53 protein-coding genes and 2 pseudogenes (1 of these 55 running past the window's edge) are annotated in these 57,671 nt (G+C 38.3%); 47 read left to right on the top strand and 8 right to left on the bottom strand.

What is annotated here, in order from left to right; translation table 11 throughout:
* The 20 genes from HMPREF1504_RS08325 to HMPREF1504_RS08230 form a co-directional block, all read left to right on the top strand.
* Positions 1–543, top strand: the 3' portion of a protein-coding gene (locus HMPREF1504_RS08325) for a polysaccharide biosynthesis/export family protein (protein WP_038125044.1). 156 nt of this gene lie to the left of the window's left edge; 543 of the gene's 699 nt are visible here — the last part of the coding sequence; its start codon lies beyond the left edge, outside the window; the stop codon is at positions 541–543.
* Between the two features lie 46 nt (positions 544–589).
* Entirely contained in the window at positions 590–2,416 is a 1,827-nt protein-coding gene (locus HMPREF1504_RS08320) for a nucleoside-diphosphate sugar epimerase/dehydratase (RefSeq protein ID WP_038125042.1), read from the top strand.
* Positions 2,417–2,466: 50 nt separating this feature from the next.
* On the top strand, positions 2,467–3,906 hold the full coding sequence (locus tag HMPREF1504_RS08315) for a GumC family protein (RefSeq protein ID WP_038125040.1): 1,440 nt from the start codon (positions 2,467–2,469) through the stop codon (positions 3,904–3,906).
* 1 nt (position 3,907) lies between these two features.
* Positions 3,908–4,528 carry a CpsD/CapB family tyrosine-protein kinase gene (locus HMPREF1504_RS08310; protein WP_038125038.1) on the top strand — a complete coding sequence of 207 codons (621 nt, stop codon included), beginning with the start codon at positions 3,908–3,910 and terminating at the stop codon, positions 4,526–4,528.
* Between the two features lie 22 nt (positions 4,529–4,550).
* On the top strand, positions 4,551–5,750 hold the full coding sequence (locus HMPREF1504_RS08305; RefSeq protein WP_038125036.1) for a DegT/DnrJ/EryC1/StrS aminotransferase family protein: 1,200 nt from the start codon (positions 4,551–4,553) through the stop codon (positions 5,748–5,750).
* Positions 5,747–6,433: a sugar transferase gene (locus tag HMPREF1504_RS08300; RefSeq protein ID WP_038125034.1), complete on the top strand. Its 687-nt coding sequence runs from the start codon at positions 5,747–5,749 to the stop codon at positions 6,431–6,433. The genes HMPREF1504_RS08305 and HMPREF1504_RS08300 overlap by 4 nt, the downstream gene beginning before the upstream one ends.
* Positions 6,434–6,442: 9 nt before the next feature.
* Positions 6,443–7,303 carry a phosphorylcholine transferase LicD gene (locus HMPREF1504_RS08295; RefSeq protein ID WP_005384240.1) on the top strand — a complete coding sequence of 287 codons (861 nt, stop codon included), beginning with the start codon at positions 6,443–6,445 and terminating at the stop codon, positions 7,301–7,303.
* 17 nt (positions 7,304–7,320) lie between these two features.
* Positions 7,321–8,040, top strand: a complete 720-nt coding sequence (locus HMPREF1504_RS08290; RefSeq protein ID WP_009660935.1) for a 2-C-methyl-D-erythritol 4-phosphate cytidylyltransferase — start codon at positions 7,321–7,323, stop codon at positions 8,038–8,040.
* Positions 8,021–9,088, top strand: coding sequence for an NAD(P)-dependent oxidoreductase (locus HMPREF1504_RS08285; RefSeq protein ID WP_038125033.1), 1,068 nt, complete (start codon positions 8,021–8,023; stop codon positions 9,086–9,088). The genes HMPREF1504_RS08290 and HMPREF1504_RS08285 overlap by 20 nt, the downstream gene beginning before the upstream one ends.
* A complete protein-coding gene (locus tag HMPREF1504_RS08280; RefSeq protein WP_038125031.1) occupies positions 9,081–10,148 on the top strand; it encodes a glycosyltransferase in 1,068 nt (355 codons plus the stop codon). Before HMPREF1504_RS08285 ends, HMPREF1504_RS08280 begins: the two co-directional genes overlap by 8 nt.
* A 47-nt stretch (positions 10,149–10,195) precedes the next feature.
* Complete coding sequence (locus HMPREF1504_RS08275; protein ID WP_038125029.1) at positions 10,196–11,467, top strand: O-antigen ligase; 1,272 nt, start codon at positions 10,196–10,198, stop codon at positions 11,465–11,467.
* Positions 11,421–12,353, top strand: a complete 933-nt coding sequence (locus tag HMPREF1504_RS08270; RefSeq protein ID WP_038125027.1) for an ATP-grasp fold amidoligase family protein — start codon at positions 11,421–11,423, stop codon at positions 12,351–12,353. The genes HMPREF1504_RS08275 and HMPREF1504_RS08270 overlap by 47 nt, the downstream gene beginning before the upstream one ends.
* A 191-nt stretch (positions 12,354–12,544) precedes the next feature.
* Positions 12,545–13,996 carry a lipopolysaccharide biosynthesis protein gene (locus tag HMPREF1504_RS08265; RefSeq protein ID WP_038125025.1) on the top strand — a complete coding sequence of 484 codons (1,452 nt, stop codon included), beginning with the start codon at positions 12,545–12,547 and terminating at the stop codon, positions 13,994–13,996.
* A gap of 15 nt (positions 13,997–14,011) precedes the next feature.
* Positions 14,012–15,106, top strand: coding sequence for an NAD-dependent epimerase/dehydratase family protein (locus tag HMPREF1504_RS08260; protein WP_038125022.1), 1,095 nt, complete (start codon positions 14,012–14,014; stop codon positions 15,104–15,106).
* Positions 15,107–16,273 carry a nucleotide sugar dehydrogenase gene (locus tag HMPREF1504_RS08255; RefSeq protein WP_038125020.1) on the top strand — a complete coding sequence of 389 codons (1,167 nt, stop codon included), beginning with the start codon at positions 15,107–15,109 and terminating at the stop codon, positions 16,271–16,273. It begins immediately after the preceding gene.
* Between the two features lie 15 nt (positions 16,274–16,288).
* Entirely contained in the window at positions 16,289–16,735 is a 447-nt protein-coding gene (locus tag HMPREF1504_RS08250; RefSeq protein WP_038125019.1) for a VanZ family protein, read from the top strand.
* Positions 16,736–16,981: 246 nt separating this feature from the next.
* The gene (locus tag HMPREF1504_RS08245; RefSeq protein WP_038125017.1) at positions 16,982–17,797 is read left to right on the top strand and encodes a CpsB/CapC family capsule biosynthesis tyrosine phosphatase; all 816 of its coding nucleotides are present in this window, start codon (positions 16,982–16,984) and stop codon (positions 17,795–17,797) included.
* Positions 17,798–18,045: 248 nt separating this feature from the next.
* Positions 18,046–20,196 carry an anaerobic ribonucleoside-triphosphate reductase gene (gene nrdD, locus HMPREF1504_RS08240; RefSeq protein WP_009660855.1) on the top strand — a complete coding sequence of 717 codons (2,151 nt, stop codon included), beginning with the start codon at positions 18,046–18,048 and terminating at the stop codon, positions 20,194–20,196.
* Positions 20,197–20,324: 128 nt separating this feature from the next.
* On the top strand, positions 20,325–20,822 hold the full coding sequence (nrdG, locus tag HMPREF1504_RS08235) for an anaerobic ribonucleoside-triphosphate reductase activating protein (RefSeq protein WP_005380923.1): 498 nt from the start codon (positions 20,325–20,327) through the stop codon (positions 20,820–20,822).
* Positions 20,823–20,832: 10 nt separating this feature from the next.
* Positions 20,833–22,065 carry a chloride channel protein gene (locus HMPREF1504_RS08230; protein WP_038125015.1) on the top strand — a complete coding sequence of 411 codons (1,233 nt, stop codon included), beginning with the start codon at positions 20,833–20,835 and terminating at the stop codon, positions 22,063–22,065.
* Between the two features lie 135 nt (positions 22,066–22,200).
* On the opposite strand, the gene HMPREF1504_RS08225 is transcribed toward HMPREF1504_RS08230, so the two are convergent.
* Positions 22,201–22,749: a gamma carbonic anhydrase family protein gene (locus tag HMPREF1504_RS08225; RefSeq protein ID WP_005376783.1), complete on the bottom strand. Its 549-nt coding sequence runs from the start codon at positions 22,747–22,749 to the stop codon at positions 22,201–22,203.
* 11 nt (positions 22,750–22,760) lie between these two features.
* A complete protein-coding gene (locus HMPREF1504_RS08220) occupies positions 22,761–23,714 on the bottom strand; it encodes a nitronate monooxygenase (protein WP_005380851.1) in 954 nt (317 codons plus the stop codon).
* Positions 23,715–24,017: 303 nt separating this feature from the next.
* Between HMPREF1504_RS08220 and HMPREF1504_RS08215 the strand changes: the two genes are divergently transcribed.
* From HMPREF1504_RS08215 to uvrC, 20 genes are all read left to right on the top strand, one after another.
* Complete coding sequence (locus tag HMPREF1504_RS08215) at positions 24,018–24,152, top strand: rubredoxin (protein ID WP_004693422.1); 135 nt, start codon at positions 24,018–24,020, stop codon at positions 24,150–24,152.
* A gap of 101 nt (positions 24,153–24,253) precedes the next feature.
* Complete coding sequence (locus HMPREF1504_RS08210; protein WP_005376813.1) at positions 24,254–24,769, top strand: DUF177 domain-containing protein; 516 nt, start codon at positions 24,254–24,256, stop codon at positions 24,767–24,769.
* 25 nt (positions 24,770–24,794) lie between these two features.
* A complete protein-coding gene (gene rpmF / locus HMPREF1504_RS08205; protein WP_005376859.1) occupies positions 24,795–24,971 on the top strand; it encodes a 50S ribosomal protein L32 in 177 nt (58 codons plus the stop codon).
* 246 nt (positions 24,972–25,217) lie between these two features.
* Positions 25,218–25,781, top strand: a complete 564-nt coding sequence (fapR, locus tag HMPREF1504_RS08200; protein ID WP_005381039.1) for a transcription factor FapR — start codon at positions 25,218–25,220, stop codon at positions 25,779–25,781.
* A 3-nt stretch (positions 25,782–25,784) separates the two neighbouring features.
* A complete protein-coding gene (plsX, locus tag HMPREF1504_RS08195; protein ID WP_005380855.1) occupies positions 25,785–26,813 on the top strand; it encodes a phosphate acyltransferase PlsX in 1,029 nt (342 codons plus the stop codon).
* Positions 26,797–27,792, top strand: coding sequence for a beta-ketoacyl-ACP synthase III (locus HMPREF1504_RS08190; protein ID WP_038125013.1), 996 nt, complete (start codon positions 26,797–26,799; stop codon positions 27,790–27,792). The genes plsX and HMPREF1504_RS08190 overlap by 17 nt, the downstream gene beginning before the upstream one ends.
* 15 nt (positions 27,793–27,807) lie before the next feature.
* A complete protein-coding gene (fabK, locus tag HMPREF1504_RS08185) occupies positions 27,808–28,752 on the top strand; it encodes an enoyl-[acyl-carrier-protein] reductase FabK (protein WP_038125011.1) in 945 nt (314 codons plus the stop codon).
* 12 nt (positions 28,753–28,764) lie between these two features.
* Entirely contained in the window at positions 28,765–29,706 is a 942-nt protein-coding gene (gene fabD, locus HMPREF1504_RS08180; RefSeq protein WP_038125009.1) for an ACP S-malonyltransferase, read from the top strand.
* Between the two features lies 1 nt (position 29,707).
* Entirely contained in the window at positions 29,708–30,451 is a 744-nt protein-coding gene (gene fabG / locus HMPREF1504_RS08175; RefSeq protein WP_038125007.1) for a 3-oxoacyl-[acyl-carrier-protein] reductase, read from the top strand.
* Between the two features lie 51 nt (positions 30,452–30,502).
* A complete protein-coding gene (locus HMPREF1504_RS08170) occupies positions 30,503–30,733 on the top strand; it encodes an acyl carrier protein (protein WP_005376767.1) in 231 nt (76 codons plus the stop codon).
* 78 nt (positions 30,734–30,811) lie between these two features.
* Positions 30,812–31,768 (top strand): nitronate monooxygenase family protein, encoded by a 957-nt coding sequence (locus HMPREF1504_RS08165; protein WP_005376890.1) that lies wholly within the window; start codon positions 30,812–30,814, stop codon positions 31,766–31,768.
* Positions 31,769–31,803: 35 nt separating this feature from the next.
* Positions 31,804–33,048, top strand: a complete 1,245-nt coding sequence (gene fabF, locus HMPREF1504_RS08160) for a beta-ketoacyl-ACP synthase II (RefSeq protein WP_005380883.1) — start codon at positions 31,804–31,806, stop codon at positions 33,046–33,048.
* Positions 33,048–33,791, top strand: a complete 744-nt coding sequence (gene rnc / locus HMPREF1504_RS08155; RefSeq protein WP_084644759.1) for a ribonuclease III — start codon at positions 33,048–33,050, stop codon at positions 33,789–33,791. Before fabF ends, rnc begins: the two co-directional genes overlap by 1 nt.
* A gap of 106 nt (positions 33,792–33,897) precedes the next feature.
* Positions 33,898–34,941, top strand: a complete 1,044-nt coding sequence (locus HMPREF1504_RS08150; protein WP_038125004.1) for an elongator complex protein 3 — start codon at positions 33,898–33,900, stop codon at positions 34,939–34,941.
* Positions 34,942–34,986: 45 nt separating this feature from the next.
* Entirely contained in the window at positions 34,987–38,541 is a 3,555-nt protein-coding gene (smc, locus tag HMPREF1504_RS08145; RefSeq protein WP_038125002.1) for a chromosome segregation protein SMC, read from the top strand.
* Positions 38,541–39,476: a signal recognition particle-docking protein FtsY gene (gene ftsY, locus HMPREF1504_RS08140; RefSeq protein WP_005384208.1), complete on the top strand. Its 936-nt coding sequence runs from the start codon at positions 38,541–38,543 to the stop codon at positions 39,474–39,476. The genes smc and ftsY overlap by 1 nt, the downstream gene beginning before the upstream one ends.
* Positions 39,466–39,849: a hypothetical protein gene (locus HMPREF1504_RS08135; protein ID WP_005380954.1), complete on the top strand. Its 384-nt coding sequence runs from the start codon at positions 39,466–39,468 to the stop codon at positions 39,847–39,849. Before ftsY ends, HMPREF1504_RS08135 begins: the two co-directional genes overlap by 11 nt.
* The gene (uvrB, locus tag HMPREF1504_RS08130; RefSeq protein WP_038125000.1) at positions 39,849–42,029 is read left to right on the top strand and encodes an excinuclease ABC subunit UvrB; all 2,181 of its coding nucleotides are present in this window, start codon (positions 39,849–39,851) and stop codon (positions 42,027–42,029) included. The genes HMPREF1504_RS08135 and uvrB overlap by 1 nt, the downstream gene beginning before the upstream one ends.
* Positions 42,026–44,878, top strand: coding sequence for an excinuclease ABC subunit UvrA (gene uvrA / locus HMPREF1504_RS08125; RefSeq protein ID WP_038124998.1), 2,853 nt, complete (start codon positions 42,026–42,028; stop codon positions 44,876–44,878). Before uvrB ends, uvrA begins: the two co-directional genes overlap by 4 nt.
* 83 nt (positions 44,879–44,961) lie before the next feature.
* Positions 44,962–46,800, top strand: coding sequence for an excinuclease ABC subunit UvrC (gene uvrC / locus HMPREF1504_RS08120; RefSeq protein WP_009660929.1), 1,839 nt, complete (start codon positions 44,962–44,964; stop codon positions 46,798–46,800).
* Positions 46,801–46,873: 73 nt separating this feature from the next.
* On the opposite strand, the gene HMPREF1504_RS08115 is transcribed toward uvrC, so the two are convergent.
* Complete coding sequence (locus tag HMPREF1504_RS08115; protein WP_038124995.1) at positions 46,874–48,229, bottom strand: MATE family efflux transporter; 1,356 nt, start codon at positions 48,227–48,229, stop codon at positions 46,874–46,876.
* A 191-nt stretch (positions 48,230–48,420) separates the two neighbouring features.
* Here HMPREF1504_RS08115 and HMPREF1504_RS08110 point away from each other — a divergent pair, with 191 nt between their 5' ends.
* The 5 genes from HMPREF1504_RS08110 to HMPREF1504_RS08090 all read left to right on the top strand — a co-directional run bounded on the left by HMPREF1504_RS08110 (position 48,421) and on the right by HMPREF1504_RS08090 (position 53,054).
* Positions 48,421–49,080: a TerC family protein gene (locus tag HMPREF1504_RS08110; RefSeq protein WP_005380893.1), complete on the top strand. Its 660-nt coding sequence runs from the start codon at positions 48,421–48,423 to the stop codon at positions 49,078–49,080.
* A 161-nt stretch (positions 49,081–49,241) separates the two neighbouring features.
* Positions 49,242–49,910: a TerC family protein gene (locus HMPREF1504_RS08105; RefSeq protein WP_005380971.1), complete on the top strand. Its 669-nt coding sequence runs from the start codon at positions 49,242–49,244 to the stop codon at positions 49,908–49,910.
* Complete coding sequence (rlmD, locus tag HMPREF1504_RS08100; RefSeq protein ID WP_038124993.1) at positions 49,910–51,373, top strand: 23S rRNA (uracil(1939)-C(5))-methyltransferase RlmD; 1,464 nt, start codon at positions 49,910–49,912, stop codon at positions 51,371–51,373. Before HMPREF1504_RS08105 ends, rlmD begins: the two co-directional genes overlap by 1 nt.
* A 249-nt stretch (positions 51,374–51,622) precedes the next feature.
* On the top strand, positions 51,623–52,033 hold the full coding sequence (locus HMPREF1504_RS08095) for a hypothetical protein (protein ID WP_038124992.1): 411 nt from the start codon (positions 51,623–51,625) through the stop codon (positions 52,031–52,033).
* Positions 52,034–52,058: 25 nt separating this feature from the next.
* Positions 52,059–53,054, top strand: coding sequence for a type II toxin-antitoxin system antitoxin SocA domain-containing protein (locus HMPREF1504_RS08090; protein WP_038124990.1), 996 nt, complete (start codon positions 52,059–52,061; stop codon positions 53,052–53,054).
* 293 nt (positions 53,055–53,347) lie between these two features.
* On the opposite strand, the gene istB is transcribed toward HMPREF1504_RS08090, so the two are convergent.
* The 3 genes from istB to HMPREF1504_RS10580 form a co-directional block, all read right to left on the bottom strand.
* On the bottom strand, positions 53,348–54,103 hold the full coding sequence (gene istB / locus HMPREF1504_RS08085) for an IS21-like element helper ATPase IstB (RefSeq protein WP_005382493.1): 756 nt from the start codon (positions 54,101–54,103) through the stop codon (positions 53,348–53,350).
* Positions 54,087–54,911, bottom strand: coding sequence for a hypothetical protein (locus tag HMPREF1504_RS10585; protein ID WP_232203342.1), 825 nt, complete (start codon positions 54,909–54,911; stop codon positions 54,087–54,089). The genes istB and HMPREF1504_RS10585 overlap by 17 nt, the downstream gene beginning before the upstream one ends.
* Positions 54,912–55,100: 189 nt before the next feature.
* Complete coding sequence (locus HMPREF1504_RS10580) at positions 55,101–55,385, bottom strand: hypothetical protein (protein ID WP_232203341.1); 285 nt, start codon at positions 55,383–55,385, stop codon at positions 55,101–55,103.
* A gap of 88 nt (positions 55,386–55,473) precedes the next feature.
* On the opposite strand from HMPREF1504_RS10580, the pseudogene tnpA reads away from it, so the two are divergent.
* Positions 55,474–55,725: pseudogene (tnpA, locus tag HMPREF1504_RS08075) on the top strand (IS200/IS605 family transposase); the annotation flags it as partial.
* A gap of 184 nt (positions 55,726–55,909) precedes the next feature.
* Here the strand turns inward: tnpA and HMPREF1504_RS08070 are convergent.
* Both HMPREF1504_RS08070 and HMPREF1504_RS08065 read right to left on the bottom strand, forming a co-directional pair.
* Entirely contained in the window at positions 55,910–56,500 is a 591-nt protein-coding gene (locus tag HMPREF1504_RS08070; RefSeq protein ID WP_016476558.1) for a hypothetical protein, read from the bottom strand.
* A 70-nt stretch (positions 56,501–56,570) separates the two neighbouring features.
* Positions 56,571–57,146 carry a hypothetical protein gene (locus HMPREF1504_RS08065; RefSeq protein WP_016476559.1) on the bottom strand — a complete coding sequence of 192 codons (576 nt, stop codon included), beginning with the start codon at positions 57,144–57,146 and terminating at the stop codon, positions 56,571–56,573.
* A 326-nt stretch (positions 57,147–57,472) separates the two neighbouring features.
* On the opposite strand from HMPREF1504_RS08065, the pseudogene HMPREF1504_RS10575 reads away from it, so the two are divergent.
* Positions 57,473–57,671, top strand: a pseudogene (locus HMPREF1504_RS10575) (IS21 family transposase); the annotation flags it as partial.

The following is a 57,671-nucleotide window of genomic DNA, read 5'->3' as shown; positions in this document are numbered from 1 at the left end:
GATGAACTCATGATTGATGTAGTACAACAAGCAGATTTAGGTGCAAATAAAACTTTCACCATTCGACCAGATGGATATGTATCCATTCCTATGGCAGGTAATATTAAGGCGGATGGAATGACAGTAGAAGAATTCACCCGAAATGTATCTAACGCATTATCCATATACATTATCAATCCTGATGTGTCGGTTAATGTTACAAAATTAGGTGGCGTTCGCGTTTATGTATTTGGTGAAATTAATAAACCAGGTGCTTATACATTAACAAAATCGAGTACCGTTATTGATGCGATTGGGGTCGCGGGTAGTTTCAACTGGGATACGGCTAAGAAGAAGATATTCTTAATTCATCAAAATGATCCTACAAAACCTATTGAAATCAATTTAAATAATATGCTGAAAACTGGTGATATGTCCCAAAATTACGTTATGCGTGAAGGCGATATCTTGTACTTAACTAAGAACAGTAAGATTAGTCTCTCTAGAGATATTGCTCCTATTTTGACAGGTGCTTACATGGTATCTCGCATAGGTAAAGACTAATTAGTAAAAATAGTATCATATGTAAGTCATATAAGGGGGGCTTTCATTGCGTTCATATTTATTACCCGGCTTATTACTTATTGTAGATGTTATTACTATTATTGGTGTGGCATTGATCAGTTTGCTTATACGATTTGATGGTTATATAACATCACATTATCTGTATCAGATGATAGATGCATTGCCTATAATGGTAATCTCCTATATTGTTATGCTTTTGTCCATGCATCTATATACGCGCATATGGCGCTATGCAGGTATGCGCGAAATGGTTGCTGTATTGATTGCGACCACCTTGGGAGCAGGACTTTTCTATACAGGGATGTATGTATTTGATAAATCTTTACCTAGATCCATATATTTGATTAGCTGGATTCTTAGTACCGGTGTTATCGGAATTGGTAGAATGGTGCTCCATTATATTGCCATGCGATATGGTGGAAAACAAAGTACTGATGCTGATATGGTAAATACCTTAATCATTGGCGCAGGTGATGCGGGTGCCACAATTGCTCGTGAAATTGAACGGTATCATAAACGGTCTCGTAAGGTAATTGGTTTCATCGATGATGATGAATCTAAATTCAATCGTCTAATGGGCGGCGTTCGTATACTAGGTAATCGTCATGATATCCCATCTATTGTAAAAGAACATAAGGTGAAAGAAATTATAATTGCCATGCCTTCTGTTACACGTAATGAAATCAGAAATATCATGGAAATCTGTTCGCCTCTTAAATGTAAAGTCAATACATTACCGGGGATGTATCAATTGTTAGATGATGAGGTACTAGTATCCCATTTACATCCTGTATCCATAGAAGACCTATTAGAACGTGATGAGGTTCGTCTCGATATGGATATTGTAGAACATTATATTCGAGATAAGGTTGTACTTGTTACTGGTGCTGGTGGATCTATAGGTTCAGAAATTTGTCGTCAAATTATGCGTGTTGGCCCTAAACAGCTCTTATTGTTAGGCCATGGTGAAAATAGTATATACCTTATCAATCAAGAGTTGAAAAATATATATAAAGACGACCCGATTATACCAATTATTGCAGATATTAGAGATAAACAACAATTAGATCAAATTTTCACTCAATATAATCCGCAAGTTGTATTCCATGCAGCAGCTCATAAACATGTACCATTAATGGAAATTCAACCAATGGCTGCCGTTTTAAATAACATTTATGGCACAAGAAATGTAGCCGACGTCGCAGGTCGCCATGGTGTAGAACGGTTTGTTATGATTTCTACGGATAAAGCCGTCAATCCAACTAGCGTTATGGGTGCCACAAAGCGTGTCGCAGAGAAGGTTATCATATCTATGAATGATACATATGATACGAAATATATTACTGTTCGTTTCGGTAATGTGCTCGGCAGTCGCGGTTCCGTCATTCCTTTATTTAAAAAACAAATTGAAGCAGGTGGCCCTGTAACTGTTACAGATCCAGAAATGACACGGTATTTTATGACCATACCAGAAGCCAGTCAGCTCGTGTTACAAGCTGGTGCTATGGGTAAAGGTGGAGAGGTATTCTTACTTGATATGGGCGAACCTGTAAAGATTATTGATTTAGCAAGAAATATGATTCGCTTATCAGGATTGGAACCTGATAAGGACATTCATATTAAAATTACAGGACTTAGACCAGGTGAAAAGAAATATGAAGAATTACTTACCTCTGAAGAAGGAACCAATCGAACGAATCATACAAAGATTTTTGAAGCCGCATTAGATACCGTTGATCGTGATTGGTTGATAGATAAAATTGCTACCTTTGATTCTTGTGAAACTGATATGGATGTAATTGGCGTATTACAGGATATTATTCCAACATATACACCTAACCATAATATTTAAGCGGAAAGAGAGACCGCGGTGTTGTATGCCTACTTGAAAGGGGTATTGGGATGGAACAAATTATAGATATAAAAGATATAGCCAAGATTCTTGTTAGAAAACGGCGAACTATTATAAATGTGACTGGCATTTGTATTCTCCTTGGCGGTGCGTACTTAATCGTAACACCATCTACCTATCAGTCTACAGCTATGTTGCGTATTAAACAGACGCAAGGCTTAGGTAATTCAGTGCTATCTAGTGACCCAAGCTACTCTGATACGATGGCTCGTCAATTGATGAATACTGATGCAGAGATTTTAAAAAGTCGTAATGTTGTGGAACCTGTTATCAATGAAATTGCCGGAGATAGTAGTAAGCTACCAACGTATGAAGAATTTGTTAAAAATCGTATTGAGACAAAGCCATATAAAGAAACACAGTTATTACAAGTTAGTGTGACTGGTAAGTCCCCAGAAGAGGCACAAGAAGCTAATCAGTTATTAATTGATACATTTTTAAAACGCTTAGCTGAGTTATCCCAAGTTGAACAAAAAGCGACTCGTGAGTTTTTACAAAAAAGAGTGGTAACAGCGAAGGAGGAATTGTCTGAAGCAGAGAAAAAGCTCCAACAATTTCAAGTAGATAATAAAATTTATTCTACCAATGATCAAATGAAGGGGCTTACAGATAAGATTACGTTAATCGATCGTGAAAAGGCACAAAATAAGCTCGATTTAGAAACGGCGCAAGCTGCATTAGGTAGCATTAATGCGGATTTAGGTTCGGCAGGTGCTAGTATTGCAGATAGCTCAACGGTACAAGCTTATAAATCACAACTAGCAGATTTAGAGGCTCGTAAGGCAAGTTACGTAGGTAAATATACTGATTCACATCCTGCAATGAAGGAAGTAAATGATCAGATTGCTAAAGCACAAGCCGGTTTACAACAGGAAATCGATGCTATTGTTTCACAGCAAGCTCCATCAAGTAACTCCGCTCAACAAGGTTTATTAACAGATAAATTTAAAAATGAAGCTGCTTTAGCAGTAGCTCAAAGTAAAGCGGCTACGTTAGCTGATTTAGATAAAGATAACGAAGATGCGATGAAAGCACTCCCTGAAAAGGAACGGGGGTATATTCAAGCTAAGCGTGATGTAGATGTAGCCCAAGATATTTATGAAATGCTTTCTAAACGTCTGGAAGAAGCTAAGGTGGCAGAGGTTATGGTACCGAATGAGGTACAAATTGTCGATGCTCCTACATTACCAGAAAAAGCGATTGCTCCTCGTCGTGTACTTGTTATGGTTGCCAGTGCTATTATCGGTTTAATTTTAGGCTGTTTGTATACATTAGTTAACTCCTTGCGAAATCGTAGAATACAGACTGCAAAAGATGTTGAAGATATGTTACAGGTGCCAATGTTAGGTGTCATTCCTAATCATAGAAAATCGGTAACAGAAGAACCTAAGAATAAGGTGTTGCGTTGGTTGTACAAGGTGAGAGGTTAAGATGGATACGATACGATTAATTTCAAATGAATATGGTGATACTCCTCTTGTGGAATCTTATCGAACATTGCGTAGCAATTTACAGTATCGCTGTAATGCAGAAAATAGAAAAATGTTGTGTGTTACATCTGCTACAACAGGTGAAGGTGTATCGGAGGTGGCCGCTAATTTAGCGATTTCTTTATCCAAGAATAATGACAAGGTGCTGTTAATTGATGGTAATTTACGCAATCCAGTGCAACATGTTGTATTTGATGTAAAAAATCAAGGATTAACAAATCATATCATTATGGATGAAGATTTGACGATTCATCGTCATGTGATGCCTCATCTAGATCTAATTACCAGTGGTGTTGCAGTGGAATCTCCGTCAGAGGTGGTTGATTCCCATCGATTATATACGGTATTTGAGTACATTCGTGATGAATATGATGTCATCATAGTGGATACACCATCGGTGTTAAGTGTTACAGATGCCTTGGTAATAGCTGAGAAAGCTGATGGGGTTCTCTTGGTTGTAAAAGGTGATTATGTTCAACCTGATGATATGGCATTAGCGAAACAACGATTAGAGCAAATTGGAGTAGCTATTATCGGATCAGTGTTTATTGATATGGAATAAATGGAAAGTATAGGTGAAAGCTATGAAAATTAATTTCTCTCCTCCAGATATTACAGAATTAGAAATCAATGAGGTGGTAGAAGCGTTAAAAAGTGGTTGGATTACAACTGGACCACGTACTAAGGAATTAGAACGACGTATTGCAACGTATTTAGGGACGCCAAAGGCAGTATGCTTAAATTCAGCAACTGCAGCCTTAGAAATGATTCTTCGCGTATTGGGTATTGGACCAGGTGATGAAGTTATAACTAGTGCTTACTCTTATACGGCTAGTGCAAGTCCTGTAGTTCATGTAGGGGCAAAACTAGTATTAATCGATACAGCACCTGATTCTTATGAAATGGACTATGATAAGGTGGCTGCTGCCATAAACGATAAGACAAAGGCCATTATTCCTGTCGATATCGGTGGTGTACCTTGTGATTATGACCGTTTATTTACAATTGTAAATGATGCAAAATCTTTATTTGTACCAAGTAATGATATACAACGTGCTTTAGGTAGAATTCCAATCGTCGCAGACTGTGCACATTCTTTTGGGGCAACCTATAAAGGGCTGCATACAGGCAATGTAGCTGACTTTAGTAGTTTTTCCTTTCATGCGGTAAAAAATTTTACTACTGCTGAAGGTGGGTGTGCTACGTGGAATCATATAGAGGGCATTGATGATGAAGCTCTCTATAAGGAATTTCAACTATTATCTTTACATGGTCAGGATAAGGATGCATTGGCCAAAACTAAGATGGGGGCCTGGGAATATGATATTAAAGGTACCTATTATAAGTGCAATATGACGGATATTATGGCTGCTATTGGATTGGCCCAATTAGAACGATATCCTGGCCTATTAGAACGGCGTCGTGAAATTATTGATCGATATAATGACGCGTTTAAAGATTGTCCTGTATCTGTAGTACCTCATTATACGGATGAGCATATGAGTAGTGGTCATTTATATTTAGTGCGTATCAATGATGCAACCATAGAACAACGGAATGAATTAATTGAACGAATGGCAGAAAAAGGTGTTGCTACAAATGTGCATTATAAGCCAATTCCAATGCATACGGCTTATAAAAAATTGGGATTTTCTATCGATGATTATCCGAATGCATATGATCAGTTCAAAAATGAAATTACATTGCCCCTTCATACTAATTTGACAGATGAAGAGGTAAGCTATGTGATTCATACATTTAAAGAATGTTTAGGTGCATTATGATTTGGAAATCATGGCAGGAGTTGCCCGATGATATGCGATGTGAAGCAGTTCGTCCTTATTACGACATCTTAGCATCCAAACGTCGTGATTTAATGATTAAGTCTGTATTTGATCGTTTAGTGGCAGCCATTCTATTAGTAGTATTAAGTCCCATATTTCTATTATTAGCGGTATGGATAAAACTAGATAGTGAAGGCCCTGTATTTTTTAGACAAGAACGGGTCACGCAGTATGGTAAATCCTTTAGAATTTATAAGTTTAGAACTATGGTACAAAATGCTGAACAGCTTGGTGCACAAGTTACGTCTAAAGACGATATGCGTGTTACATCTGTAGGACAGGCTTTGCGAAAATGTCGACTCGATGAATTGCCTCAGTTGATAAATATATTGGAAGGCACCATGAGTTTTGTCGGTACGCGCCCAGAGGTCCCAAGGTATGTAGCAGCTTATACAAATGAAATGAAAGCGACATTGTTACTGCCTGCAGGTGTAACGAGTGTAGCTAGTATTCGGTATAAGGATGAAGATACCTTGTTAGATGCGGCAGATGATGTAGATGATTGCTATATTCATAATGTATTGCCTGCAAAGATGGAATGGAATTTACGGAGTCTTAAAGAATTCTCGTTCATTGGAGAATTAAAAGTTATGGTGGAAACGGTATTGGCCGTTATACGTTAGAAAGGTAGTATGGCAGAAACAACAGCTCATGATATACAAGCTAAAGAATTGAATATGCTTTTAGTATTTAAAGAATTTTGTGATGCTCATAATCTACGATTCTATTTATGTGGTGGCGGTCTTATAGGGGCTATTCGACATAAAGGATTTATCCCTTGGGATGATGATTTAGATATTTTTATGCCTCGTCCTGATTATGAAAGATTGGCTGAACTTTGGCCTATACACGGTGATAAACGATATACCTATTGTAGGACAACGAGAGATAAAATCTATCATGATGCGGGTGCATCAATTCGCGATGAAGAAACGACTTTCATCAATCGCCATAGTGTGAATGAAGATATTTGTCATGGATTAGCCCTTGAAATTATGCCCATCGATGGCTGTCCCAAGGGTACTGTCAAACGATTCTTTCAATTAATGTGGGCCATGACCTTTGCCTTGTTTAATGCACAACGGTTGCCTGATAACAAGGGCAAGGTATATCGCATGTTGGCTGGGTGCATTTATAAGGTGATTTCTAAACCTTCGTGGCGTTATCACATATGGCGCTTTGCAGAAAAACAAATGAGCCAATATGATTTTGACACATCCCATGAAGTAACAGAACTAATCGGTAGTTTGAAAGGTATGAAGCTACGCCATCCACGCCAAGATTTTGATCACGTTGTATATAAGGAATTTGAAGGTCATCAAATTCCCGTTATGGCTGGTTATGAACGATACTTACGTTTGATTTGGGGCGACTATATGCAATTGCCTCCAGTGGAACAGCGTGTAGCAAAGCATGATGCCGTATATATCGATATGGATCGTAGTTATACCAATTACAAGGGCATTCATTATTTAGTAAATACACATCGTTAATAGTTAAGGGAGGTTCTATGAAAAGAATAGCAGTTATCTTTGCTGGTGGCGTAGGATCCCGTATGAAAAATGATAAAATGCCAAAGCAATTCCTTGAATGGAATGGTAAGCCTATACTGATACAAACACTATCCATTTTTGAAGAAGAACCCTTCATTGATGGCATTGTATTAGTGTGTAAGTCAGACTGGATGGATTATGCAAAGGCTCTGATAGCAAAAGAAGGCCTTCAAAAAATCGTATCCATTGTTCCTGGTGGCGAGACTGCACTGGACTCTCAATATAACGGTTTGCTTGAAGTGAAACGATTATATGGTGTTGATGATATAACAGTACTAATTCATGATGGTGTACGACCTTTGGTTGATCGTTCTACCATTGTTAGAAATATACGATCTGTTGAAACAAAGGGGAGTGCCATTACGGTAACTCCTGCTATTGAAACAGTTATGGTTACTGATGATGGAGAAATCAAAACAATTTTAAATCGTCAACAATGTTTGATGGCAAAAGCGCCTCAAAGTTTTAGGCTCGTTGATATTCTTTCAGTTCATGATACATCAATAGCTGAAGGAATTCATGATTTTATCGATTCTGCATCTATGATGATGCATTATGGGTATCCCTTGTACCCCGTATGGGGGGAACCTGAAAATATTAAGATTACAACCCCATCAGATTATTATATGTTCACAGGTATATTAAAAAATAGAGAAAGTGGAGGTGAGGGCAATTAATACGGTTGTTGAACGAGACATACAAGAAATTATAGGTGATTCTCACATATTTAAGGCGTTTCAGGATAAGACAATACTTGTAACAGGTGCTACAGGTTTAATAGGCTCTATGGTGGCTCGTTCATTAGTAGCAGCCAATGATGCCTACCATCTTTCATTACATGTCATATGCCATGTGCGCAATATAGAAAAGGCACATTCTATATTTGGGGATATTCTAAATTCACAAGCAATCACATTTATTGATAGGCCATTAGATTCTCTAACTGTAGCATGTGACTATATTATGCATGGGGCTGCCCCTACAAAATCTAAATATTTTGTAGAACATCCGGTGGATACGATTCGTACATCAATACATGGTACGGAACGTATGTTAGAACTGGGAAAAGAACAGCGGATTTTAGGTATGGTATATCTATCGAGCATGGAACAGTATGGTATACCTTATGAATCTGGTCAAGTTATGACGGAGGATCGCATTGGATATTTAGATCATCTAAACGTTCGTAGTTCCTATTCTGAAAGTAAGCGTATGTGCGAATGTTACTGTAAATCCTATGCTGTTGAATTTGGTGTTCCTGTTAAAATCGCTCGCCTAGCACAGACGTTCGGCGCTGGTGTACTGTTAGATGATAATCGGGTGTTTATGCAGTTCACCCAACATGCCTTGGATGGTCGTGATATTATCCTTCATACTAAGGGCGATTCCATGTCCAACTTCTGTTATATTACGGATGCAGTGCGGGCCATTATTATTTTGATGACCCAAGGTGATAAGGGCGAAGCTTATAATGTGTGCCATGACGAGGAAACTCGTAGTATTGCTAGTATTGCCAATTTAGTAGCGTGCCATGTGGGGGGCGATAAAGTTTCTGTCGTCTTTGATATACCTGAAAATGCGTCCTCCTTTGGCTATGCGCCTACAGTTCATATGTTTTTAAATTCTAGGAAGATGCGCAATCTATCATGGGAACCAAAGGTAACAATGAAAGACGCATATATACGTTTAGCCGAATATATCACAGAGGAGCGTCAAAATGGGTAAAGAAATTATTATTGTTACGATTTCCCTCGGTAATGATGGTGCTGAACGTATTTTAACAGAACTGGCTCGCCAATGGCATCATGATGGACACGAGATTACAGTTATTCAAACAAGTCCTAATCGCTATGGCACCGAATATGCATTGCCAGAAGGTATAGAGCAAATTCAAATACATACGACCAGTTCCAATAAGATTCTTCGATTTTTACAAGAAATTAAAGTACTTATTGGCATATTAAAACAACGTCCTAATGCAACGTGTTTATCATTTCTGAGTGCGTCCAGTTTTATATTAGCTATTAGTTCGTGGTTTGTGAAAAATCGCATGGTATTTTCTGAACGAAATAATCCACGTAAGGTGCCTGTCGGCAAACATCAACAAATGCTTCGAGACTTTGCGTTTCGATTTGCTGATGCCTTAGTATTTCAAACTGAAGATGCGAAATCATATTTCTCTAAGTCTATACAAAGCCGTGGGCATATTATTCCGAATCCGATTAATGGCAATTTACCAGAACCTTATGAAGGGGAACGTGAAAAGATTATTGTAACCGCATGTCGATTGCATCCGCAAAAGAATTTACCTATGATGATCAATGCATTTAGCATGTTGGCAGATGAGTTTAAGGATTATAAACTTGTCATTTATGGTCAAGGTGTTCTAGAGGATGAACTTCGTCAACAAATTGCAAATTTAGGATTAACAGACAGAGTTCTTTTACCGGGGTTCGCAACTAACATCTTGGAACAAGAGCGACCATGTACAATGTTTGTGTCATCGTCTGACTTTGAAGGCATATCTAACTCCATGTTAGAAGCTATGGGAATGGGGCTACCTGTAGTTGTTACAGATTGCCCGGTAGGCGGTGCGCGTATGGTCATTCAAGATGGGGTCAATGGATTACTAGTGCCTGTAGGGGATACGAAAACGATGTATGAAAAAATGAAATCCATCTTAGCAAGTCCTGAGTTGGCTAAACGTATATCTGTTGAAGCAATCAAGGTGCGAGATACATTCCCACTAAGTAAAATTGCTAAACGTTGGATTGATATTTTATAGAAAAATTAGTGTTGTGATGTACATATATTGAGAGAAGAGGGACAGTATTGAAGTTAAATATTACGACCATATCTAATCGTCTTATATGGTTTATAACATTAGTATTTCTTGTACTTTCATTGACTATATCGTTCGCCCTCGGCGATGCAGATTACGGTGCCTATGTGCTATTTGTATGCTTGTTTGGATTAATACTATGTTATCTCGTACGAGATCAGGGGCGAATTACAGTGTCATTTACATGGATGCATATGTATATGCTACTATTCATAGGCGTTTGCTATCTTAGTTCTCTAAATGCTCTTGATCCATCTGTAGCCATGAGTAGAAGCTTTGATATTGTAAAAATATTTTGTATGCTCATTGTTTTGTATATGTGTTTTCAGCGAGAAAAATCAGTTGATTCCTTATTGAAAATCGGTATGTGGACAGGATATATTGTCTGTTTCTATACGGTGTATTACTATGGACTCGATTATTTTATCAATGTTCTTTCATCATCGGCTCGTATAGCAAATGACGCATTAAATGCAAATACAGTAGGACTATTAGGTGCCAATGCTATTGTAATGACCGTGTATTATATGATGTACGATAAACCGCGATGGTGGAACATCATAGCATTACCAATATTAGGTATATTGGCGGCTACAGGTAGTCGGAAAGCATTGGTATTTGTCGTTATAGGTATCGTTTTATTATTCGTATTCAAAAGCTTTCGTAGTAAAAATATTGTTAATTCCTTAGCTAAATTAGTAGCTTATTTGAGCATATTAATTATTGCTTTTATAGGTATATTACAGCTACCTATTTTTAGTGAAGTATTAGAACGTATGAGTTCCATGGTAGATGCTTTCACAGGCACTGGTGGGGATTCTTCTGCTATTGTTCGCATGGCCTTAGTCGATATTGGTTGGGATTTATTTCATCAGTCTCCAATTATAGGTGTTGGGATTAATAATCCTGCGGTATATACATACTCTATTTTCGGTCGAGAAAATTACTACCTTCACAATAATTACATTGAATTACTGGCGGGTACTGGTGTTATAGGTGTGGTCACATACTACTCCATGTATGCCTATCTCGTTTATAACATGATACGATATCATGATTTTCACAGCAATGAATATGTCATGGTATTTATATTACTTATGTCTCAATTAGTTATGGATATGGGTTTGGTTTCCTATGAAAGTAAAAGTACTTACTTTTATATGATGTTATTTTTTATAGAAGTTCAGATTTTACGGACTAAAAGGAAGAAATTACATGAACATACAAACAATCTTGACCAAGGGAAAGCGGTTCATCTCTGATCCTTATTACCGTTTACGGGTGATGATAAAAATGGGTGCTTATGATTCCTTAAGCGATGAAGCGTTTCTACGAAGGATATTTCCTCAATATATGGGATATCCATTAAATTTAGATAATCCACAGACCTTTAGTGAAAAGATGCAGTGGATGAAATTATATGATCGTAAATCCATATATACTACTATGGTTGATAAGTATGAGGCTAAAAAGTATTTAGCTGATAGGATTGACTCAAAGTACATCATTCCTACTTTAGGTGTATGGGATTCTTTTGATGAAATTGATTTTGATGCATTACCGAATCAGTTTGTACTGAAATGCACTCATGACAGTGGTGGTATTGTAATTTGTAAAGATAAGTCTAAGTTTGATAAAGAAGGAGCACGTCAAATTATTAATAAATCTTTACAGCGTGATTTTTATCTTATAGCTCGTGAATGGCCCTATAAAAATATACGCCGCCGTATTTTAGCAGAAGAGTATATAGATGAGTTAGGGAATGCAGATTTATTAGACTATAAGATGTATTCCTTTCACGGAGAACCAAAGCTAACTGTAGTTTGTTCTGAACGATTTTCTAAAGGTGGAACACGTATGAACTATTATGATGAGGATTGGAATTATATTAATCTTTCCGTTCTTCATTATGAGCCCTCTAACAAAATATTTGAAAAACCGCCACACTATGAAGAAATGAGATCATTATGCCAACAATTATCTAAGGATTTTCCGTTTTTACGGGTTGATTTTTATGACGTGAATGATCATCTTTATATTGGAGAATTAACATTGTATCCTGGCGCAGGATTTATAAAGATGGAACCAATGGAGTTTGATTACGAAATGGGAGAGTGGTTACATCTTGAAGGTATACATCGGAGCTGATTTTGTTCCTACAGATATAAATCGTATATTATTCGAAAATGGTGATATGGAGTCTATAAATTTAAAATCACCTACAAAAACGATTAATGGGTTTACAGCGATACAGAATTATTTGTCATGTGAAGCGCATCATGAGTTATTTTTACAAGGCTTAAAGAATATAAATCGTGATTAAATGGATTTGAATATCAATGGATACTAAAGTTGTAGCTGCTGCTAAGTGGTCACTTATAACGGAGATCTTAGCAAAGCTTATTACACCAATTACAAATATCATATTGGCGCATATTTTGGCCCCTACAGCATTTGGTATTTTAGCCACTATAATGATGGTTATTTCATTTGCGGAAATGTTAGCAGATGCGGGATTCCAGAAATTTCTTGTTCAATACGAATTTGAAAGTGAAGAGGCTAAACAGAAAAGTGTTAGTGTTGCCTTTATTTCAAATATAGTACTAGCTATTGTATTGTGGATTGCTATCATTGTCTGCCGTGATGAGTTAGCATCATTGGTTGGCAATGAAGGATTAGGTATTCCTTTAGCTGTGATGGGGGCTATGTTACCATTGAGTGCATTTAGTAGCATTCAAATGGCAATGTATAGAAGAAATTTTAACTTCAAATTTCTCTTAAGCATACGAATGATTACTATCATTACTCCTTTGTTCGTATCTATACCAATGGCATTAGCAGGTTTTGATTATTGGTCTTTGATTGCTGGGCTTTTAGTGGCACAACTATTTACAGCTATTGCATTATGTGTGAGCCAAGAAAAATTGATATCCATCTATTTTTCGTATCCTATATTTCGTAATATGTTCAGTTTTAGTGCATGGTCCTTGGCGGAGGCATTCTCTATATGGCTTACGGCATGGGTAGATACCTTCATTATTAGTCATTTTTTGAACGCATATTATCTTGGCGTTTATAAGATGCCAACAGCTATAGTTACTACTGTTATGGCTATTGCTACATCTTCGATGGCTCCTGTTTTATTCTCTGCTTTATCACGACATCAACATAATAAAGAGGAGTTTGAAAAAACATTTTTAATATTTCAACGATATATGGCCTTATTTTTGGTTCCATTAGGTGTTGGTATGTTTGTATATCAAGATTTTATTGTACAAATTTTATTGGGACCTCAGTGGAAGTTAGCCGGAATAGTGCTAGGATCATGGGCATTAAGCTCATCTCTCGTGACCGCTATTTCATATTTAATATCTGAAGCGTTTCGTGCTAAGGGAATGCCCAATATTTCATTCCTTGCACAGATGTTACATCTCATCGTATTAATTCCGGTTATATACATATGTGTTCAATATGATTTCACTACATTTGTCTATGCTCGTTCTATAGTACGGATTCAAATGATTGGTGTACTTTTATATCTCTTAGCTGTGTATGTGAAGATGAATGCGTGGAGTGTAATTTTTAATATTAAAGCCTATATCATTACCTCCGCCATTGTAGGTATTGGTTCTTATGCTTTGTTGCATTTATATAATAGTATGATTTGGACGATTTTCTGTATATGTGTCAGTCTTATTTCGTATCTTGTTGTGTTGTATTTATTTCCAGCGGAGAGGGTTGTACTTGCTAAAATATGGGATAGCGCCTTAGCACGACTAAGACGTTCCTAAAGGAAAGGACAGACTATGCTTTTACAAAATGTATCATTACATAACAAGGTAATTCTCATTACTGGGGCTGCAGGATTTGTAGGTGCCAATCTTGTTATGTCGCTTTTTAATAATATTGAAAATAGCCTAATCATAGGTGTTGACTCTGTTAATGATTATTATGATGTGAGTTTAAAGGAGTATAGACTTCAACAGATTGTTTCCTCCGTAAAACATGATAATCAATGGATATTCAAAAAAGGGAATATAGCGGATAAAGAGTTTTTACAATCTATTTTTGATGGATATAAACCGGATGTAGTTGTGAACTTAGCAGCACAGGCAGGTGTACGCTATTCTATTACGAACCCAGACGCATATATAGAATCAAATATTATTGGCTTTTACAATATATTAGAATGTTGCCGTCATTCGTATGATAATGGGGCAAAAGGTGTTGAACATCTTGTATATGCATCATCCTCTTCCGTTTATGGTTCTAATAAAAAGATTCCTTATTCTACAGATGATCAAGTAGATAATCCTGTGTCCTTATATGCAGCTACAAAGAAATCTAATGAATTATTAGCCTATTCCTATGCTAAGTTGTATAACATCCCATGTACAGGCCTTCGGTTCTTTACTGTGTATGGCCCAGCAGGGCGTCCTGATATGGCATACTTTGGATTTACTAACACATTGCGCAAAGGCGAAGTGATTAAAATCTTTAACTATGGTAATTGTAAGCGTGACTTTACTTATATAGACGATATTGTTGAAGGCGTTTATAAGGTTATGCAAGTAGCTCCTGAACGAAGAAATGGGGCTGATGGATTACCAGTACCACCATATGCAATTTATAATATCGGTAATAATAGTCCTGAAAATCTATTGGACTTTGTGACGATTTTAGGGGAAGAGTTAATAGGTGCTGGTGTGTTACCAGCAGATTTTAACATGGAACGCCATAAGGAACTCGTACCGATGCAACCTGGAGATGTGCCGATTACATATGCTGATACATCTGCATTAGAAACGGATTTTGGGTTTAAACCGAGTACAACACTTCGAGAAGGTTTAAGACGTTTTGCAATATGGTATAAAGATTTTTATATGAAGGATGGTAAATAAATGAAAATAGCAATAGCTGGTACCGGGTATGTAGGCCTTTCAAATGGCGTATTATTAGCACAACATAATGAAGTGGTTGCACTGGATATCATTCCTGAAAAGGTAGATATGATTAACCGTAAAGAATCACCTATTGTTGATTCAGAATTGACCGATTATTTAAAGAATAAGTCGCTAAATTTCCGTGCTACATTAGATCCTAACGAAGCTTTCACAGGTGCTGAATATATTATAATTTCTACACCTACCAATTATGATCCACAAAAGAATTTTTTTGATACATCATCCGTAGAATCTGTTATTAAAACAGTTTTAGATATTAATCCTGATGCGGTTATGATTGTTAAATCTACAGTCCCTGTAGGTTATACAGAAGAGATGCGAGAACGGTTTAATACGAAGAATATAATTTTCTCTCCTGAGTTTTTACGTGAAGGTAAAGCGTTATATGATAATTTATATCCTTCTCGTATTGTAGTTGGTGAAGATTCGGAACGAGCTCATACGTTTGCTCACTTATTAGCAGAAGGTGCTCTTAAAGATGATATACCTTTATGTTTCACTGGTTCTACAGAGGCAGAGGCCATTAAATTGTTTGCTAATACCTATTTAGCATTGCGTGTAGCTTATTTTAATGAACTAGATTCCTATGCAGAGGTGCGTGGATTAAATACGAGTGAGATTATTCATGGCGTATGTTTAGATCCTCGTATTGGAGATTTCTATAATAATCCTTCCTTTGGATATGGCGGGTACTGTTTGCCAAAGGATACAAAACAACTATTGGCAAATTACAATGATGTGCCACAAAACCTCATATCTGCCATTGTTGATGCAAATCGGACGAGAAAGGATCACATTGCAGATGCCATCATCGGAAAGGATCCTAAGATTGTTGGCATTTACCGATTGACAATGAAAACAAATTCCGATAATTTTAGAGCTTCTGCTGTACAAGGTATCATGAAACGTATTAAAGCAAAGGGGATTGCTGTTGTTGTGTATGAACCAACACTAGAGGCGGATGATTTTTTCCACTCACCAGTCATTAGAAACTTTGATGATTTTAAACGTGTTAGTGATGTGATTGTAGCTAATCGTTGGGATGATTCCTTGGCCGATGTAAAAGATAAAGTTTATACTAGAGATATTTTTGACCGAGATTAGTGGCGGTGATAGTAGATGTTAAAGAAACATTGGATAAGCTTTACTTTAGTTATTCTCGTTATCCTTTTTATCTGGGATAATTCGCTACAAAATGATATTTCCTCAGATGGTTTGAGTCTTAAGATGACACAATGGTTGAGTCCGATTCTGTATAAGCTGGGCCTCACCGGTGACATGTGGTCGTTAAATCGCATTGTCCGAAAGATGGCGCATGTGTTCGAGTTTGCTGTACTTGGTGGATGTTTGTATGTGGCATTGCATCAATTTAATCGTGAATATGCAGGACTTAAAGTGATTTTTATAGGATTAGTTATTGCCGTTATGGATGAATGCTTACAACTTGCAAGTATTGGTAGACATGCATCGATTCGCGATGTGGCAATCGATACAGCTGGCGTTATCATTGGTGTTGCTGTCGTACAAGTTATACTATCTATTTATCAAAGAATCCGGCATAGTTAATAGATGGATTTTAATTAAATATACAAGGCTTCTATGAGTTATTGATAGGAGCCTTGTTTTTTTGTGAAAACAAAATGAAATTATTAAATAATCTTTAATTTTAAGCAATCAAATATTATCAAAAGTTTGGGTATAGGTACTTTTCAAGACATAGATTCATTGGTATAATATGAATACAAAATGAATTTGAGCAATTAAAGAGATTATATTTAAGAGATTTATATCGAGGTAAGGGGCGATATAAAGATGAGAATGGGGAAGAAGATGAAACGCATTTTAGATTTACATACATATATTTTGCCAGCTATGGCAGATGGAAAGGGACCTCAATCCATGGCTGAATCTGTGCAAATGGTTAAAGATTTAGTCCGTTCTGGTATTACAGATATTTTTTGTACACCTAAGGTTAATGAGCTAAATGTACAGACCGTTGTTGAGTCAGTAGTGGAGCAGGTAGAAAATTTAACACAAGTAGTATCTGAACAAGCGATATCGGTTACATTACATAATGGTGCCGTTGTTGAGTTAGGTGATGGTATGATTGACTATATACGCAATCATAAAGAATCACTTGTATTAGGTAATAGTCATTTTATGTTAGTTACTATTCCACAAGATTGTAAGTTATATCATGTAGATGCGTGGTTACAGACTTTATGTGACTTAGGCATCACGCCTATCATAAGTGAAGTGGAACGTAGCGACCTTTTCTTTAATAAACCTGAACAACTATTGGAATGGGTTGATAAGGGCATTTTATTTGAATGTAATATTATGTCCTTTACACATCATTCTGAGCATTATACGAGAGCTATTGAATTATATACGAATGGTCTAATACACTTCTTTGGCACTGGTTATGATGTGATGAATAATCAATATGGTAGCTATGTAGATGTAATTTCTAAACTAGATATTGAATATAAGAAAGATTTACTTAGTGACGTCCGATTAAATGAACGCGATTTATTAGCGGATAGAGTATTTTATCCTACGGTACCGGATCATTGGGCAGGAAAACGACCTAATTTTTGGACTCGACTTCTTTCAATCGCTTTATAAAAAAAAGAGTTTTTTTGTTATGCCGTTTAAGTATAGCAAAAAGACTCTTTTTTACATGATATTGTATTTTTTATTGCAATAAAACACTATATATAGTATACTATGAAAGCGGTTAGAAATACGAAATAATCTATTGAATTTTGTATTTTTCGTAGTAAATAATATAGATTGAGTATGGTTTTTTCCATACTTTTTTATATGTAATGACATTAATTAATTCGGAGTATGGGAAACGGGGAGGTTCCGAGATGTTGCAGGTCATTAAACGGGATGGTACAAAGGTACCTTTCGATAAACATAAAATTGCAGTAGCTATTGAAAAGGCAGAACATAGTAGTACGGGGTTATATGAATCTGGCTTAGCTGAACGCATTGCTGACGAAATTGAAGCATATGCTATAAAACTTCAAAAGGATATGACAATCTATGCTATAGAAGATCAAGTATACTATAAGTTGATTGAGTATCATAATCCTGCAACAGCTCGTGCTTATGAAGGTTATAAAGCGGTACAAGCTTTCAAACGTCGCCAAAACACGACTGACGAAGATGTCATCGGTTTGTTGGATCGTAGTAATGTTAGTGTTCTTGATGAAAATTCTAATAAGGATGCCGCCATTGTATCTACACAACGCGATTTAATTGCTGGTGAAGTGTCCAAGGATATTGCGCGTCGTAAGTTGATTCCTACAGATATACTAGAAGCACATGATAGCGGTGCTATCCATTTCCACGATATGGACTATATCATCCAACCGATGTTTAACTGTTGCTTAATCAACTTAGAAGATATGTTGACAAATGGTACAGTTATCAATGGTAAGCGCATTGACACGCCAAAATCATTCCAAGTAGCATGTACTGTAACAACTCAAATCATTGCACAAGTTGCATCTGGTCAATATGGTGGTCAAAGTATTAATGGCATTGACCGTATTTTAGCACCATTCGTACGTAAATCTTATGAAAAAATCCTCAATAATGTAATTGAAGAACAAGTTGAGATTTACGGCATGGAACCAAATATGGAAAAGGCTCGTGAAATTGCTTGGAAACGTACGCGTAAAGAGGTAAAGGACGGCATTCAAACCATTCAATACCAAATCAATACATTGATGACTACAAATGGCCAATCCCCATTCGTTACATTGTTTATGTATTTCCAACCGGATTATGAATACGCTAAGGAAGCGGCATTAATTACGGAAGAAATTTTACGTCAACGTATTAAGGGTGTAAAAAATGAAGCCGATGTATACATTACACCAGCATTCCCTAAATTAATTTATGTATTAGACGAACACAATGTTCATCCGGATAGCCCATATTATTATTTAACAGAATTAGCTGCTCAATGTACGGCTAAACGCATGTATCCTGATTATATTTCTGCAAAGAAGATGAAGGAAAATTACGAAGGCAATGTATTCAGCCCTATGGGATGTCGTTCCTTCTTATCTCCTTGGAAGGATGCAGAAGGCAATTATAAATTTGATGGCCGTTTCAACATGGGCGTAGTAAGTTTGAATTTGCCACAAATTGGTATTTTAGCACGCGGTAGTGAAGAAAAGTATTTTGAAATCTTGGATAAACGCCTTGAGTTAGCTGAAAAAGCATTGATGTTACGTTACAATCTATTGAAAGATGTAGTAAGTGATGTATCCCCAATTCACTGGCAACATGGTGCTATTGCGCGACTTAAAAAAGGTGAAAAAATCGCTCCATTTTTGACTGGTGGCTATGCGACAATTTCCCTTGGTTATATCGGCATTTATGAAGCATGTCGCTTGATTACTGGCGAATCTAATACAGGTGAACATGGTCGTGTTTTTGCCATGAAAATTATGGATCGTTTGAACCAAGCTATTAATGAATGGCGTGAAAAACATAACTTAGGCTTTGGCCTTTATGGTACGCCTGCTGAAAGCTTAACAAATCGCTTCTCTTCTTTGGACCGAGCACGCTTTGGTATTATAGAAGATGTAACGGACAAAGGTTACTATACGAATAGTTATCATGTAAGCGTTCGTGAAGAAATTAACGTATTTGATAAATTTGCCTTTGAATCTGAATTCCAAAAGAAATCGACTGGCGGTTGCATTTCTTATGCAGAAATTCCCAATATGACCAATAATATTCCTGCAGTATTGACGATGATTAAATATATTTACGATAATATTTCCTATGCAGAGTTCAATACTAAATCTGACTATTGTCATGAATGCGGATTTGATGGTGAAATCAAGGTTAATGATGACAATCAATGGGAATGCCCTCGTTGTCATAATACAAACCGCGATAAATTAACAGTTATCCGCCGTACGTGTGGATACCTTGGTGAAAACTTCTGGAACGAAGGTCGCACAAAAGAAATTAAAGATCGTGTAATGCATATTTAATTTTATTAATCGTAAACATGTTAAAAGCTGTGCCATCGGCACAGCTTTTACTATATACATGATAAATTGAAATATATCTATATGTTTAATTTGGTCAAAGTTGATTATAGGCAAATATGGGGGTTATTATGAGATATGGACAGATCCGACAATATGATATCGCCAATGGGGAAGGTATACGCACATCTATATTTGTAACTGGTTGCACCCATTGCTGTTATAATTGTTTTAATGAAGAATATCAAGATTTTAATGCTGGTCAAGAATGGACTGATAAAGAAACACAGCTGGTTGTGTCTTATGTAAAAGATCCTAATTGTGCAGGCCTTACCTTGTTAGGTGGTGAACCATTTCAAAATATTGATGGTATGCTAGCCATAGTGAAAGCGGTGCGTGAAGCAGCGCCTGAAAAACCTATTTGGGCTTACTCTGGCTATGTATGGGATGATATTATATCTGATCCATCGCGCCGTAGCTTAGTGGAACAAATTGATATTCTTGTTGATGGTCGATTTGTAGATGAGTTAAAAGATCCATCCTTACGATTTAGAGGCTCTTCTAATCAACGAATTATTGATGTACAATCTTCGTTGAAACAGGGTGAAGTAATACTGGCTATGGAGTGATATAGAGAGTATGTTAGATAAACGTTTACTTGGTTTAATAATAATCGTTGGCCTGGTGGCGGGCTTAATCGGTTCTTTTTATACCCATTTGTTACATTATATCCAGCATTTTATGTATGCCTATTCTACATCAGAAGGTTTATCATTTGGACAAGCCGTGGCCCGTGTATCGCCTGAACATCGATTGTTAGCCTTACTGGCCTGTGGTCTTGTTGGCGGTGTAGGTTGGGTTCTTATCCATCGTTATGGAGATCCACTGGTAGATATAAAAAAAGCTGTCCAGGATTCTACAAAAGAAATGCCTCCGTTGACCACATTTATTCATGCTACATTGCAAATTATCACGGTCGGCATGGGTTCTCCGCTTGGTCGAGAAGTAGCACCTCGTGAAGCTAGTGCTGGTATCATGTCTGGATTATTGCGCTATGTTGATATGCGCCCTGAGGACAAGTCGCTTATTATTGCTTGTGCTGCTGGTGCAGGCTTAGCTGCCGTATATAATTCTCCTTTATCAGCTGCTATTTTTACGCTAGAGACATTACTTATCACATGGAATGTTCGAGCCATGAGTGCAGCCATTTTATCGTGTGGACTAGCTACATTGGTCGTTCGTCAGGCAGGGATAGGAGATCTTGTTCAGTATACGATGCCACAACCACCCTTATATGGTAGCTATCAAGAATTTGCTATCGTTCTTGGCGCTGTCATTGCTATTGGCGTTGTTTTATTTGATAAAACACAATCTTTATTACCTAAGTTTGATAGAAAAAGCCCTAAAATGATTGTCATAGCTCTTTTATCATTTGCTGTTATTGGGGTGATGGCTATGTATTTTCCAGAAATCCTCGGTAATGGTAAAGCTGGTAATCAGTTGACCTTTACAGATTTAGTAGGATGGGATTATGCATTAGGTCTATTAGCTACTAAATGGATTGCCGTGTTACTTGCCTTAATGGCTGGTGCTTATGGTGGTCGAATTACGCCATCCATGATGCTAGGTAGTACATTGGCATTAGCCTTTGCAGCCTTGTGGAGTATTATGGTCAGCCCTGTACACCTTGGCTTTGCTGCATTTATAGGGGCCGTAATTTTCTTGGGATTGGCACAAAAGATGCCGCTTACATCCTGTGTGTTCATGTTAGAACTTTCACGATTTTCCGTGGAAATGTGCTTCCCAATGGCGCTATCTATGGGCTCCGCATTGATAACTCAGCAGATTGTAAAAGCAAGATTCCAATTATAAAACAAAACTGTATACTATATCGGACGATATTCTGATGATAAAGAAATAGCGACTAATTGATTCCATGTGATCATCTAGTCGCTATTTTACGTGTGAAGGCTTTATTTATAGAAAACCCTATTTTTTACATTGTAGTTATACAATTTTGGCGCTTTTGTCGTATTCTTCGCCACCACAATCTGGTAGCATACCATATTCTACAGTCCAAAGGTGTTTATATTTTAATGCTTGATTGTGGATTCTTTCAACTTGGGATTCATCAGTACGTACGATGCGTGCAGGAATACCAACGACTAAAGAATAGGGAGGGATTGTAGTATTTTCTTTTACCACTGCACCGGCTGCAATGATAGAGCCAGTACCGATATGACAACCACTTAGTACGATAGCCCCCATGCCAACGAGTACATTATCCTCGATGGTAGACGCATGAACAATGGCGCCATGACCTATAGTTACATAGTCGCCAAGTATACAAGCCTCATCATCATCGACGTGAAGCACAGAGTTATCTTGTACGTTGGAATAACGACCTACTACAATTTTATTAACATCGCCACGAAGTGCACAGTTTTGCCAGATGGAGGCAAATTCTTTCAACTCTACATCGCCGGCTAGTTCAGCACCAGGCATAACACAAGATTTTGGATCTAATTTTGGATACTTTCCATGATAAGGTAACATAGGACCTCCTATTAAATTACTTCAATAAAGCGTTGTGCTTTACGGATTGCCATAATAGCTTCATTAATAACAGAGTGTACAATAGTTTGAGCTGGTTCAATTTCATTAAGCCTATTAAGCGCTTGGCCTACTTGTACAGCACCATTGACAACGTCGCCATCGATAGCAGCTAATTTATTTGTACCTTGGGACATTTTGCTGCGCTCTTCTTTTGTTGTAACGCCATCGGTTTCTGCTGCAATATAACGGTCTGTAAAATCACTGCGCAAGCTACGTACACCACCGTGACCGGAGAGAAGACCTGTTACAACGGAGTCAGTATCTGTTGCTTTGATAATTGCTTCTTTCATATTTTGATGAGCTTTACATTCTTCGGCAAGTAAGAAACGGGAACCCATTTGTACACCTTCAGCCCCCATCAATAAAGCTGCTGCTAAACCACGACCATCAACGATGGAACCAGCCACAACAACAGGAATAGTGATTTCTGGTAGAATGTTTTCCATCAAAGACATTGTCGTTTGAGAACCGATGTGACCACCAGCCTCCATACCTTCTACGACGATAGCATCGGCACCAGCATCTTGAATGCGTTTTGCTAATTTTAAGGAAGGTACAACAGGAATGACCTTGATGCCCGCTTCTTGGAATGGCTTAATATATGGGGTAGGGTTGCCAGCGCCAAGTGTTACAAATGCAGGCTTTTCTGCGATGATAACATCTACTAATTCATCTTTATTTGGGGCCATAAGCATTAAATTTACACCAAAAGGTTTATCTGTTAATTCTTTGCATGCGCGAATCTCATTGCGAGTCCATTCTGCATCGCGACCGCCTAAGGCGATAACACCTGTAGCACCAGCGTTAGCTACAGCTGCAACTAATGTAGCTTCAGAAACCCATGCCATAGCACCTTGGATGATAGGGTATTCGATATTTAGTAATTCAGTCAGTTTTGTTCTCATGAATCCTCCTATAATATAGTTATATATAAGATAATAAAATCTACTTATGTGGCGAATATTTAGTATACCACTATATATTTCTAGTAAATAGTATATCATAAAAATCTAATTGATAATAGATTTCATTATAAAATTACGTATGAAAGTAATAATAGTCAGCTTTCAGAGGATATTGAAAATTTAGTAGAAAAATGGAAAATGAGTATTGAAAAGTTTCGATGTCTTTGCTATACTATATTACAGATAAAGTATCTTAACGATATGAACACATTAATATAATCTCAAGTGAAGGAGGAAATAGACATGGAAAAATACGTATGCGTAGTATGCGGTTGGGTTTATGACGAAGCTGTAGAAGGCGTTAAATTCGAAGATCAACCAGCTGATTATGTTTGCCCTATCTGTGGCGTTGGCAAAGATCAATTCGAAAAAATGTAATTGATACATTAGAAAGGCTATCTTAAGCAATATTGAGATAGCCTTTTTTATTTGACAAAGCACACTGTCATGTTTATAATATTATAAGTCGAGGTAAGATTATGAAACTGCAAGTAGAGCAAGCAAAAGAACATATAGGAAAGAAATTTCCTTATAGCTATACGATGCCGAGTGAAGAACTTGGTAGTGACGTAGTTGCTTTTCCTTGGAGCCGTCATGATATAACTATTAGTGGTGAGTTTTGGTTTGATGGTCAAAACTACATCGTTCAAGGTTCGATTAATTCTAAAGGTGATTACGAATGTTCTCGTTGTTTAACGACTACGGAACATGAGCGTAACGATTCCTTCGAGGAAATCTTTAGTGATTCTCGAGATGCCGATGAAGATGTGATTCCTTTTAACGGAGAGGAAATTGACTTAACCGAACTGATTCGGGATACATTAATCATCAATGAGCCCTCTCAAGTGTTATGTCAGGATGATTGCAAAGGATTGTGCGTTCATTGCGGAGCAAATTTGAATGTTTCACCTTGTTCTTGTGAATCCTTTGTGGTGGATCCTCGATTCGCAGAGTTACGTGCTTTGCTTGATGAGAAAGATGATAGACTATCCTAATGATTGTACTAAGGAGGTGCAGATAATGGCAGTACCTAAGCGTAGATTATCCAAATGCCGTCGCGATCGTCGTCGTGCAAACTGGAAATTAGAAGCTCCTGGTTATGTAGCATGTCCACAATGCCACGAACCTATGATGCCTCATCGTGTTTGCCCTACATGTGGTCACTATAAAGGTGAACAAGTAGTTGCAAAAGCCTAATTGAGCGTGTAAAACACCTACACATTTGTGTAGGTGTTTTTTACTGCCCAAAAATGGATAGTTGTTGATTAATGTATGCTTTATATTAATATCTCCTATAAAGTATTAATTAATTTTAAAATAAGGACAATATTTAGTATATTACCATAAAATATATCACTATATATGCGAAAAACCTTGCCAATATGGGAATTATTATATATACTTAAGATGTAATATTAATACTAGGTCATAAAAGGTGGTCCCATGAGTAGGTTGAAGAAGCAAGAAAGACAGAAACAGTTAACAGAAAAACTGAATATTACGCCTTTTCTTACTGATGAAGAGTTGGCATCGCACTTTGGTGTCAGTGTACCTACAATTCGACTCGATCGATTAGAATTGGGAATTCCTGAATTGCGTGAGCGTATTAAGGCGATGGCTACCGAACATGCTCAGGATGAGCAACCGGAACCAATACAACATGAAATTGTAGGCGAACTCATCGATGTAACGGAAGGAAAACAAGCTTTATCCATGTTACATACGACGCCAGACATGGAAGATCGTTTTGGTTATATTGATCCACAGTATTTGTATGCTCAAGCAAATTCCTTGGCCAAGCTAGTTATGGGTTCAACCCTTTGCTCTGCAGAGGTGGGGAATATTAAATATAAAAATCCAGTAGAGTCTGGTACTAATTTGGTGGCGAAAGCAGAAATTGTTCGTCGTCGTGGAGATAAATACTTTATTTGGGTTATAATTAGAGATAAAATAAAAGAAGTATTTAGAGCTAAATTTATCATGGAGTCTGTGGAGAATCGGGTGTAGTATATGAAAATTGCAATTGACGCCATGGGTGGTGATTTTGCTCCCTTGGAAATCGTCTTAGGCGCCTTGGAAGCAGTGCGAGAAACGGAACATATTGATGTTGTTCTCGTAGGCGATAAAACTCAAATATTCAAAATTTTAGAAGATAATAATGAAACAAATAATCCTCGCATTTCTGTGTATCATGCGAGTCAAGTAATCGGAATGGATGAGCATCCGGGTCAAGCATTGCGCAAGAAGAAGGATGCCTCCGTTGTAGTAGCTACATCTTTGGTTAGAAGCAAAGAATGTGAAGCTGTTATTGCCCCAGGAAGCACAGGTGCAGCTGTAGCGGCAGCATTATTCGGTCTAGGCCGTATCAAGGGCATTGATAGACCTGTTATTGCTACGCCAATGCCAACTGTAAACGGTATAACCGTTATGTTGGATTCCGGTGCAAATTCAAATAGTAAACCAAAACATCTTGTACAAGGTGCATTGATGGGGGCTGAGTATGCGAAACTTTTACTTGGCAAAGAAAACCCTACAGTAGGCCTTTTAAATATCGGTGAAGAAGCAACTAAAGGTAATGAAGTTGTGCTTGCTACATATCCTATCTTGGAAAATATGAAAACCATTAATTTTAAAGGAAATGTAGAAGGTCGCGATATTCCGAAAGGAACCGTAGACGTTGTCGTTTGCGATGGTTTTGTAGGCAATGTAATTCTTAAATTTGCAGAAGGTCTTGTAACTGGTTTGACACAGCTCATTAAAGACAGCATTATGAATGGCGGAATATTAGCTAAAATTGGGGCATTGCTTATCAAACCAGCGTTGAAACCAATGGCCAAGAAGGTGGACCACACTGAAAATGGTGGTGCTCCATTACTTGGTGTAAATGGTGTGTTTATGATTGCTCATGGCAGTTCAAAGGCTAAAGAAATTAAGACTGCTATTACCATTGCAGCCGATTTAGTAGAACGCAAAATAATTGAACATATTCGAGAAACAATGGAAATTGAAGGAGCCGTAAAATATGAGTATGATGAATAAACCTGTCGGTATTATTGGTACAGGTAGCTTCCTTCCTGATAATGTGGTGACTAACTTTGATTTAGAGAAAATGGTCGATACAAGTGACCAATGGATCAGAGAACGTACAGGCATTGAAGAAAGACGCATTGCACCAGAAGGTATGAATACATCCTATATGGCAACTGAAGCCGCAAAAAAAGCACTTCAAATGGCTAAGCTCGATGTAGAAGATATCGATATGATTATCTTTGCTACATTGACACCAGATATGGTGATTCCTTCTGCCGCATGTATGTTGCAAGCAAATCTTGGTGCGAAAAATGCAGCAGCTTATGATTTACAAGCTGCATGCTCCGGATTTGTGTATGGGTTGATAACTGCTCAAAGCTATATCGCTTCTGGATTATTTAAAAATGTTCTCGTTGTAGGCGCAGAAATTTTGTCTCGTCGCGTTAACTGGAAAGATCGCGGAACTTGTATTCTATTTGGTGATGGTGCAGGTGCAGCCGTTGTTTCTGAGGTTCCAGAAGGTTATGGTATCAAAGGGGTCGACTTAGGCGCTGATGGCACTGGCGGCTCTGCATTGTGTATACCAGCTGGTGGGACAGCTGTGGTAGCTAATGATCAACGCATAGAAGAAGGCTTGACTTTCATTCATATGGATGGTCCAGAAGTATATAAATTTGCTGTTAAAACAATGGGAAAAACGGCATTAAAATCTCTAGAACGAGCTAATATGAATTTAGATGAGTTAGATTATTTTATCCCACATCAAGCTAATATTCGTATTATTGATTCAGCCGCTAAGCGTTTACATATGCCAAAAGAAAAGGTATTTGTAAATTTACATAAGTATGGTAATACATCTGCTGCATCAGTGGCCATTGCGTTGGATGAAGCAAATCGTGAAGGTTGCTTAAAACGCGGTGATAATGTAGCACTTGCAGGATTTGGTGCTGGCCTTACCTGGGCTAGCCTCGTCTTGAAATGGTATTAAGGAGGAAACATCAAGATGATTAAGACTGATATTTGTGATTTGTTACAGATTGAGTATCCTATCTTTCAAGGTGGTATGGCTTGGTTAGGAACGGCTGAACTTGCGTCTGCAGTATCAGAAGCAGGTGGTCTTGGCATAATTGGTGCAGGACATATGCCTCCTGATATTTTCCGCAACGAAATTCACAAAGTTAAAGAACGTACTAATAAACCATTTGGTTGTAATATTATGTTGATGTCTCCTTTTGTAAAAGAAGTTATGGAAGTCGTTGTTGAAGAACGAGTTCCTGTTATTACAACTGGTGCGGGTAATCCTGGTGTATATATCCCAGCTTTGAAAGAAATTGGCACAAAGGTTATTCCTGTAGTTGCATCCGTTCTTTTAGCGAAACGTTTACTTCGTGGTGGTATTGATGCGATTATTGCAGAAGGTACTGAATCAGGTGGCCATGTTGGGGATATTACAACAATGGCATTGTTACCACAAGTTGTAGATGCTGTCGATGTTCCAGTTATTGCTGCTGGTGGTATCGCTGATGGCCGTGGCGTAGCAGCTGCGTTTGCACTAGGTGCTCATGCAGTTCAAATGGGTACACGTTTTGTCCTATCTGAAGAATGTATTGCTCATGAAAACTATAAAAACGCTGTATTGAAAGCAAAAGATCGTTCTACTGTTATGACTGGTCTTACAACAGGTCATCCAGTTCGAATTATCGAGAATCAATTAGCACATAAATATAAAAACCTTGAATTTAGTGGTGGTTCCAAAGAAGAATTAGAAAATCTTGGCGCAGGTACACTTCGTAAAGCTGCTATTGAAGGTGATGTAAAAGAAGGCTCCGTTATGATTGGTCAAATCGCAGGTATGCTACACGATGTGAAACCTTGTAAAGAAATCATTACAGAGATTATGACAGAAGCTGAAACAGTGATTAAAAATCTACAAACTTTTGGCAAATAAGGAGGCCATCCTATGAAAACTGCATTCGTATTTCCAGGTCAAGGATCCCAAAAAGTAGGCATGTTACAAGATTTGTATAATGCATACACAATCGTTAAACAACGTTTTGAAGAAGCTGATGAAGCATTGGGATATTCTATTTCTAAATTATGCTTCGAAGGACCTGATACAGAATTGGTTAAGACTGCTAATACACAACCAGCTATTTTAACTGCTTCCGTAGCTTGCTATGAAGTGTTGAAAGAACAAGGCTTTACACCAGATATCGTAGGTGGTCATAGCTTAGGTGAATATAGTGCGTTAGTCGCTGCCGGTGTTCTTGATTTTAAGGATGCTGTGTATGTAGTTCATAAACGTGGTGAATATATGCAAGAAGCTGTACCATTGGGCAAGGGTGCTATGGCAGCTATTCTAGCATTGCCAAGAGAACAAGTTGTTGAAATTTGCCAACAAGTTAATGATACAGTTGGTTCTGTACAAGCTGTAAACTTTAACTGCCCTGGTCAAATCGTAATCGCTGGTGAAACAGCTGCCGTAGAAACAGCAGCTGAAAAAATGAAAGAAGCCGGTGCAAAACGTGCAGTAATGCTTCCTGTAAGTGCTCCATTCCATAGTCGTCTTATGGAACCTGCAGCGCTTCGTTTAAAAGAAGAATTAGATAAGATCCAAGTTAACGATGCTAAGATTCCAGTAGTAGCTAATGTAACCGGCAAAATTTTGACAAATGCTAGTGACATTAAAGAATCTTTAGTAACACAAGCAGCTAATCCTGTATTGTGGGAAGATTGTGTTGCAGAAATGGTTAACTTCGGTGTAACTCGCTTTGTAGAAGTTGGTCCTGGCAAAGTATTAACCGGTTTCACTAAAAAGATTAATAAAGAAATGGAATTAGCTAATGTAGAAGACATTCCATCCTTAGAGAAAACGCTTGAATTTTTAAAGGGGGTTCGATAAAATGCACTTAGAGGGTAAAGTAGCTCTCGTAACTGGCGCCTCTCGTGGTATCGGTCGCGCCGTTGCTATTCAACTTGCACAATCTGGTGCTGATGTTGCTGTTAACTATAGTGGCAGTGAAGCTGCTGCTCAAGAAACAGTAGACGCTATCTTAGCATTGGGTCGCAAAGCGACTAAAATTAAAGCCAATGTTGCAAATGCTGAAGAAGTAGCAGCAATGGTTGAAGAAACGCATAAAACATTTGGTCACATCGATATTTTAGTAAATAATGCAGGTATCACTCGTGATGGTTTGCTTATGCGTATGAAAGATGAAGACTTTGATGCCGTTATCGATATCAACCTTAAAGGTGTATATTTGGTAACAAAAGCAGTATCCAAAATTATGATGAAACAACGTGCTGGTCATATTATTAACATGACTTCTGTTGTTGGTTTGATGGGTAATGCTGGTCAAGCTAACTATGCGGCTTCTAAAGCTGGTGTAATTGGTTTTACTAAATCTTGTGCAAAAGAGTTAGCTAGCCGTGGTATCACAGTTAATGCAATCGCACCTGGCTTTATCAATACTGATATGACAGATGTATTGCCTGAAAAGGTGAAAGAAGCTATGGTAACACAAATTCCGTTGGGCCGTATGGCTAAAGCTGAAGAAGTGGCTGCCGTAACAACATTCCTTGCTAGTGATTTTGCTAGCTATATTACAGGTCAAGTCATCAATGTAGATGGCGGCATGGTAATGTAGTTACAAAATTAGACTATATATAAATCTCATTTGAAAGGAGGTGAACCACTAATGAGCACTTTCGATAAAGTTAAAGCAATCGTTGTGGAACAATTAGGCGTTGATGAAGCTGAAGTTACCATTGATTCTACATTCATCGACGACTTAGGCGCTGACTCCTTGGATATCGTTGAATTGATCATGGCATTTGAAGAAGAATTCAATGTTGAAATCCCTGACGACGTTGCAGAAAAAATCAAAACCGTTAAGGATACAGTAGAATATATTGATTCTGCTAAATAAGCTGTATAGCTGACAATTCAGCCGTGCGGGGGGCCGAGTGGCTCCCCTAATCGGTATTGTTTACAGGAGGAATTGATAGTGAAGCTCCCTGAACTTCGCATTGGGAATCTAGTGGCCAAAGTACCTATTATTCAAGGTGGTATGGCGATTAGATTGTCTACAGCTCGGTTGGCAGCAGCCGTTGCAAATGAAGGTGGTATTGGCCTTATTGCAGCATCTGGATTGCCTTTTGATGAATTAAGATATGAAATACAATTAGCTAGAAAATTATCACCTACGGGTATTATTGGTATAAATGCGATGGTAGCAGCAACGCAATTTGCGGGTCTTGTAAAAACTGCCATCGAAGAGGGCATTGATCTTGTAGTGGCAGGTGCCGGTTTTTCAAGAGATATGTTCGCAATGGGTAAAGAGTCTGGTACTCCAATCGTACCTATTGTTTCTTCTGCAAAATTAGCGCGCATTTCTGAAGGTTTAGGTGCCGCTGCAGTTATCGTAGAAGGTAGCGAAGCTGGTGGTCACTTGGGAACGGATCGTTCTGCTCGTGAAATCGTACCAGAAGTTGTAGCAGCTGTTAAAAATATTCCAGTTATTGCAGCTGGTGGTGTTTTAGATGGTAAAGATATCGTAGATATGTTTAAATTAGGTGCTAATGGCGTTCAAATGGGCAGTCGCTTTGCTGCTTCTGATGAATGTAATGCATCTGATGAATTGAAAAAAATGTATGTGCGTGCTACAAATCCTGAGGATATTGTATTGATTCAAAGTCCAGTAGGTTTACCAGGCCAAGCTATTAAAAATAAATTTGCTGAATCTGTTCTTGATGGCACTGTAGCGCCACCAACAGTATGTGACAATTGTTTAAAACATTGTTCCCATAAATTCTGTATTATCCGTGCTTTATCTAGAGCGCAACAAGGTGATGTGGAAACGGGGTTAGTATTCTCTGGCAATAATATGCGAAAAGTCGATAAGATTATGCCAGTTAAAGATATTTTTGCACAGTTAAAACAACAAGTAGCAGAAATCGATTAATTAAAGGGGCTATATAGCTATAAGAGGTGGAATAATTGGAAAAACGTGTAGTAATTACTGGCTTAGGAGCGATTACTCCGGTAGGTATCGGTAAAGAGAATTTCTACAATGCGTTGTTAGAGGGTAAATCTGGTATTGGCCCAATTACACGCTTTGATGCATCTGACTATGCAACACGCATTGCAGGTGAAGTAAAAGATTTTGATATTACTCAATATGGCGTAGATAAAAAAGAAGCTCGCCGTATGGACCGTTCCGTTGAATTTGCAATTGGTGCAGCTGTTTTGGCAGCTGATGATGCAAAATTAGCACTTGATGAAGAAGATTTGGACCGTTGTGGTACAGTAGTTGGTACTGGTATTGGCGGTATTGATTCTATCCATGATGTGTATACAACATTATTTGAAAAAGGTCCTGGTCGTGTTAGCCCATTTGCAGTTCCTATGATGATTGCAAATATGTCTTCTGCACGTGTATCCATTCGCCTAGGCTTGAAAGGTCCTGTTATTACAGACGTGACAGCTTGTACTTCTGGTACTAATGCAATTGGTGATGCATTCCGTATTATTCAACGTGGTGATGCAGACATCATGTTTGCAGGTGGTACTGAAGCTGCTGTTTCCCCTGCTGCTGTAGCTGGCTTCGCAGCTATGAAAGCTATGTCTACACGCAATGATGAGCCTACAAAAGCATCTCGTCCATTTGATAAGGACCGTGACGGTTTCGTAATGGGTGAAGGTGCAGGTATCGTTGTACTTGAAGAATTAGAACACGCTAAAGCTCGTGGTGCTCATATCTACGCAGAAGTAGTAGGCTATGGCACTAATGGCGATGCTTATCATATTACAGCTCCAGCTCCTGGTGGTGTACAAGCTCGTAAATGTATGGAATTAGCAATTAAAGATGCAGGTATTGATCCTAAAGAAATTAACTACATCAATGCTCACGGTACATCTACAGGCTTGAATGATAAAAACGAAACATTGGCTATTAAAGAATTGTTCGGCGACCATGCAAAAGATATCGCTGTTAACTCTACAAAATCTATGACCGGTCACTTGTTGGGCGCTGCTGGTGCGATTGAAACTATTGTAATGGCAATGGCAATCGAAACAGGTAAGGTTCATCCAACAATTAACTGTGATAATCCAGATGAAGGTTTAGACCTTGATTATGTACGTGAAGGTGCTCGTGATTTACATGTTACAGCAGCTCTTTCTAACTCCTTTGGCTTTGGTGGTCATAACGGTACACTTTGTGTTCGCCGTTATGAAGACTAATGGGGCGTCACGTATCGCATAAGAATACTATAATGACACAAGCTCGTGAAGATTCTCTTCATGAGCTTGTTAGTCGTTTACATATACCGAATATTGATATCTCGATTTTAGATTGTGCTTTTACTCATACATCTTATGCGAATGAACATAAATCTAAGCATATTCATCATAATCAACGCTTAGAGTTTCTTGGTGATGCTGTATTGGATTTAATTATTGGGGAATATTTATTTACAACATATCCCGATATGTCTGAAGGTAATTTGACTAAGATTAAGGCGGCTACAGTTTGTGAAGATTCATTAGCTACCGTTAGTCGTACATTGCATTTAGGTGATTATTTATTACTGGGCCATGGGGAAAAGTCCTCTGGTGGTAGTGATAGAAAATCCATATTAGCTGATACATTTGAATCATTGATTGGTGCGTTATATATAACGACTGACTATAAAACAGTAATGGACTTTGTTCTTCATCACTTAGCTCCTAATCTTAAACAAGCATTAGAAGGGAAGCGTGGTAAAGATTATAAGACACTGTTACAAGAATTTGTACAACGTGATGGTGATAAACATATAGTGTATAGTCTTATCAGTGAGTCTGGTCCTGATCATGCTAAGACTTTTATGATGGAGGTATCCATCGATGGGATTACCTATGAGGCAGGTACTGGTAAAAGTAAAAAAATAGCAGAACAACATGCAGCACAATTGACATTAGAACGGTTAATGGCTGCTATATAATAAGCGCCGCAAGGCGCTTTTTATATAGGAACTATTAATATGAGAACATTAAAATCGAAATGTATGTAATTAGAATCGTAAATAAGAATAGGGAGGAGGTATATTCATGAAATATGGTATGATTCCATTTTTTATCCCTCATGTGGGCTGTCCTCATGTGTGTACATTTTGTAATCAATCTCGTATTACAGAAATATCAGGCATAGGGTATTTGACTCCCGCATATATTACATCGACCATTAGAGATTATGTAGGCGAGTCTAGAGCGGATAAATATTGGGAGGTTTGTTTTTATGGAGGCTCCTTTTCCTCTATTGATCAAGAATTACAAAAACAATTATTAGCACCTGCGAATGAAGCGCTACAAGCGGGTATTATAGATGGTATTCGTTGTTCTACAAGGCCTGATGCCGTAAGTGATGGACAATTAGAATTACTGCGTTCATTTGGTATGAAGACCATAGAACTCGGCGTACAATCGATGGATGATACCGTACTATCTTTAGCTAAACGCGGTCATACCTCTGATGATGTAAAATTGGCTGTTAAACAATTAAGAAAGTTTGGATTTACCGTAGGACTACAACTGTTGCCGGGGCTTTTAGGCGATTCATGGGAAACGATAATACAAACAGCTGTTGAAATAACTGCATTGCAGCCTGATTTTGTACGTATTTATCCCGTTCTCGTCATAGATCATACGGAATTGGCGGAACAATATAAGTCAGGTATATATGAGCCATTATCATTGGAATTAGCATTACAGTATTGTGCATTTTTAAAGACTTGGTTTGAATCGCATCATATTACTGTTATTCGGACTGGATTGCAAAGCACTGAAGAACTCGATACAGGTACTAGTCTATTGGCAGGTCCTTATGAGCCTGCCATGGGAGAACTAGTGACTAATGAGCAGTGGAAGCAGCGCATAGCATATTGTATCGATGAGCATACAGAATATTTTAGAAATCTAATTCGTACCATTACGATATCCTATCCACGATGTCTTACGTCTAAGGTAAGGGGATTAAAAAAACGCAATGTTACATATTTCGAACGAGCATATGAACATATAGCTTTCACATGGCGAGAAAATAATGATATTGATACAGTACAATGCAGTATAGATGGCATGGTATATGTGGTATAATTAAAGATATGATTTAATGGGGTTATACTAAGAAAGGAGGCAGTCATGCAATTACTGCGGCTAGAATTAAAAGGATTTAAATCCTTTGCTGATAAAACAGTTGTAAAATTCTCCCCAGGGATGACTGCCGTTATTGGTCCTAACGGGAGTGGTAAAAGTAATATTACGGATGCTATGAAATGGGTTCTAGGGGAATCCAATGTGCGTAATTTACGGGGCCAACGTGCAGAGGATATCATTTTCTCAGGCACAGAAAAACGAAAACCGATGAGTGCTGCTGAGGTTACCCTTGTATTTGATAATGCAGATGGTCAACTCGATGTGGATATGCAAGAGGTAGCCATTACACGTCGTATCTATCGGACAGGTGAAAGTGAGTTCCTCATTAATAAACGGACCTGCCGTCTAAAGGATATTCACTTGTTATTAGCTGATACAGGCCTTGGCAAAGATTCGATGGCTATCATTGGGCAAAATCGTATCGATGCTATTCTTAATAGTAAACCAGAAGAACGGCGCCTTATATTTGAGGACGTTGCAGGCATTTCTCGTTTTAAAATTAATAAAGAGGATGCATTGCGTCGTATTGCGAGCACAGACCGGAATATGGAACGCGTTCGCGATATTATGGCGACCATTGAGGAACAATTAGGCCCTCTGGCAGAAAAAGCGGAAACGACAAAAAAATATATGGCATTAAGCCGTAGTAAACGCGAATATGATGGTGTTATCGGCTTTCACAATTATAAGACGGCTGATAGATTATTAACCCGTGCAGAAAATGACAATATTGCATTGAAGGATGAGGAAATTGAGCTACAAACGCAATTATCTACCCTCGATGCACGACGTCATACATTACAAGCTGAAAATGCAAAGGATCAAGAACAATTAAAATCTTGGGAAGCACAGTTTAGCGAAAAACAACGGGAAGAAGAACGCATCAATGGTACTGTAACACTACTAGAAGAACAGTTGCGTACAACTAAGCGCGAAGTAGAAGATACGTCTCTGCGTATTAGCGAAGCAGAAGCGTCTAAAAAGGGTGAAGAGCAGCAATTGCTTATTTTAGATCGCCTTATTGAGGATGAAACGGCTCAATTAGAATCTGAACGCACTCAATTCGTAGTTTTAGAGGAAAATTATAATAAGGCCATTGCTCAATTAGAGGCGGAACAATCATCATGGAAGTCCTTAGAAAGCGACAGACAAGCCTATCAACAGCGTCAATTAGATTTAGTTGCTAGTATTGAAACAGCGAAGGCTACATTGCGAAATTTAGAATCTCGTAAATCTGAGTCCGCTGTTCAAGTAGAAACTTTAGAAACGGAAATTAAAGAGGTTCAATCCAATTTATCGGCAGCGAAATCTGAACATGAATCCTTAGAAACTCAATTTAATGAGTTATCTAATAAACGGAAGTCCTTAGTTTATGAAGAACGGTCTGCATCAGAACGATTGCGAGAAGCTCGAAAGGCATTAAATCGCATGAGTAGCGATGTGCAAAAGGCACAGGGGCGATTAGAATTATTAGCACAATGGGCAGAACAACATGAAGGTTACTTAGAAGGAACTAAAAACATCCTTAACGGTAAGGGCCCATGGCGTGAAGCGATTAAAGGGGCGGTAGGTGATTTATTTACCGTAGATAACCGATTTACTGTTGCTATCGAAATCGCATTAGGTGGTAGTGTTAACCATGTTGTGACAACGACAGCTAAAGCCGCATCAGAAGGCGTTCAATTCCTTAAATCAATTCAAGGGGGGCGCGTTACCTTCTTGCCTATGGATTCTGTAAAAGGGCGACCTTATGATACTCCTGCATTGTCGGAAGATGGTGTCATTGGGACAGCTGTCGACTGTATTGAATTCGATGCTGCCTATAATCATATATTCCAATATTTGTTGGGCCGTACATTAGTTGTAGAAACAATGGAACGGGCTATTGCGTTACAAAAGAAATATAATCAGCAGTTACGCATCGTTACACTGACGGGTGAACAATTCCAACCAGGTGGTTCCTTAACTGGTGGTGCAACGAAGAAAAAACGCAGTTCCTTGTTAAGTCGTCGTGAAGAAGCGGCTCGTTTAGAGGCCGAATTAGCTTCTGTGGAAGAGCGTACAGCCAAACTGGAACAACAAATTAAAGATGAAGAAAATCGTATTGAACGGGCGCAACGTGAGCGAAGTGTGTTGGATGAACAATTTCAACACACCAATCTTTTGTTCTCAGCCAGTCAAACGAAGATTCAGAACATTGAAAATCAATTAGAACGTAAAAAGCGTGTGCTTCATGATGAACAGGAACGTATCGTTCAAATTGACGTGGACATGGGACAAACAAAACATGTGCTTTCACAATCTGAATCGGAATTGGCAGCGTTACATAATTCACCTGAACAACAAGGTGATCAATCGGCAATTATGGAACGATTAAGTACGCTGCAAAAGGCACAGCAAGAGGCATATGAAGCTTTTACAGCCTCTAGATTGTTTTGTGAACGTTTAGAAAGCACTATAGAAGAACGTAAGGTACAACAAGAGCAACGAAAGCAAAATTTGGAAACCATAGCATCTCGCTTAGAACCTCTCATGGAGTTATTACACTCTAGTGAAGAGCGTTTGAATGTTGTGATTCCTGAACAAATTCGAGTTGCTAATGAGTCTCTTGAAGCGATTCGTGAAGAGGTTGAAAAATTTCGTGCTTTACGTGATGAAGCGTATCAATCGACTGCTGGTGCACGGGAGGAGATTGAATCAATTTTAGCTGAACAAGACCGACTCAACCAGCGGTATAAGGTGGTTCAAAATCGTCTAGTTGAAGCAGAAGGTAAATTGACGCGTTATCGCATGGATTGTGATCGTGCTGTAGAGGATTTGAATGAATTAGGCTATTCATTGGAAGATGCACAGCATATAAATATTGTCGGCTCTGTGAATGATTGGAAAATGGAACAAGCTCGTTTAATGGCGGAAATTGCAGAACTTGGATCTGTAAATCCTAATGCTGTAGAAGAGTATGAAGAGACGAAAACTCGGTATGATTTCTTATCGAATCAATTAGCAGATCTCGATACGGCAAAAGAGCAATTACAGGCGGTTATCGCTGAAATGGATAAGGCCATGAGCACGCAACTCTATGATGTATTAGAGGTGGTAGGTAAGCAGTTCCAACATGTATTCAGTCAATTATTTGGTGGTGGCACGGCTCAAATCGTACTTACCGACCCAGAAAATATCTTGACTGGTGGGATTGATTTCTACATCCAACCACCAGGGAAAAAGCGTCAGCAATTGACGTTGCTATCTGGTGGAGAACGAGCACTCACAGTTATTGCCTTATTGTTCTCGTTCCTCGACTATCGTCCGGCTCCATTCTGTGTGCTTGACGAAGTTGATGCTGCTTTGGATGAAGCAAATGTAGAGCGATTTAGTTCTTATTTGAATCGGGTAAATAAGGAAACACAGTTTATCGTCGTATCACATCGTAAGAAAACGATGGAAGCTGCCGAAGTATTACAAGGGGTTACCATGGTGGAACGCGGTGTATCTCGATTGTTAACGGTTTCATTTGAAGATGTGAAGGAGGATCTAGCATAATGGCATTCGGATTCTTTAATAAAATTAAAGAGGGCTTAGAAAAAACTCGTAAGTCCTTTGTAAAAAATGTAGAAACAGTGATCATTGGTTATGCAGAAATCGATGATGATTTTCTTGATGATTTAGAAGCGGTCATGCTCACTAGCGATTTAGGTCCTAAGACTACAGAGTATTTGATGAAGGAAATCCGTCGTGGTGTTACAGAAGGTGTTATTAACAATACTGGTGATGTAATGCCATTCATGGAAGACCGCATCACAGAAATGTTAGTTGACCAAGAGGATGAAATCACACTTCACCACCCAGAGGTTATCTTGGTTGTTGGTGTTAATGGTGTGGGTAAGACTACAACTATTGCTAAATTGGCAAACTACTATACTAAGGAAGGTAAAAAGGTTATCATCGCTGCTGGAGATACATTCCGTGCGGCGGCGGCGGACCAATTATCTATCTGGGCTGACCGCGTAGGCGTACCTATCGTAAAACATAAGGAAGGTGCGGACCCTGCTGCCGTTGTATATGATGCGATGGAAGCCGCAAAGGCTCGTAATGCAGACATGGTAATTGTCGATACGGCTGGTCGTCTTCATACAAAAGTAAATCTTATGGAAGAACTTAAAAAAATGGGCCGCGTAGCGAACAATCATGTAGAGGGTGCTCCGCATCAAACATTGCTCGTTCTCGATGGCACTACAGGTCAAAATGCGGTAAGCCAAGCTAAATTATTTGGTCAAGCCGTACCTGTTAATGGTATTGTAGTTACTAAATTAGATGGTACTGCGAAAGGTGGCGTAGTTATTTCTATTAAAGAAGAACTAGGCGTACCTGTACGTTGGATTGGCGTTGGTGAAGGCATGGATGATTTACGTCCATTTAATGCAAAAGAATTTGCCAATGCACTATTTAATAAAGGAATGATTCAAGGTGACAAATAAATATAACCGGGAATTCTTACTTGAATATGTAGAATCTGAAAATAAAAAAAATGAATGTAATGTAAGCCTAGAAAACATGGAAAAAATCGTTAGCTTAATCGAGTATTTCGGTATTGAATTATATCGTCCTATTACGAGATTACTACTTTCAAACTGGGAAGAAATTACAGATCGTATTAATAACTATACTGAATCAGATTGGATGATGGCCGATGAAATTCAAAAGACCACGCCTACATTAGATCGCTTCTCCATTGCTATGCTCATCGAAGTGTTAGAAGGTGAGGATACATTGAACCAAGCTGAAAATGCAGGTCGTCGTTTGTCAGAGGAAGAACTCAAGGCTATCCGTAAACATCAGGATGAACAGTAATGAAACATAATAGCTATAACTATGAAGGGGGCCAACCATTTAAAGTGGAGGCGCCCTTTACGCCTACTGGGGACCAACCTACAGCCATTCAATCTCTTACAGACGGGATTGAGCGTGGCGAATGGGCTCAAGTTCTATTAGGTGCGACTGGTACAGGAAAAACCTTTACCATGGCAAAGGTCATCGAGGCGGTTCAGAAACCGACCTTGATTATCGCCCATAATAAAACATTGGCTGCTCAACTTTGCAGCGAGTTTAAAAGTTTCTTCCCTAATAATGCGGTAGAATACTTTGTATCTTACTACGATTTTTATCAACCAGAAGCGTATATCCCTTCTAGCGATACGTACATCGAGAAGGATGCATCTATTAATGATGAAATCGATAAATTGCGCCATAGTGCTACCATGAGTTTATTTGAGCGCCGAGACGTTATCATCGTTGCTTCTGTTAGCTGTATTTATGGCTTAGGTGATCCGGAGGACTATTCTGATCTCGTATTGTCCTTGCGATTAGGTCAGACGAAATCTCGTGATGAAATTCTGTCTAAACTCGTAGATATCCAATATACGCGTAATGATATGAATTTTATTCGCGGTACCTTCCGCGTACAAGGGGACACCATAGAAATTTTCCCTGCTGCCTATAGTGAAAGAGCCATTCGGGTGGAACTATTCGGCGATGAAATCGACCGTCTTGTTGAGGTGGATGCATTAACGGGAGAAGTCATTGCAGAGCGCAAACATGTTGCGGTCTATCCTGCATCTCACTATGTTACAACAAAAGAAAAAATGAAAATTGCAGTAGAGCGAATTGAGGCAGAACTTGATGAGCAGTTGGCAAAACTGAAAGCAGAAGATCGTCTGCTCGAGGCGCAACGTCTTGAACAGCGCACCCGTTATGATATAGAAATGATGCAAGAAATGGGCTACTGCTCAGGCATCGAAAACTATTCCCGCCATATGTCGGAGCGTAAAGCAGGGGAAGCACCATATACATTGATTGATTATTTCCCTGATGATTTCCTCATCATGGTAGATGAATCTCATGTAACCATTCCACAGGTTCGTGCCATGTACAATGGGGATAGAGCGCGTAAAGAATCTCTTATCGAATATGGCTTCCGTTTGCCGTCAGCTCTCGACAATCGACCATTGAAATTCGATGAGTTTGTAGAACGAATCAATCAAATCGTGTATGTATCAGCAACGCCAGGACCGTATGAAATGGAAGTAGAAACGAATGTAGCAGAGCAAATCATTCGTCCTACAGGGCTACTCGATCCATCCATTGAAATTCGTCCTATTAAGGGGCAAATGGATGATTTACTCGGTGAGATTCATAAGCGTGCCGCTAAGAATGAACGGGTTCTCGTTACGACATTGACGAAGAAGATGGCTGAAGATTTAACGGAATTCTTGAAGGAAATGGGTGTTCGTGTTCGTTACCTTCACTCGGATATCGTTACCATCGAGCGGGCCGAAATCATCCGTGATTTGCGGGCCGGTGTATTCGATGTATTGGTCGGTATCAACTTGCTCCGCGAAGGCCTCGATATGCCAGAGGTTTCCTTGGTGGCTATTTTAGATGCAGATAAGGAAGGTTTCTTACGCTCTGATACAGCTATGATTCAAACTATCGGTCGTGCAGCGCGTAATGTGAATGGTCATGTTATTATGTATGCTGACCGTGTAACCGGTTCTATGCAACGCGCTATGGACGAAACAGATCGTCGTCGTGCAGTACAAGAGGCATATAATATTGAACATCATATTACGCCAAAATCTGTATCTAAAGATGTGAAAGAGCTTATTGAGCTCACTAAAATTGAAGAAGATATGGTTACCGATGGCAAAGGGCTTTCACCAAAGAAGGGGAAAAAGAAGTCCTCTGCAGCTGGTATGGACCATGGCCACGAACCATATGCTCAAGATGCAGATGCTACTAAGGTAGCAGAGATTACGGCGGAAGAACTATATAACAAGATTGAAGAGCTTGACCGTCAAATGAAGGCGGCTGCTAAACAGTTGGAATTTGAAAAGGCTGCCAAATTACGTGACCAATTGGGCGAACTTCGTCAACAATGGTCCGCTATGCATAGTGTCGGTGACAGTAAGTTAAAAAAACCACGAAAAAATTCTAAGAAACAATCACCAAAAAGTAAAAAGGTACATATATGAAAGATCAATTGATTGTAAAAGGTGCACGTCAGCATAACCTTAAAAATATAGATATTTCACTACCGCGAGACAAGTTCATTGTCTTAACTGGTTTAAGTGGATCCGGTAAATCGTCTCTTGCTTTCGATACGATTTACGCAGAAGGTCAACGACGGTATGTAGAATCACTGTCGGCCTATGCTCGTCAATTTTTAGGACAAATGGATAAGCCTGATGTAGATTATATTGAAGGTTTATCTCCAGCCATTTCTATCGACCAAAAGACTACAAGTCGAAATCCTCGTTCTACAGTTGGTACGGTGACGGAGATTTACGACTATTTACGTCTATTATTTGCCCGCGTTGGACATGCTCATTGTCCAGAGTGTGGTAAACCCATTACACAACAAACGATTCAACAAATGACGGATGATGTGATGAGTTTTTCTGAAGGGACAAAGATTTTAATCTTAGCACCTATGATTCAAGGAAAAAAAGGGGAACATAAATCCGTCTTTGAACAACTGCGAAAAGAGGGTTTTGTCCGTGCTCGCGTTGATGGTGTGGTACGTACGATGGATGAGGATATTGTATTAGAGAAAAATAAAAAACATTCCATCGATATTCTTGTAGATCGTCTCGTTGTCAAAGAAGGCATTGAATCCCGGTTAGCAGACTCTATGGAGACTGCATCTAAATGGGCAGAAGGTATCGTTATTGTTCAAGAAGTAGATGGCCCAGAGCATATGTATAGTCAAAACTTTGCATGCCCTGATTGTCATATTTCATTACCAAAAATTGAGCCCCGTATGTTCTCTTTCAATAGTCCCTTTGGGGCATGCCCCGCTTGTTTGGGTATTGGCTCTACCATGGAGGTTGATGAAAATCGCGTCATTCCAGATGGCTCTATTAGCTTTGCCGATGGTTGTGTACAGGCGTTAAGCTCTAATCCTAATGCATGGTTTATGCGTCAGTTAGAAGGCTTGTTGAAAGCGAATGGCTACTCTTTAGAGTCTACCTATGATGAATTACCAAAAGCATTACAGAAGAAGGTCATGTATGGTACGACGGACAAGGTGGCTTTCACCTATGAAAATATGCGTGGCGAAGAAAAGGAATTTTTCACCGAATACGAAGGTATTTTGCCGATGGTGAAACGCCGTCATAGCGAAGCATCTACCGATTCTATGCGCGAAGAATTTGAAAAATTCATGTCCATTAAACCATGTACGACCTGTCATGGCGCCCGTCTTAAACCCGAGGTATTAGCAATTACCGTAGGGGATAAGAATATTAATGAAGTAACCCAATTGACGATTAAAGAAGCGCTAGATTTCTTTAGTCACTTGCAATTAACTGACAGAGAACAAGTGATTGGGGCTCAAATTTTGAAGGAGATTAATGCACGACTTGGATTCCTCAATAATGTAGGCCTTGATTACCTTACTATGAATCGGAGTGCAGGCACCTTATCCGGTGGTGAAGCACAGCGTATTCGGTTAGCAACGCAAATTGGTTCTGGTCTTGTTGGTGTGTTGTATATTCTTGACGAGCCATCCATCGGTCTACACCAACGAGATAATGATCGACTTATCGATACCTTAAAAGGGTTGCGTGACCTTGGTAATACACTGCTCGTTGTAGAACATGATGAGGATACAATGCGCGCTGCAGATTACCTTGTAGATATTGGACCAGGTGCGGGCGAGCATGGTGGTCAAGTCGTTGCTGCAGGGACTGTAGATGAGGTTATGCAGGTGAAAGACTCCATTACCGGTCAATATTTGAGCGGCCGCAAGTTTATAGCTCTTCCTGACGAACGACGTAAACCTGGTAAAAACTGCATCGAAATTCGAGGTGCCAAAGAAAATAATCTACAAAATATTAATGTGAAATTCCCAATTGGACTATTTACAGTTGTTACAGGTGTCAGCGGTTCTGGTAAGTCTACTTTGATAAATGAAATCTTATATAAAGGGCTGGCAAATCAGCTATATCGTTCGTATCATAAGGTGGGGGCTCACAAAGAGATTCGAGGCCTAGAGCATATCGATAAAATCATCAATATTGATCAAAGCCCTATCGGTCGCACACCTCGTTCTAATCCTGCTACGTATACAGGCGTATTCGATGCGATTCGTGAATTATATAGTCAAACGCCAGAGGCTAAGATGCGTGGGTATAAGCAAGGGCGTTTTAGTTTCAATGTAAAAGGTGGCCGCTGCGAAGCTTGTCGTGGGGATGGTATCATCAAAATTGAAATGCATTTCTTGCCAGATGTGTACGTGCCTTGTGAGGTCTGCAAAGGGGCTCGCTACAACCGGGAAACACTAGAGGTTAAATATAAGGGCAAATCTATTGCAGATGTGTTAGATATGACCGTAGATGATGCAGTAGAATTCTTTAGTGCTATCCCTAAAATTTACAAGAAAATGGTAACGTTGCAAGAGGTTGGTCTTGGCTATATTCGTTTAGGCCAAGCGGCAACCACATTATCTGGTGGTGAAGCACAACGGGTTAAATTGGCCACAGAATTAGCACGTCGCAGTACAGGTAAAACATTATATATCCTTGATGAACCTACAACAGGCCTTCATGCAGAAGATATTAGAAAGCTTTTAGATGTATTGCAGAAACTGGTAGATGGTGGCGATACAGTTATCGTAATTGAGCATAATCTAGATGTTATCAAAACGGCTGATTATATTATTGATTTAGGTCCTGAAGGTGGTAACCGCGGTGGTACCATCGTGGCTACCGGTACACCGGAACAGATTGCAAAGGTGAAAGAAAGCTATACAGGAAAATTCTTAGGTCCTGTATTAGAACAGACTAATACATTTATGAATGCTGCAAAGAAAAAGAAATAATTTGTATGGCAATGCCTTGCATGGTTGCGACAATGAAGTATTAATTATAATGATATGGAGAATTGACGAAGAAAGGAGGATATATGCCGTCTGAAGAGTTATTAGAAAAGGTTAGCCATTTACCGACCACACCAGGGGTTTATTTATGGCGTGATCAATATAACCGCATCATCTATGTTGGTAAAGCGATTAATTTACGCAATCGCGTGCGATCCTATGTGCGTAATGATGCGAATCGGGCGCCTAAGGTAACGGCGATGATGAAGCGTGCCGTCGATGTAGAGATTATTCAAACAAAGACGGAAATGGAAGCCCTCATATTAGAAAATACGCTTATCAAAGAACATAAGCCGAAATACAATATTTCCCTTAAGGACGATAAAACGTATCCTTATGTTAAAATCTCTGTTCAAGAAGACTACCCTCGCGTATATATGACACGTCGCCTTGAGCGTGATGGGGCTAAATATTTTGGGCCCTTTACCGATGTAACAGCCGTTCATGTAGTCCTCAAGTTGATTCGTCAGTATTTCCCATTGCGTACCTGTAAATCGATGAAGGTAGAACGCCCTTGTTTGCAATATCATATGCACTATTGTGAAGCGCCATGCTTTCATAAGATATCAGTACCGGATTATCGTAAATATATCGATGAAATTATAGAACTCTTTGAGGGCAAACCAATCCCCTTGCTTAAAGAAATTAAGGAAAAGATGGAAGAAGCTGCGGAAGAGCTTCGATTTGAAGATGCAGCACGTTATCGAGACCAATTGACGAGCATTGAAAAAATTCAAGAAAAACAGCGGATGGTAACGCAACGTGGTGATCTAGATGTACTGGGGATAGCTGTAGATGGTCAATTGGCATGTGTACAATTACTCTTTATTCGAGGTGGCCGTCTATTAGGCCGAGAAAACTACTTCGTGCAAAATGAAGGTGACTCGGAAGAAACCATTATGACTGATTTTATTAAGCAGTACTATGGGGATACTACCTTTATTCCTAAAGAGCTATTATTGCCTATGGAAAGTTCTGAGCAACATCTATTTAAGGATTGGTTTAGTGACATGAAGGGCCAACAGGTCGATGTCCTTGTGCCTCAACGTGGCTATAAGATGGACATGATTAAAATGGCTCATGAAAATGCTGAAACATTCCTTGAAGAACGTCGCCGCCAATGGCAATACCAAATCGATAAGAGTGGAGGTGCCGTTAAGAAATTGGCGGAGGTCCTCGATTTACCTCGATTACCAGAGCGTATGGAGTGCTTTGATATTTCCCATACACAAGGCTCTGAAACCGTAGCCTCCATGGTTGTATTTGAAGGCGGCAAGCCAGCTAAGAAGGAGTATAGACGCTTTAAATTAAAGACTACACAGGGAAAGCCCGATGACTTTAAATCGATGGCAGAAATCATGGAACGCCGCTATGGTAATGAAACGGATTGGCCTATGCCAGACCTCATTATTATCGATGGTGGTAAGGGGCAGCTCAATGCATCTATACCGCTCATACGCGCTGTAGGTGTTACAGATGTGCCTGTTATATCCTTGGCAAAACGGATAGAAGAGGTCTTTGTAGAGGGGCAATCGGATAGCATCATTTTGAGTCATCATTCACCAGAGTTGCAATTATTGCAACAAATTCGTGATGAAGCCCATCGATTTGCTATTACCTATCATCGTAAATTGCGGGGCAAACGTAACTTAGAATCCGTACTCGATCACATTGATGGTATTGGTCCTAAACGACGTAAGGCTTTATGGGCTCATTTCAATAGCTTAGAGGCTATGAAAAAAGCCAGTATAGATGAATTAGCTAAGGTCGATTCTATGAACTATAAGACGGCGGAAACATTATACAATTTTTTCCGCATGTCGAATGTTGAAAAACAAGATGTATTACAAGGCAATACAATGTAATACAAAAATAGTTAATACCTTATAGTAGAAAAGCAGCACTGCTGATTATGACTTGCAGTGCTGCTTTTGTGCGTTATGCTTTTATATGTACTTGTTTGTGTTGAATATACCATGTTCGAATGGTGAATAGTATGCCTGCTACAATTACGCTAGCTAATAGGCCTATCCATACACCAAATGGGCCGTAATTTGGGTTGTTGGCAAGAATGTATGCAATAGGGAAGCAAACGCCCCAATAGGAAATGAGAGAAATATAGAATACAATTTTTACATCCTTGTAGCCCCGTAGAATACCTTGTAACGGTGTACCAATGGCATCGAAGGCGGAGAAGAAAACGCCATACCCGAGGAATCTATAAATTAGATTATATACCTCTTCATCATTTGTAAATAATGCAGATATGCTTTCCATATGAGTGAATGTGAAAGCACAAATCAAAATCGCAATGACAATGGCTAACACGCGAGAAATGTAGGAGTATTGAATAGCTTCTTTATGTCGCTTAGCACCGACTTCATAGCCTACAGCAATGGTGGAAGCCATGGCAATGCTAAGTGGTAAGCAATAGAACACGTTGGTAAAGGCAATGACCGATTGGTGAGCTGCCACGACAGCGGATCCAAAGTGCACCATCAATAGGCCGGCAATACTGAAAATGCTGGCTTCAAAAAAGATGGAAGAACCGATTGGCAAGCCGATTTGTAATTGCTCACGTATGTATTGCCATTTGGGGCGTACCCAATCTTTATAGATACGATATCCCTTTAATTTAGGATGGAAGAGCACCATCGCACTAAATAAAATAAAGTTTGTCCAACATGCTCCGGCAATACCATAACCAGCACCGACACCACCAATTTCAGGCAATCCGAAGTGCCCAAATATCAGTGAGTAGTTTAAGAATACATTCACTATAAAACTCGTTACTACAATGGCCATAGAATAGTGAGTTAACCCGTGGGAATCAACGGTGTTACGCAATGTATTAACCCATAACAGAGGGAATAGGCCAAGTGCGAAAGCTTTCAAATAATTGATACAAACAGTCGTAGCAGCAGGTTCTAAGTTAAGGAAATTTAGTAATGGTACTAATCCGAAAACACCGATTAATAATATAATAAGTGCTAGGGTTGTTGCAATATAAAACCCTTGGTAGACGATGGTAGGTATACTATCTGTTTTCTTGGCTCCTAATAGCTGTGCAATGATCGGGGTGATACCCATTAGGGTCCCTTGTGCAAAGATATAGAATAATAACCATAGATTGTACCCTGTAGCAACCCCAGCTAAATCAATTGTACTATATTGTCCTGTTAAGAAGATGGCGATAAATGTGCCCCCTACAAGAGAAAATTGGGTGATGCACATAGGAGTAAATAGTTTAATGAACAACCATAATTTTTGTAGTATGGAATATGTTTGATACATAATGACCTCCTAAATTGATGATATATTTTAACATAGTCTATCTATTATGGCTAGGTGTATTAAAAACTATAGAATATAGTTATATACATGTATTCGTATTACGAATAGATGGATACATTACAGTATTGTACAAGGTAGATGCTCTTTAGTATAATAAGTACATTAAATATTTTCGTTATAGGAGGTACGAATTGGACATTGTATCTGTTCAAGGTTTGTTGGCAATGTTACAAATCATTGTCATCGATATTCTGTTGGCCGGCGATAATGCCATTGTGATTGGCATGGCTGCACGAAATTTACCGGCTCATTTACAAAAGAAAGCCATTTTCTGGGGCACAGCAGGTGCTATCATTTTACGTCTCGTTATGGCATTCCTCTTCGTTGAGGCTTTAAATACAATTCCAGCGCTTCGTTTGGTAGGTGGTATCCTTTTATTATGGATTGGGTACAAGCTCGTTGCTGATGATGACAGTGAGCATAATATCGAGGCCAAGGATAGTTTGCGAGCTGCCATCATGACGATTGTCATTGCTGACGGTATCATGGGTATCGATAATGTAATCGGTGTAGTAGGCGCTGCAGGTGGCCACATGACAATGGTTGCTATTGGTATGCTTATTACGGTGCCTATCATCGTGTATGGTAGTACATTATTTGTGAAAGTCATCGAGCGTTTCCCAATTATTCTCTACGTGGGTGGTGGTATCCTAGGATGGGTCGGCGCTGGCATGAGTGTGGAAGATACATTAATTGCTCATACAGTTGAACCGTATGCGCTGTATATTAAAATAGCTGCCGTTATCCTTGTAGTAGGTGCATCTTTAGTAGTAAAACAACTTAAAAAATAATTGGAATGTATAATATCTCTTCTCTTTTTTACAGGAGGAGAGATATTTTTTTGCAGTAGATTATGAAAGATATTAAAGCATTTGTTTTAGATGAGAAAATACATAAAATATGGTATAGTTAAGGGATAGTTATAGAATTAATTATAGTTGAGGTGCATATAATGGAATTTTTAGAAGCGGCCACGTGGGTTACGATTGGCAAAATTATATTGATAGATATTTTATTAGCCGGAGATAATGCTGTAGTTATCGGTATGGCAGCCGGTAAATTAGCCCCAGAACTTCAAAAGAAAGCCGTTATATGGGGGACGGCAGGTGCCATTTTAATGCGCCTTCTGTTTGCCACCGTTTTGGTAGAAGCGTTAACCTTGATTCCTCTCGTTCATTTAGGCGGTGGACTTGTGCTCATATGGATTGCCATTCAGCTTTTAAAAGGCGATGATGAAGAGGCTCATATTGAAGCTAAAAACTCCTTAATGGGTGCTATCTGGACGATTATCGTTGCCGACGCTATGATGAGTATCGATAATGTCATCGGTGTTGTGGGCGCTGCAAAAGGTCATTTAGAGCTTGTTATCGTTGGTATGCTAATTACGGTACCTATCATCGTATTTTGTTCTACACTATTCGCTCGTATTATTAACAAATTCCCAGCCATTCTTTGGGCTGGCGGTGCACTACTTGGATGGGTTGCCGGTGAAATGATCGTAGAAGATCCACTTCTTTTACCATATATTCAAGGGGAAGAATTACTCGTTAAATTTGGTGCGGTATTCTTTGTACTCATCGTGACTGGTATCATTAAAATTTGGAAGAAAAGAGACGCGTAATGAACGGTACAGGTCGTACATCTCGTAAACATAAATCTAAAGGTAGACAACAACATACAGGTGGAAAACTTTCTAAAAAACAACAGGCCATTCTAAATGCGCCTGTTAAACTTGGTGAGGAGGTTTTGGTAATCATTCACGGTATTGGCAGTAGTGGAGAAGGTGTAGGTCGCGTAGATGATTTTACTGTCTTTGTTCCCTTTGCATTGCCTGGAGAAACGGTGAAAGTATCTATTAATATGGTGAAAAAGACCTATGCTACAGGCAAGTTAATAGATATTGTAACACCAGCTTCTAATCGTATAGAGCCAACTTGTGAACTCTATGGCGTATGTGGTGGTTGTCAATTACAACACATTACCTACGAAGGGCAGCTTTCACTAAAAACACAAAAGGTGAAGGATGTTATTGAACGAATTGGTCACCAAAATCCTAATCTTGTAAAACCTGCACTAGGACCAAAAGAACCTTGGGCGTATCGAAACAAGATGCAAATGCCTGTAGGGGGTGCTAGAGGCGACATTCAAATGGGGTTCTATGCGATGGGGTCTCACGATATCGTACAGGGGACGAATTGTCCTATCCAGGATGATGGAAATAATACTATTGCACAAGTTTGTTATGATATTGCAAAAGATTTAGACATTGAGCCCTATGATGAACACACAGGAAAGGGCGTATTGCGCCATGTTATCGGACGTATCGGTCAATCCGGATGGATGGTCATTCTCGTAACTGCTACTGAACATTTACCGCATCAAGAAGCATGGGTTAAAAACATAACCAATCGTATACCACAAGTGGAAACCATCGTTCATAATGTGAATGGTAAACGAACCAATGTCATTTTAGGTCCTACTAATCATGTTATCTATGGAGATGGTACAATCACTGATCATATTAAGGACCTACGATTTAATTTATCGCCACATTCATTCTTCCAAGTGAATCCAGAACAAACTACGGTGCTTTATGATCAAGCGTTAGCTTATGCGGACCTAAAAGGTGATGAAACTGTTATCGATGCGTACTGTGGTACAGGTACCATCTCATTATTTCTAGCTCATAAAGCTAAACATGTTATCGGCATTGAAATCGTAGAGCCAGCCATTATCAATGCTCGTGAAAATGCCCGAAATAATGGCTATGACAATACTGAATTCATCGTCGCTGATGCGGCCGTAGAAATGCCAAAACTCTATAAAGCCGGCGTACGACCAGACGTCATCGTATTCGATCCAATTCGCGCAGGCTGTAAAGAAGAAGTACTAACCTCTGCAGCTGGCATGGAACCAAAACGCATTGTCTACGTATCCTGTAACCCAGCTACCATGGCGCGAGATATTGAAATATTGACACACTATGGCTATGAACTAAAAGAAGTACAACCTGTAGATATGTTCCCTATGACCGCTCATGTTGAGTGCGTAAGTCTGTTGGTAAAAACACAGAATTTAAAATGAGCAAAACTTTAGTAAATATAGGTCTTTTAGAGAGTTGATGTGGCTAAAATTTGAAGTGGGAAAATGGGCTTGAAACTGCATGAAATAATCGGGGACAAGTATTACCCTTAAAAGATAATAGGTATAGGATTGACATCTTGTAGTAATTTAGAGTGCTTTTTGCATTATTGATAAAATGCACCAATTGATACATAAAATTTGACAAAAAGAGTTTGATAAGGTATTATTGTATTATAAAGAGGTGATACAATGAATCCTTATTATAATCAGAACTACACAAAAGATGAGATAGAGGTAGTTTTAGATAAAATTAAAAGTTGTGTGGGAAATGATAAGTATACAATAGCTTTAAATGAGAATAGGCAGGAAAATATAGATTTTATTAATGAATACAACATTCGCAGCAATAAACAAAAAAATATTTTATTACAATTGGAGGTAGAAGATTTTTGTCATACTTTGCAGAATACAAAATTAGGGTATGAGTATGAGGTATTGTATGTTTTTGTACCTCAAGTGCAATTATTTAATGCTGATGGCGTAGAAGAAGTTGTTGAAGTTTACACAAAGTTTAATCTTATTGATATGCCTAATGGATGTAGGACAGTAATAATTTCTTTTCATAAACGAAATAAGCCAATAGATTATCTATTTAGGTAAAGAAAGTTTGAAAGGAGACAGTATTATGACTGAAAAAAAAGTATTTTGTGAAGAATGCAGAAATGATGTGGAATTTTCTGTTATGAATAAGCAGTTGGAAGGCACAATTAAAGGTGAGACATATAGTTATCCTGGTAAAGTTGCGCATTGTGCTGACTGTAATTCAGCAATTTATGTAGACGAAATAAATGATTTTAATTTAAAAGCTTTATATGATAAATATAGGGAAGAACATGGGATTGTCTCATTAGAAATAATTTTAAAGATACCAGAGAAATATGAAATAGGAAAGAGACCATTGTCATTATTGTTGGGTTGGGGAGAGCAAACGTTTTCTCGCTACTGCGATGGGGATATTCCAACAAAGCAGTACTCAGACGTATTAAAAAAAATCTATGATGATCCTAAGTATTATGAAGGCATTTTAGAAGCAAATAAAGGAAATTTAAAAACAGATTATACTTATAGAAAAAGTAAAAAGGCTGTTGAAGAACTTCTTATGAATGTTGTCTGCAAATCGACTAAAATAGATTTAGCAATCGAATATTTATTAGATCAGTGTGAAGATATTACTCCGTTAGCATTACAAAAAGCTTTGTATTATATTCAGGGATTTTATTATGCGTTTTATAAAACATTCCTGTTTAGCGAAGATTGTCAGGCTTGGGTGCATGGCCCTGTTTATAGAGATATTTATTTTAGATATCGAGATTATAAATTCGACCCTATAGAATATAATAATGGGTTTGATGCGACAGTTTTTTCGGCAGCAGAAAAAGCAGTTTTAGAAAGCGTGGTTAAGCATATTTGTTGCTATAGTGGAAAGGTGCTAGAAAAATTTACGCATTCAGAAACACCATGGCTATCTACTAGGGGGAATCTTTTAGAATCAGAATTATCAGATAAAATAATAGATAAAACTGATATTGGAGACTATTTTGATAGTGTAAAAGAAAAATATAATATGATTAATCCTAATGATATTAAAGAATATACTCAGACTATGTTTCGGCAAATATAGGTAGTGGTTTGGGAAGACGTTTAATTTTATTATTAGAGAAGATTAAAAATAGATTTCCTCCGATAGTGAATATAAAGAGGAAATCTATTTTACGTGTTTTTGTAAAGTAAAAGTAGGAAATGTCTGTGGAAGGGCCTTCTTGTCTACAAAATGTAGATAAGATTTTATGAACTTACGTTTAGTTCACAATACAATATTGCTTTAAGAACAGTAGCATTGGAAAAACTGCGTTGTACTTTTAAGTGTAAATGTCAATATAAGAATGTACAATTTTGACGATGTACAATGTACAGTTATTCCTTCTGTTGCATATGGTTTCGTAACCGGTATGAATCTCCAGTTATGCTAATCACATGTGCATGGTGAAGTAATCGATCAACAATAGCATTAGCTACTCGCTCATCATGTAAAATGGTAGCCCACTCATCAAAATTAATGTTAGACGTTACGATGGTACTTTTCTTTTCGTACCGTCTATCAATAATTTGAAATAGTAAGTTAGCATCACCTGGTTGTAACGGTAAATAGCCAATTTCATCAATGATGAGTAATTGGTAGCGTGCATAATGCTTGAGCCGAGTTTCTAATCGTCCTTCATCTTTTGCACTCTTAAGGTTTTGAATTAAATCATGGCATTTAATAAAATAGGTGCTTCGTCTGTTACGAGAGCTTTCAATACCTAGTGATGTAGCTAAATGTGTTTTCCCAACTCCGCTAGAGCCAAGAAATACAATGTTTTCAGCTTGTTCCATGAATCCTAATGATGCTAAATCCTTAATTTGCATTTCGTTAATTTGTGGTTGAAATGAAAATTCAAAATCAGCTAGTGTTTTCAAATGAGGAAAATTACTAATTTTCACCATATGGTTAATTACGTTTTGTCGTTTAATATCAACTTCGTAATCACTCAGCTTCAATAACCACTCAATATGAGATAAGCTCTGTGTATTAGCTAATTCAATTGTTTCATCTAGGTGTAACATGCATTGTTTTAGTTTTAGATATGCTAGATTATCTTGTAAGCGTTGGTAATTAGTCTGTAGTGTCATAGATAGCTCCTATCTTTTCCAAATTAGATTTTGCTTTAGCTTTCACATCTTCAGAACTTAGATAAGGAATTGTTTTCTGCAATTGTGCCTCATAATGAGAAGGCAAATAGTTAACCTTCTTATCACTTAATGGGTGCTGTGCAATCAATTCTGTGCTATCATATATGTATAGCATCTTATCTATGGTCTTTAAGGTCATAGATTTGGCCACATATCCTGGTGGTACAGAATAGTGGCTACCACGAAAGCTAATGAGATTACTTGCTGAAACCTTAGCTTTTGGGTGATCTATGCGGTAGGAATCTCTTATCACTTTTGTTGGAAGTGGGGTAAGAGATTCCTTTTCTTTTTCAAGCAGTGCAGACGGTATTTGTCTTGTAGCTTGAGAAATCGCTAGATTACTACGTAAAATAATTTTTTGAATCTGTTCTTCCACTTCTTGTATTGTTAATTTTCCTTGGTACGCATGAATTTCATCTAGAATTTTCATTTGGCTTTCTACTTTGCCTTTCGTTTGTGGTCGGCGAGCAATACACGGCTTAAATGTAAAGCTAAAGTCACTTGAAAAATGTTCTGCTTTAGTATGAAGCTGTCCTTTTGTTCCAGCTAGTCTCGGTTGTACTATCACGGTTTTCATATTATCTGTTAATAGTACATGTGGAACACCTTGTAATTGTTCAAAGAATTCTACCAATGTATCTTGTAGTGTTTCAGTAGTTCTATCGAAAGTGACTTTTGCTAATTTGTATCGAGAATAGCCTAATGTCATTAGTAATATATTAAAAGTTATATGTATTCCATCATGCAATAAGAATTTAATATTCTCTTTCCAATCAACTTGAGCCTGTTCAGCTTGTGCGGTTTCAAAGCGTATCGTATGCTGCGTACTAGGCGATGTATATTTCCTATCAAAATAAGATTGAAATACTGGTATCTTTGAAATATAACCACGAAATATAGAATAAGCAGCTGTGAGTCCATGGTTATCTACTAAGTATTACCACAGAACACGCTTGTAATAAAACTGTTGGGGCGTATCTTCAGATAATAAAGTCTGTATTATGTCATAAAATTTATCAATCATAGATGGTTTATGACGATGTGGATCAGGCGTGCCATTTTCATAATGAGATTTTATGCTGCGTCTATCATAGTCTAATTCACGACCTAGTAAACTATAATTAGGTTTCAAATTGCAAGCCTCCAGAATGTCTCTTAATATTGGTAAATCTAATAATGATGTTACAGTAAATAAACTATTAATTCCGTATACGTATTGCATGTTGTTACCACCTCAACTATAGTATCGGTGATATAATCAAAATTGTACATTCGTATATCATCATTTTTATACATTCTCAGAGTATTATTTACACGTATCGAGTCTTATGAGATATTTAAAAAGCAAAAGTAGCCTCATGATATTCGATAAACACGCAAATTTAAAATATAAGTATGGAAATAGACATTTCTGGTGTAGAGGATATTATGTGGATACAGTGGGAAGATACGAAGGAGCGATAAAAGAGTATATTCGCAATCAATTACAAGAAGATATAGCACAAGATACATTAAACTTTAAAGAATATACCGACCCGTTTACGGGTGAGCCGGTAAAATAGGCAAAATAAAAGCCCCCGAGTAGGGGGCAGCCAGTGGTAATAGAGTGGTTGTCAGATTATTCAAAGCCCTCTTTAGAGGGCCACCACTAGAGAAAGACCCTTATAGGGTCAGAGCAAACCACCCGTTCTACGGGTGGTTATGATTGAAAGAGAAGCCATCGTTTTATGAAAACCTTTTAAAGCACTATTTAATTTTGTTGACGTTAAATATTTTTAAATGTTCTGGCAGGGTAGGTGAACCATCAGCTGATTTTACCTCTACACGAATATGCATTGTTGTGTTGAACTGAGGATACATATTTTTACATTCCGCACAAAGTTGATTGATGCGAAGAAAGAGGTTTTGAATATCATGATTGTGGACCGCATCATATGGAATAGTGAGGCTGAAACTCCAAGCATCTTCTCCGAAAAGGTATCTCCTATAAGATACATAGTTTAATTCTTCATCGGTGAGATATTTTTGAAATAAAGGGTATATGGTTACCAACGGAATATTTGTATAAATGAATTTATCTGTAATAGGGAGGCCGCCACCATCGTAATTTACATTTTCTTCCTGTATTAAAATAGGTAGATTTGGATAGGCGTCGAAGGTTGCGGTCCAGGTGTGGTTAATGTGTTTTTCTATGGTGTAAGGCATATGAGGGTAGTTTTGAGATATATATTCTTTTACTTCCTCAGTAGAATAGTGTGTGAATAGGTGGCATCCAGATGTGGTGAGTAGTATAGCGAGAAACACCATAGTTGTAAAGGCTTTATGCTGTATTTTCATTTCAATGGATCTCCTTCGATTATAAAGGCGTATTCATTACAATAGTATTATACTTAACATAATTTCTTTATTAATATTGGGATAAGCGGAATATTTTTCTGTACTCTTCCGGTGCATCAGAACCATCAGATGGTTTTATGATGACTCTAATATATATTTTTTCTTTGAAATCTGGATATGTTGCAGCATATTCTTTGCAGAATTGATCCATTCGATTGTAAAAATTTGTTACATCATGGTTTTCTATGGCTGAATAAGGAATTGGCATTTCAATATACAAAGTAGATGTATCGTATGTAGCATAGGATAATTCTTCTGTTGTTAGATAGTTTTTCATTAATGGGAATGCGGTTATTAATGGAATATTGGTTATCAGTACTCGGTCGACTTGTGGCACTACAGGTGCAGAGGTGTGTATGCCTTCAGATATTTCAATGGGCATTTGTGGATATTTGTCAAAGGTGACTTGCCATGTATTGCCCCATCGTGATTCTAGGTGATAGGTTAGATTAGGATAGTTCTTATTTATATATTGTTGTACCTCATCCTCACTATAATGTGAGAGGAGATGACAACCCGTTGTTAGTATGAGTGAGACGATAATCAGCGGCAATAATATAAATCGTTTTAGGGCAAATAGTTTCATTGTATATTCCTTTTATACTACTTTAGAAAGCCCAGTAAATCATAATTACTTTACAGGCATTGTTTAATTTATTAGCGGAATTTTGGAGTACATTATTTTAATTATATTATACCTAAATTATATGTTTACTCATATAGTTGATTGTAAATGATACTCTAAGAATGTACAAAAATGATGATATAAGAATGTACAATTTTAATTGTATCACCGATACTATAGTTGAGGTGATAACAACATGCAATACGTATACGCTATTAACAGTTCATTTACTGTAACATCATTATTAGACTTACCATTATTAAGAGACATTCTGGAGGGTTTGCAATTTGAAACCTAATTATAGTTTACTAGGTCGTGAATTAGACTATGATAGACGCAGCATAAAATCTCATTATGAAAATGGCACGCCTGATCCACATCGTCATAAACCATCTATGATTGATAAATTTTATGACATAATACAGACTTTATTATCTGAAGATACGCCCCAACAGTTTTATTACAAGCGTGTTCTGTGGCAATACT

It is taken from the genome of Veillonella sp. ICM51a (assembly GCF_000524355.1).
Taxonomy (GTDB): domain Bacteria; phylum Bacillota; class Negativicutes; order Veillonellales; family Veillonellaceae; genus Veillonella; species Veillonella atypica.
The sequence above is the reverse complement of the archived record's forward strand: the minus strand, read 5'-3'. Positions and strand labels throughout refer to the sequence as shown.

What these genes read in the sequence shown, in the direction of transcription:
- HMPREF1504_RS08315 (WP_038125040.1), top strand. Translation starts at nt 2,467, where the DNA reads ATGGAACAAATTATAGATATAAAAGATATAGCCAAGATTCTTGTTAGA.
- HMPREF1504_RS08310 (WP_038125038.1), top strand. Translation starts at nt 3,908, where the DNA reads ATGGATACGATACGATTAATTTCAAATGAATATGGTGATACTCCTCTT.
- HMPREF1504_RS08305 (WP_038125036.1), top strand. Translation starts at nt 4,551, where the DNA reads ATGAAAATTAATTTCTCTCCTCCAGATATTACAGAATTAGAAATCAAT.
- HMPREF1504_RS08300 (WP_038125034.1), top strand. Translation starts at nt 5,747, where the DNA reads ATGATTTGGAAATCATGGCAGGAGTTGCCCGATGATATGCGATGTGAA.
- HMPREF1504_RS08295 (WP_005384240.1), top strand. Translation starts at nt 6,443, where the DNA reads ATGGCAGAAACAACAGCTCATGATATACAAGCTAAAGAATTGAATATG.
- HMPREF1504_RS08290 (WP_009660935.1), top strand. Translation starts at nt 7,321, where the DNA reads ATGAAAAGAATAGCAGTTATCTTTGCTGGTGGCGTAGGATCCCGTATG.
- HMPREF1504_RS08280 (WP_038125031.1), top strand. Translation starts at nt 9,081, where the DNA reads ATGGGTAAAGAAATTATTATTGTTACGATTTCCCTCGGTAATGATGGT.
- HMPREF1504_RS08270 (WP_038125027.1), top strand. Translation starts at nt 11,421, where the DNA reads ATGAACATACAAACAATCTTGACCAAGGGAAAGCGGTTCATCTCTGAT.
- HMPREF1504_RS08265 (WP_038125025.1), top strand. Translation starts at nt 12,545, where the DNA reads ATGGATACTAAAGTTGTAGCTGCTGCTAAGTGGTCACTTATAACGGAG.
- HMPREF1504_RS08260 (WP_038125022.1), top strand. Translation starts at nt 14,012, where the DNA reads ATGCTTTTACAAAATGTATCATTACATAACAAGGTAATTCTCATTACT.
- HMPREF1504_RS08255 (WP_038125020.1), top strand. Translation starts at nt 15,107, where the DNA reads ATGAAAATAGCAATAGCTGGTACCGGGTATGTAGGCCTTTCAAATGGC.
- HMPREF1504_RS08250 (WP_038125019.1), top strand. Translation starts at nt 16,289, where the DNA reads ATGTTAAAGAAACATTGGATAAGCTTTACTTTAGTTATTCTCGTTATC.
- HMPREF1504_RS08245 (WP_038125017.1), top strand. Translation starts at nt 16,982, where the DNA reads ATGAGAATGGGGAAGAAGATGAAACGCATTTTAGATTTACATACATAT.
- nrdD (WP_009660855.1), top strand. Translation starts at nt 18,046, where the DNA reads ATGTTGCAGGTCATTAAACGGGATGGTACAAAGGTACCTTTCGATAAA.
- nrdG (WP_005380923.1), top strand. Translation starts at nt 20,325, where the DNA reads ATGAGATATGGACAGATCCGACAATATGATATCGCCAATGGGGAAGGT.
- HMPREF1504_RS08230 (WP_038125015.1), top strand. Translation starts at nt 20,833, where the DNA reads ATGTTAGATAAACGTTTACTTGGTTTAATAATAATCGTTGGCCTGGTG.
- HMPREF1504_RS08225 (WP_005376783.1), bottom strand. Translation starts at nt 22,749, where the DNA reads ATGTTACCTTATCATGGAAAGTATCCAAAATTAGATCCAAAATCTTGT.
- HMPREF1504_RS08220 (WP_005380851.1), bottom strand. Translation starts at nt 23,714, where the DNA reads ATGAGAACAAAACTGACTGAATTACTAAATATCGAATACCCTATCATC.
- HMPREF1504_RS08215 (WP_004693422.1), top strand. Translation starts at nt 24,018, where the DNA reads ATGGAAAAATACGTATGCGTAGTATGCGGTTGGGTTTATGACGAAGCT.
- HMPREF1504_RS08210 (WP_005376813.1), top strand. Translation starts at nt 24,254, where the DNA reads ATGAAACTGCAAGTAGAGCAAGCAAAAGAACATATAGGAAAGAAATTT.
- rpmF (WP_005376859.1), top strand. Translation starts at nt 24,795, where the DNA reads ATGGCAGTACCTAAGCGTAGATTATCCAAATGCCGTCGCGATCGTCGT.
- fapR (WP_005381039.1), top strand. Translation starts at nt 25,218, where the DNA reads ATGAGTAGGTTGAAGAAGCAAGAAAGACAGAAACAGTTAACAGAAAAA.
- plsX (WP_005380855.1), top strand. Translation starts at nt 25,785, where the DNA reads ATGAAAATTGCAATTGACGCCATGGGTGGTGATTTTGCTCCCTTGGAA.
- HMPREF1504_RS08190 (WP_038125013.1), top strand. Translation starts at nt 26,797, where the DNA reads ATGAGTATGATGAATAAACCTGTCGGTATTATTGGTACAGGTAGCTTC.
- fabK (WP_038125011.1), top strand. Translation starts at nt 27,808, where the DNA reads ATGATTAAGACTGATATTTGTGATTTGTTACAGATTGAGTATCCTATC.
- fabD (WP_038125009.1), top strand. Translation starts at nt 28,765, where the DNA reads ATGAAAACTGCATTCGTATTTCCAGGTCAAGGATCCCAAAAAGTAGGC.
- fabG (WP_038125007.1), top strand. Translation starts at nt 29,708, where the DNA reads ATGCACTTAGAGGGTAAAGTAGCTCTCGTAACTGGCGCCTCTCGTGGT.
- HMPREF1504_RS08170 (WP_005376767.1), top strand. Translation starts at nt 30,503, where the DNA reads ATGAGCACTTTCGATAAAGTTAAAGCAATCGTTGTGGAACAATTAGGC.
- rnc (WP_084644759.1), top strand. Translation starts at nt 33,048, where the DNA reads ATGGGGCGTCACGTATCGCATAAGAATACTATAATGACACAAGCTCGT.
- HMPREF1504_RS08150 (WP_038125004.1), top strand. Translation starts at nt 33,898, where the DNA reads ATGAAATATGGTATGATTCCATTTTTTATCCCTCATGTGGGCTGTCCT.
- smc (WP_038125002.1), top strand. Translation starts at nt 34,987, where the DNA reads ATGCAATTACTGCGGCTAGAATTAAAAGGATTTAAATCCTTTGCTGAT.
- ftsY (WP_005384208.1), top strand. Translation starts at nt 38,541, where the DNA reads ATGGCATTCGGATTCTTTAATAAAATTAAAGAGGGCTTAGAAAAAACT.
- uvrB (WP_038125000.1), top strand. Translation starts at nt 39,849, where the DNA reads ATGAAACATAATAGCTATAACTATGAAGGGGGCCAACCATTTAAAGTG.
- uvrA (WP_038124998.1), top strand. Translation starts at nt 42,026, where the DNA reads ATGAAAGATCAATTGATTGTAAAAGGTGCACGTCAGCATAACCTTAAA.
- uvrC (WP_009660929.1), top strand. Translation starts at nt 44,962, where the DNA reads ATGCCGTCTGAAGAGTTATTAGAAAAGGTTAGCCATTTACCGACCACA.
- HMPREF1504_RS08115 (WP_038124995.1), bottom strand. Translation starts at nt 48,229, where the DNA reads ATGTATCAAACATATTCCATACTACAAAAATTATGGTTGTTCATTAAA.
- HMPREF1504_RS08105 (WP_005380971.1), top strand. Translation starts at nt 49,242, where the DNA reads ATGGAATTTTTAGAAGCGGCCACGTGGGTTACGATTGGCAAAATTATA.
- rlmD (WP_038124993.1), top strand. Translation starts at nt 49,910, where the DNA reads ATGAACGGTACAGGTCGTACATCTCGTAAACATAAATCTAAAGGTAGA.
- HMPREF1504_RS08095 (WP_038124992.1), top strand. Translation starts at nt 51,623, where the DNA reads ATGAATCCTTATTATAATCAGAACTACACAAAAGATGAGATAGAGGTA.
- HMPREF1504_RS08090 (WP_038124990.1), top strand. Translation starts at nt 52,059, where the DNA reads ATGACTGAAAAAAAAGTATTTTGTGAAGAATGCAGAAATGATGTGGAA.
- istB (WP_005382493.1), bottom strand. Translation starts at nt 54,103, where the DNA reads ATGACACTACAGACTAATTACCAACGCTTACAAGATAATCTAGCATAT.
- HMPREF1504_RS10580 (WP_232203341.1), bottom strand. Translation starts at nt 55,385, where the DNA reads ATGCAATACGTATACGGAATTAATAGTTTATTTACTGTAACATCATTA.
- HMPREF1504_RS08070 (WP_016476558.1), bottom strand. Translation starts at nt 56,500, where the DNA reads ATGAAAATACAGCATAAAGCCTTTACAACTATGGTGTTTCTCGCTATA.
- HMPREF1504_RS08065 (WP_016476559.1), bottom strand. Translation starts at nt 57,146, where the DNA reads ATGAAACTATTTGCCCTAAAACGATTTATATTATTGCCGCTGATTATC.